Below are 55676 nucleotides of genomic sequence, written 5' to 3' on the forward strand. Positions count from 1 at the left end.
CGCCCGCCCCGGCCCCGGTCACCCCGGCCACCGCGCCGACCTCCCCGACCGCCACCCAGGCGACGGACGAGGGCGCGTACGTGACCCCGCTGGTGCGCAAGCTCGCCGCCGAGAACGGCGTCGACCTGGCCACCGTCAAGGGCACCGGCGTCGGCGGCCGCATCCGCAAGCAGGACGTCATCGCCGCCGCCGAGGCCGCGAAGGCCGCCGCTGCCGCCCCGGCCCCGGCTCCGGCCGCCGCGCCGGCCGCCCCCGCCGCCGCCCGCAAGGCCCCGGCGCTGGAGGTCTCCCCGCTGCGCGGCCAGACCGTCAAGATGCCTCGCATCCGCAAGGTCATCGGCGACAACATGGTCAAGGCCCTGCACGAGCAGGCCCAGCTGTCGTCGGTCGTCGAGGTCGACGTCACCCGCCTGATGAAGCTGCGCGGCAGGGCGAAGGACTCCTTCGCGGCCCGCGAGGGCGTCAAGCTCTCCCCGATGCCGTTCTTCGTCAAGGCCGCCGCGCAGGCGCTGAAGGCCCACCCGGTCATCAACGCCAAGATCAACGAGGCCGAGGGGACCATCACCTACTTCGACACCGAGAACATCGGTATCGCGGTGGACTCCGAGAAGGGCCTGATGACCCCGGTCATCAAGAACGCCGGCGACCTCAACATCGCGGGCATCGCCAAGGCCACCGCCGACCTGGCGGGCAAGGTCCGGGCCAGCAAGATCACGCCGGACGAGCTGTCCGGTGCGACCTTCACCATCTCCAACACCGGTTCGCGCGGCGCGCTGTTCGACACGATCATCGTGCCGCCGGGCCAGGTCGCGATCCTCGGCATCGGTGCCACGGTCAAGCGTCCGGCCGTCATCGAGACCGAGGAGGGCACGGTCATCGGCGTCCGCGACATGACCTACCTGACCCTCTCCTACGACCACCGCCTGGTCGACGGCGCCGACGCGGCCCGTTACCTGACGGCGGTCAAGGCGATCCTGGAGGCCGGCGAGTTCGAGGTCGAGCTGGGTCTCTGACCGGTATCGACCCAGGGGTCCGAGGAGGCCGCATCCGGCCTCCGACGTCCCTGTCGGGCAGTGCGGCACCCCGTCCGGAGCGTTCCGGGCGGGGTGTTCGCGTTTGTCGGCTTGCTCCGTGTGTAAGGCTCGTCTCACCTGTGCCAAAGCACCCCCAAGCGCCCCGCCCGCCCGGTGAACCGGCCGTATTGTCTAAACGTCGAAGCCCCCGGGGCTCCGTCCGTCGCCCGAGTACGCCCCCTCGGCCAGGCCCCGCGGGCCGCTGCACTGGTTTCCGAGCCCCTCCTTAAGGAGCCGTCATGACCGCGCCCGTCGTCCACTCGCTGCGCGAGCAGATCCGCGAGCACATCGTGGAGGGAATCGTCAGCGGGCGCTGGCAGCCGGGCGAGCGCATCGTGGAGCGCCGGATCGCCACCGAGCTGGAGGTCAGCCAGACCCCGGTCCGGGAGGCGCTGCGCGAGCTGGAGTCGCTGCGGCTGATCGAGTCGGCCCCGAACAAGGGTGTGCGCGTCCGCAATCTGAGCGCGGCCGACCTGGAGGAGAGCTATCCGGTCCGGGCGGGCCTGGAGGCGATCGCCGCCGAGTTGGCGGCGGAGCGCCTGGCGGAGGACTGCACGGCACTGGAACCGCACGTCACGGCCCTGTACGAGGCCGATCGGAGAGCGGACGGCACCGCCCAGGTGCGCCATACGGTGGGCTTCCACCGCGAACTCGTGCGCGCCGCGCGCAACTCGGTGCTGCTGCACACCTGGGAAGGGCTCGGCATCGAGGTGTTCACGGCGCTGTCGATCCGCTGGCTGGGCACGGTCCAGCAGTCGTACGCGGAGGAGCACGAGGAACTGGTGCAGGCGTTCAAACGCCGGGACCCGCGGATCCCCGAGCTGGTGAAGGCGCATGTGCTGGGCTGCGCGCCGCGCCCTTGAAAGCACCCGAGCAACCACCCGCTCACCTGCGAAAACAAGGTCATGTCGCGTCACCCGGTGCCATGACCATAGGCACCGCGTGCCGACTTTCTCCAAATCAAGAGGTTTTCGCCCTCAACCCTTTGATCGATCATCGATCAGGGAGTTACAGTCGCCGACGGACCTTGGACGGGGTCGCACATCGACCGCGGCACCGAGGTCCACGCCCTGTCCTGCCAAAAGACCAAGGGCACCCCCGAACCCTTACCGATGAGGGAACCCCCTTCGACTGAGGAAGGCGGCGACATGACCGACCCCCACGCCATCCAGCCGAGCGCGCTCGACCAGCTCCCGGACCGCGACCCGGAGGAGACCGCCGAATGGCAGGCCTCCCTGGACGCCGTCGCCCGCGAGGCCGGTCCGCACCGCGCCGCGTACCTGATGCGCCGCACGCTGGAGCGCGCCGAGGCGGGCGGCATCGCGCTGCCGAAGCTCCTCGAGACCGACTACGTCAACACCATCCCCACCTCCGCCGAGCCGGCCCTGCCCGGTGACCCGGAGCTGGAGGCCCGGATCACCGGGTGGAACCGCTGGAACGCGGCGGCGATGGTGACCCGCGGCAGCAAGTACGGCGTCGGCGGCCACATCGCCACCTTCGCCTCCGCCGCCTGGCTGTACGAGACCGGTTTCAACCACTTCTTCAAGGGCAAGGAGGGGGACGGCTCCGGCGACCAGCTGTACATCCAGGGCCACGCCTCCCCCGGCATCTACGCCCGCGCCTTCCTCGACGGCCGGCTGAACGAGCACCACCTGGACAACTTCCGCCAGGAGGCCGGCGGCAACGGCCTGCCGTCGTACCCGCACCCGCGCCGGCTGCCCTGGCTGTGGGAGTTCCCGACGGTCTCCATGGGCCTCGGCCCGCTGTCGGCGATCTACCAGGCGCGCTTCAACCGCTACCTCACCAACCGCGGCATCAAGGACGTCTCGTCCTCGCACGTGTGGGCGTTCCTCGGTGACGGCGAGATGGACGAGCCGGAGTCGACCGCGGCCCTCGCGCTCGCCGCCCGCGAGGAGCTGGACAACCTCACCTTCGTCATCAACTGCAACCTCCAGCGCCTCGACGGCCCGGTCCGCGCCAACTTCAAGATCGTGCAGGAGCTGGAGGCCCAGTTCCGCGGCGCCGGCTGGAACGTCGTCAAGACGCTGTGGGGCACGGCCTGGGACGAGCTGTTCGCGCTCGACACCACGGGCGCGCTGGTACGCCGCCTGCGCGAGGTGCCGGACGCGCAGATCCAGACGTACCAGACCCGCGGCGCCGCCTACATCCGCGAGGACTTCTTCGGCAAGGACCCGGCGCTCGCCGAGATGGCGAAGCTGCTGAGCGACGACAAGATCCTCGAGTGCTTCCACCTCTCCCGCGGTGGTCACGAGGCCCGCAAGGTCTACGCCGCGTACAAGGCCGCCGTCGACCACAAGGGCGCGCCGACCGTGATCCTGGCCCAGACGGTCAAGGGCCACACCCTGGGCGAGGGCTTCGCGTCGAAGAACGCCAACCACCAGATGAAGAAGCTGACGGTGGACGAGTTCAAGACGATGCGCGACCTGCTCGGCCTGCCCATCAAGGACAGCGACTTCGCCGACGGCGTGGTGCCCTACGGCCACCCGGGCGCCGACTCGCCCGAGGTCCGCTACCTCCAGGAGCGCCGCGCGGCCCTCGGCGGCCCGGCCCCGGCCCGCCGTACGCACCCGCTGCCCGCGCTGCCCGCCCCGGCGGAGAAGGCGTTCGCCTCCTTCGACAAGGGTTCCGGCTCCCAGAACGTGGCCACCACCATGGCCTTCGTCCGCCTGGTCAAGGACCTGGTCCGGGACAAGGAGACGGGCCGGCGCTGGGTGCCGATCGTCCCCGACGAGGCGCGCACCTTCGGCATGGAGTCGCTGTTCCCCTCGCTGGGCATCTACTCCCCCAAGGGCCAGACGTACGAGCCGGTCGACCGCGACCAGCTGATGTACTACAAGGAGGCCAAGAACGGCCAGATCCTCAACGAGGGGATCACCGAGGCCGGTTCGATGGCCGACTTCATCGCCGCGTCCACCGCGTACGCGACGCACGGCGAGGCGATGATCCCGTTCTACATCTTCTACTCGATGTTCGGCTGGCAGCGCACGGCCGACCAGATGTGGCAGCTCGGCGACCAGCTCGGCCGCGGCTTCCTCGTCGGCGCGACGGCCGGCCGCACGACCCTGACCGGCGAGGGCCTCCAGCACGCCGACGGCCACTCCCCGGTGATCGCCGCCACCAACCCGGCCGCGCTGGCGTACGACCCCGCGTTCGCCTACGAGATCGCGGTGATCGTCCGTGAGGGTCTGCGCCGGATGTACGGCGAGGCCAAGCCGGGCGAGGACCAGAACGTCTTCTACTACCTGACGGTCTACAACGAACCGCTGCCGCAGCCGGCCAAGCCGCAGGGCCTCGGCATCGACGAGGGCATCGTCAAGGGCCTGTACCGCTTCAACACGGCGGAGTCCGCGGGTGTGACGGTGGCCGCGGGCGCCCCGCGCATCCAGCTGCTGGGCTCCGGCACGGCGATCCACTGGACCCTTGAGGCGCAGCGCCTGCTCGCCGAGGAGTGGGGCGTGGCCGCCGACGTGTGGTCCGCGACCTCCTGGTCGGAGCTGCGCCGCGACGCGATGGACGCCGACGCGGCCCTGCTGCGCGGCGAGGAGCGGGTGCCGTACGTCCGCCAGGCGCTCCAGGGCGCCGAGGGCCCGGTCCTCGCGGTCTCCGACTACATGCGCCAGGTCCCGGACCAGATCGCGCAGTGGGTGGAGCAGGACTGGTCCTCGCTGGGCGCCGACGGCTTCGGTCTGTCGGACACCCGGGAGGCCGCCCGCCGCCACTTCGGCGTCGACGCCCGGTCGATCGTCGTCGCGGCGCTGGCCCAGCTCGCCCGGCGCGGCGAGGTGAAGGCCACGGCGGTCAAGGAGGCCCGGGAGAAGTACGGGCTGTAACCGGCACGGGGGTGCGGTGAAGGGGTACGGCGGTCGTCGCCGTACCCCTTCTCGTGTCGGTGGTCCCCGGCATGATGAACGCATGCGTGCGGCTCGTCTCATCAAGATGGTGCTCCTGCTCCAGTCCCGGCCGTCCATGACCGCCGGCGAACTGGCGCGGGAGCTGGAGGTGTCGGAGCGGACCGTCACACGGGACGCGCAGGCGCTGTCGGAGGCGGGCGTGCCGGTCTACGCCGACCGGGGGCGGGCCGGCGGGTACCGGCTGGTCGGCGGGTACCGGACGCGGCTCACCGGGCTGGGCAGGAGCGAGGCCGAGGCACTGTTCCTGAGCGGGGTGCCGGGGGCGCTGCGGGAGATGGGACTCGCGGACGTGGCGTCGGCGGCCCGGCTGAAGGCGTCGGCGGCGCTGCTGCCCGCGCTGCGGGACGCCCCGGAGACGGCCGCGCAGCGGTTCCACCTGGACGCGCCCGCCTGGTTCCGGGAGCCGGAGACGCCCGGGCTGCTGCCGGTGCTCGCCGGGGCGGTGTGGGCGGACCGGTCGGTCACCGCCCGCTACCGGCGCGGGGAGCGCGAGGTGGAGCGGACGGTGCAGCCGTACGGGCTGGTGCTGAAGGCGGGGGTCTGGTACCTGTGCGCGCGGGTGACCGGGGCCGATGCCTTCCGGACGTACCGGATCGACCGGTTCACCGGCGCCGACGTCCTCGACGAGCGCTTCGAGCGCGACCCGGACTTCGACCTGTCCGGCTTCTGGGCGGAGCAGGCCGAACGGTTCGCCCGGTCGATCCTCCGTGCCGAGGTCGTCCTGCGGCTCTCCCCGGACGGCGTGCGCCGGCTGCCGTACGCGGTGGACCCGGCCGGGGCGCGGGAGGCGCTGGCGGCGGCGGGCGTGCCGGACGCCGGGGGCTGGGTGACGGTGACGCTGCCCGTGGAGTCGGAGGAGGTCGCGCACGCCCAGCTGACGGCGCTCGGGCCGGAGGCCGAGGTGCTGGCGCCGGCCCGGCTGCGGGAGCGGTTCGCGGCGGACGCGGTCCGGGCCGCCGCGCTGTACCGGCGGGACGACGGCTGACGGCGCGCGCCGCCGTACTCCGCGTGCGCCCCACCGGCCCAGGCCCGATGCTGGTGCCGTGATGGACGAGACGGAGTTCTGGGAGCTGATCGACGCCACCCGCGAGGCCGCCGGAGGAGACCCCGAGGAGCAGGCCGACGCGCTCGTGGACCGGCTGCTCCGGCTGGACCCCGAGCTGGTCCTGGACTTCGCCCGCCACTTCGAGGCCCGTTACAACCGCGCCTACCGCTGGGATCTGTGGGGGGCGGCCTGGCTGCTGCTGGACGGGTGCAGCGACGACGCGTTCGACTACTTCCGGTGCTGGCTGATCGGACAGGGGCGGGAGGTCTTCGAGGGCGCCCTGCACGAGCCGGACGCGCTGGCCGGGCTGCTGGGCGAGTTCGACGAGGAGATCGACGGCGACGGCGAGGAGCTGGGGTACGCGGCGGACGAGGCGTACGAGCAGCTGACCGGGACCGTCGCGCCCGACCTGGGCATCGCCCCGGCGCCGGCCGAGCCGGAGGGCGCCCCGCTGGACCTGGAGGACGACCGGGTGCTGGCGAGCCGGTACCCCCGCCTGTGGGAGCGGTTCAAGGGGTGACCGGGAGGCCGGTGCCGGGCGTCACCCGGCCGTACGCCCGCGCGGGGCCGGTACGGCCGCGGGGCACGCCGTGCTCATGGCCGGGGTGCGGGGTGTCCGCCCCCGGTCGGCTCGGGGCGGCCGGTGCCGGTTGGCTCGGGGCGGCCGGAGGCGGGCCCGGTCGTGGGGCGCCGGGCCGGCAGGGGGCCGTGGGTCCCCTGGGGGCGAGCGGTGGGCGTGCGGGCCCGCAACCGGCCCTGCAACCGGGCGGCCTGCTCCCGGATGGCCGGGAGACGGGCGGTGAGGGCGGCGCCGGGGCAGTTGGTGGCGAAGCCGGCGTCGTGGCCGGCCAGGGCGGGCAGGGTGGCGGCGGCGCCCGTCCGGTAGCGGCTGAGGCCGCTGCTGGAGACCAGCCGGGCCCGGCCGCGCGGGTCGACGTCGGCCAGCCCGAGCTTCCACGCGGCCAGGGCGGCGATCGCGTCGGTCATGGCGCGCGGGACGGGCACGCCGGCGGTGAAGGTGCCGAGGGCGGCGATGCCGGCGGTGCGGTGGTTGAAGCCCTGGGTGTGGGCGCCGGTGACGGCCCGGTCCACGCCTCCGGCCCGTCCCTCGTAGATGGTGCCGCAGTGGTCGACGAGGAAGTTGTAGCCGATGTCGTCCCAGTGGCGGTCGCCGGTCTGGCCGGCGTAGAGGTGGCGGATGATGCGGGGCGCCTCGGCGCACGCGTAGTCGTTGGGCGAGTCGGTGTGGTGGACGAAGAGGGCCACCACCTTGTCGTCGTAGCGCGGCGGCGGCTGGCTCCGCCCGGTGGTGCGGTCCAGCCAGGCGGAGCGCGGCACGATGCGCGGCCGGGCGGCGCGGTGGCCGGCGGGCGGCCGGGCCCCGGCGGCGGGGCGGTCGGGGCCCGCCTGGGCGACGCGTTCGACGCTGCCGGAGCACAGGACCAGCGCGGTGACGGCCAGCAGCCCGGGCAGGCAGCCGAGCAGCACGAGCAGGGCGCCGGGTGTCCGTGCGACACGCCGGACCCGGGGCTGCGGGGATCTTCGGACGACACGCATGAGCCCACTCTCGGGCCGCCGCGCCGCGCCCGCGATGTGCACTGTGCCACCTGGTGGAACCATCGTCCCGGTCCGGGACGTTTCAGGGGGTACACACGTACGTGGCCGGTTCCGCCGCCCGGTGGGCGCTCCACGCGGGGCCGGCCGGCGGACCGGTGGCGTCCGTACCGATCGATCCTGACCGGGGGTCCGAGAGAAAGGGCGGCTTTCGTGGACCTGCTCGACCTGCTGATCGTGCTGGTGATGGTGGTGTACGCGGTGTCCGGTTACCGGCGGGGGCTGGTGGCCGGATGCGTGTCGCTGGCCGGGTTCGTCGGCGGGGCGGTCGTCGGTGTGTGGCTGCTGCCGTGGGTGACGGGCCATGCGGCGCGGGGTTCGGCCGCGGCGACGGTGCTCGCGGTGCTGACGGTGCTGGTGCCGGCCGTGCTGGGGCACGAGCTGGCGGGCCGGCTGGCGCTGCGGCTGCGCGGGGAGCTGGACCGGGGCCCGCTGCGGGTGGCGGACGGGATCGGGGGCGCGGCGGCGAACGCGGTGGCCGTGCTGGTGGTGGCCTGGGTGGCGGCGAGCGTGCTGGGCGCCGCCCCGTCGGGCACCCTGACGACGGCGATCCGGAACTCGACGCTGCTGGGCGCGGTGCAGCGGACCATGCCGGAGACGACGCCCGCGTGGTTCTCGCGGGCCACCTCGGCGCTGACCGAGGCGGGTTTCCCGCAGGTGTTCAACCCGTTCGAGAACGAGTCGACGGCCCGGGTGGCCCGTCCGGCCGGTGACAGCGTCACCCCGGCGGCGACGGAGGCGGCCCGGACGAGCACGGTGAAGATCGAGGGCGCCGCGGGCGTGGAGGGCCGCGAGGGCAGCGGGTTCGTCTACGCGCCGCGGCACGTGCTGACCAACGCGCACGTGGTGGCCGGCATCGACCACCCGAGCGTGCGGGTCGGCGGGGTGGGGCCGGTGTACGAGGCGCGGGTGGTGCTCTTCGACCCGGGCCGGGACGTGGCGGTGCTGTACGTGCCGCGGCTGGGCGCCCCGGCGCTGCGCTTCGACGCGGACGCGGCGCGCGGGGACGCGGCGGTGGTGGCGGGCTATCCGCAGGACGGGGGGCTGGACCTCAGGGCGGCGACGGTCGCGAGCCGGGTGCGGGCGACCGGCCAGAACATCTACAACGACGGCACGGTCACCCGGGAGGTCTACGCGATCCGCTCCACGGTCCGGCCGGGCAACTCCGGCGGGCCGCTGCTGACCCGGGACGGCCGGGTGTTCGGGGTGGTCTTCGCGCGTTCGACCTCGGACGCCGAGACGGGGTACGCGCTGACGGCGGCCGAGGTGGCGGGCGACGCCCGGCGCGCGGCCACGGCGACGGCGCCGGTGGACACGGGCCGGCTGGTCGACGCGTAGGGCGTGCGGGCCCCCTGGGGCCTCGGGGCCGTGCGGTCCTACAGGGAGCGGCCCATGAGGACGTCGTCGACGTCGGCGCCGTCCAGGTGGAACTCGCCGGGCAGGACGCCCTCGACGGCGAAGCCCTCGGACGCGTAGAGCGCGCGGGCCGGGGCGTTGTGCCCGAGCACGCGCAGGGTGAGCCGCCGCGCTCCGCGTCCGCGCGCCTCCTCGACGGCGGCCCGGATCAGGGCGCGCCCGACGCCCCGCCCGCGCGCCTCCTCGGCGACGGCGAAGCCCTGGATCGCGAGGACGTGCGCGTTGGCGGCGAGCGGGGTCGCGCGGGCGAGGCGGACGTAGCCCAGCAGACGTCCGTCGGCCTCGGCGACAAGGTGGTCCCCCGGGAGGTGCCGTTCGTCGAAGAACGGCCGGTAGGGCGGCTCGGGCCGGGGCGTCACGGCGTGCAGGGTGGACCAGGTGGCCCGGTCGAGGGCGGAGAGCTCCGCGTCGTCGTCGGGGCGGGCGGGGCGTATGGACGGCTTGGACATGAAGATCACCTTACGGCGGGCCGTCCGGGCGTCCGCCGGATGTCCGGCCGGTCCTGCCGTCATGCTGGGGCCATGGAACGTTCACGTATCGCGGTGGCCGGCGCGTCCGGTCTGATCGGCAGTGCCCTGGTGCGGTCCCTGACCGCCGACGGGCACGAGGTGGTGCGGCTGGTGCGCCGGGGGGTCCGGGACGCCCGGGAGGTCTGCTGGGACCCGGAGCGGGGGTACGTCGACGCGTCCGGGCTCACCGGGTGCGACATGGTGGTCAACCTGGCGGGGGCCGGGGTGGGCGACCGGCGCTGGACACCGGAGTACCGGCGGGTGCTGCGGAACAGCCGGGTGCTGGGCACGGCCGCGCTGGCCGAGGCGGTGGCCGCGCTGCCCCGGCCGCCGCGGGCGTTCCTCAGCGGCAGCGCGATCGGGATCTACGGCGAGACCGGCGACCGGGTGGTGGACGAGGACGCACCGCCGGGTGACGGCTTCCTGGCCGAGCTGTGCGCGGAGTGGGAGGGGGCGGCGGCGCCCGCGCGGGAGGCGGGGGTGCGGACGGTGTTCCTGCGCACCGGGCTGGTGGTGGCCCGGGGCGGCGGCGCCTGGGGGCGGCTGTTCCCGCTGTTCCGGGCGGGGCTCGGGGGACGGCTGGGCGACGGGCGGCAGTACTGGTCGTACATCGCGCTGCACGACGAGGTGGCCGCGATCCGGCATCTCCTCGACGGGGAGGCCCTGTCCGGGCCGTTCAACCTGACGGCGCCCGAGCCGCTGACGAATGCCGAGATCACGGCGGCGATGGGGCGTGTGCTGCGCCGGCCGACGCTGTTCTCGGTGCCGGCGCCGGTGCTGCGGACGGTGCTCGGGGAGATGGCCGGGGATGTGCTGGGCAGTCAGCGGGTGGTGCCGAAGCGGTTGCTGGAATCGGGGTTCCGGTTCGCCTTTCCGGGGATCGATGAGGCGATCCGTGCGGCGGGGTGAGCCGACTGACACCACCGGTGAACGAAAGTGACCGTATGCGACCTCCATGCGACCGTGCTCTGCTGATGCGCGACTCCTCCTGACGGATCACCGCCCTAACCTCGATCCGAACTCGGGTATCCCTGAAGCCTGTCGGGGGCACGGCGCCCCTCACCGGCCGCGACCACAGGAGGGGCCTCGTGCTTGAGCCCGCGTACCAGGTGGACGTCGTCATCGTGGGGGCCGGCATCGCCGGTCTCTCGGCGGCCCATCGGCTGACCAGCGCAGGAGTCACCACCGCGGTCCTGGAGGCCGCCCCGTACGTCGGCGGCCGCATGTCGACCGAGAAGATCGACGGCTTCCGGCTCGACCGCATCGGACAGCTGCTGTCCACGTCCTACCCCGAACTCCGGCTGACGCCGGGCCTGGACGAGCTGACCGTGCGCCGGTTCGCGCCGGGCGTCCTGCTCCACCGCGACGGGCGCACCCACCGCGTGCTCCCGCCGGCGGCCGGCGGGAGCGCGCGGGGCGCACGGGGCGCACTCCATGCGGTGCGCGCCCTGGCGAGCGTGCCGCGGTCCACGGCGGCCACGCCCGGCCGGGCCGGCACGCCGGTGGGCGGCGCGGTGGACCAGGCCCGGCTGGGCGCCGCGCTCGGCCGGCTCGCGGCCACCCCCCTGAACCGCCTCCTGGCCCGCCCGGAGCTGCCCGCGGGCCTCGCCCTGGCCCGGCGCGGGGTGCCGGCCCGCACCATCGACGGCTTCCTGCGCCCGCTGCTCGCCGCGCTGCTGTGCGACCCGGAGCTGACCACCTCCAGCCGGTGCGCCGACCTGGCACTGCGCGCCTTCGCGAGCGGCCGGCTGTGCGTGCCGGAGGGGGGCGCGGAGATGCTGCCGGAGCTGCTGGCCCGGTCACTGCCGCCGGACACCGTGCGCACCGGGGTGCGGGTCACCTCCGTCTCCACGACCTCGGTGACCACCGCCGAGCACGGGGAGATCCGCTGCCGGGCGGTGCTGCTGGCCACCGACGCACGGGCCGCGGCGGAACTGCTGCCGGGGCTCAGGGTGCCGGACTTCCACCCCGTGACGGTCGTCCACCACACGGCGGACGAGCCGGCCGCGGCCTTCCCGGCGGGCTCCTCGCTGCTGCTGGACGCCGACCGGGGCGGACCGGTGGCGCACACGGCGGTGCTCAGCAACGTGGACCCCAGCCGGGCACCGGCCGGCCGGGCGCTGATCTCCTCGACGGTGCTGGGTCCGCCGCCGCAGGACGTCGACACCGCCGTCCGCATCCACCTCGCCCGCCTCTACGGCACGTCCACGCGCCGCTGGGAGACGCTGGCCGTGCACCACACCCCCGAGGCGGTCCCGGCGATGCGTCCCCCGCACGACCTGCGCCGCCCGGTGCGGCTGCTGGCGGGCCTGTACGTGTGCGGCGACCACCGCGACACCAGCACGGTCCAGGGCGCCCTGCACTCCGCCCACCGGGCGGCGGCGGCCGTCCTGGCGGACCTGGGCGCGGCGGGCCCGATGCACCGGGCGGACCCGGCGCCGACGCTGCCGAGGGCGGCGTAGGCGGTTTCGTTCGGAGCAGCCCGGGTCCGGGCCGGGCCGGACTACCCGAACGCCGCCACCTTCTCCCGGTAGCTCCGCACGGGGGCCGCGTCCCGGTAGGGCTCCAGGCGGCGTTCGAAGTCCCGCACGTACTCCACCGCGCGGGCGCTGCGCATCTCCGCGGCCTGGCCGGCGGCCTCCGCGCCGAGCGCGCACGCCTGGTCGAGTTCGCCGAGGGCGAGCCGGGCGGTGGCGAGGACGACCCGGCAGAACAGACGGCTGCGGGCGTGGGCGGGCGCCCGCAGCTGGAGGGAGCGCTCGGCGTGCTGCGCGGCGGCCCGGAACTGCTGGAGGTCCCGGTGGCAGTGCCCGAACTCGTCGGCGAGCTGCGCCTCGTCGAAGAACGACGCCCAGTACGGCACCTCGTCCCCCGGCCGGGCCGCCTCCAGCGCCCGCTCGGCCCGCACCAGCGCCGCGGTGCACGCCCGCACCTCGCCGAGGACGCCGTGCGCCCGGGCCTCGGAGGCGTGCAGCAGCGCCTGCACGACGGGCGGGGCGCCGGTGCCGACGCCCTGCTGGGCCACCCGCGCCAGCTGCACGGCCTCCCTGCCGTGGCCGAGGTAGACGGCCTGGCGGCTCATGGTCACCAGGACGTAGGAGCCGTACGCCCGGTCGCCGGCCGCCTGCGCGAGCCGCAGGGCCTGCACGAAGTAGCGCTGGGCGAGTCCGTGCGCGGCGATGTCGTACGAGGTCCAGCCGGCCAGCCGGGTCAGGTCGGCGGCGGCGCCGAACAGGCGGCGGCCGGTCTGCTCGTCGTACGCGCCGCGGAGCATCGGCTCGCACTCGTGCTCCAGGTAGCGCACCAGCGCCTGGCGGGCGTGGCCGCCGCCGAACCGGTCGTCGAGCGTGCGGAACAGCTCGCCGACCGAGCGCAGCGCGGCGATGTCACCGGCGCCGACCCGGTGCCCGGGGCCGCGCTCGGCGTGTCCGCGTGCCCGCGCCGGCCCCGGCCCGGCCGGCTGGGTGCGCAGCGCGCCGGGGCGGCCCTGTGCCGGTACCCGGGGCGCCGGCTCGCGGGCCACCCGGTCGTCCGGCTTGCCGATCAGCCAGTCCCGGCTGGGCACCACCAGCCCCGCCGGGGTGAACGCGATCTTGCGCAGCTCGGCGTGGCTGCCGGAGTCCTTGCGCCACAGGCCGCTGACGATGTCGACGGCCTCCTCCGGGGTGGCCGCGAACTCCAGCCCGGCGTACACCGGTGCGCAGGCGTCGAGGCCCAGGTCCTGGGCGGTGAGCCGGCGGCCCAGCCGGCGGGTGAACACCTCGGCGATGAGGGCGGGGGTCGTCCCGCGGGGCTGCTGTCCGCGCAGCCAGCGGGTGACCGAGGTCTTGTCGTATCTGAGGTCCAGCCCGTGCTCCAGACCGAGCTGATCGACTCGACGGGCCAGACCCGCGTTGGAGAACCCCGCCTCTGCGATGAGCGCGGCGAGCTGGCGATTGGGGGTGCGCTGCGCGGGTCGGTCCGTCATCTGCGGTGCGGTCTCCTGCCTTCCGGGCCGGTCGACGTGCCCGGATTGCCTTTGAGCAGCCCTTATGGCCTCACGAACGGCGCGAATGTAGCGGAGAGTGAGCAGACGGTCGCATATTTCACCGTGCATTCATCCGATCGTGTGAGGAACGCCCGCAGGGCTGACGTACACCGGCCGGACGTACAGTGGCGTGGGCGCGAACATGCCTGACACACCCGTCGCCGAGGGAGGCGCTTGCCGTGAGTGAGTTGCGGTTCGTCCGCATGGGATTCGGTGCGGACGCCGTCGATTACCAGGAGGCGTGGGACGAACAGCGCCGGATCCACGCGGCCCGGTTCGCCGACGAGGTGCCCGACACCGTGCTCCTGCTCGAACACCCGCCGGTGTACACCGCCGGCCGCCGCACCGAGGACAGCGAACGCCCGCTGGACGGCACCCCGGTCATCGACGTGGACCGCGGCGGCAAGATCACCTGGCACGGCCCGGGCCAGCTGGTGGGCTACCCGATCCAGAAGCTGCCCCGCCCGGTGGACGTGGTCGCGCACGTACGGCGGCTGGAGGAGGCGATCATCCGCGCCTGCGCCGAGTTCGGTCTGGAGACCACCCGGGTCGAGGGCCGCAGCGGGGTGTGGGTGCTCGGCGACCCGGTCGAGCGGCGGCCGGCGCTCGGCGGGCTGTCGCTGGACTTCGACCCGCGGCTGACCGACGAGGAGTTCGACCCCCGGCTCAACGGCCCCGAGTACGCCCCCTCCAACGCGGGCCAGCGGCGCGAGGACCGCAAGATCGCCGCGATCGGCATCCGGGTCGCCAAGGGCGTCACCATGCACGGCTTCTCCTTCAACGTGAACCCGGACAACGCCTGGTTCGACCGGATCATCCCGTGCGGCATCCGCGACGCGGGCGTCACCTCGCTCGCGGGCGAGCTGGGCCGCGAGGTCACGATCGAGGAGGTGCTGCCGGTGGTCGAGCGGCACCTGCGGGACGTCCTGGAGAACGCGGAGCTGAGGCCCCGCGTGGTCGAGAAGGCGTCCGCGTGACCGAGGACGCGTCCGCCTGACCGTCCGCGGGGGAATGCGCCCTGCGGTAGCGGGGTCGGCCTCGGCGGCAGGGCGCGAACAGTACGGGCGTACCCTGGTGTACGCCGAAGAATCGAAGTCACAGGGAGCCGGTCGTGTCCGCAGTCGCACCCGACGGACGCAAGATGCTGCGCCTGGAGGTCCGCAACAGCCAGACCCCCATCGAGCGCAAGCCCGAGTGGATCAAGACCCGGGCGAAAATGGGCCCCGAATACACGAAGATGCAGAACCTCGTGAAGAGCGAGGGACTGCACACGGTGTGCCAGGAAGCCGGCTGTCCCAACATCTACGAGTGCTGGGAGGACCGCGAGGCGACCTTCCTCATCGGCGGCGACCAGTGCACCCGGCGCTGCGACTTCTGCCAGATCGACACCGGCAAGCCCGAGGCGCTCGACCGGGACGAGCCGCGCCGGGTGGGCGAGTCCGTGGTCACCATGGACCTGAACTACGCCACCATCACCGGCGTCGCCCGCGACGACCTGGCGGACGGCGGCGCCTGGCTGTACGCCGAGACGGTGCGCCAGATCCACGCGCAGACGGCGGACCGGGAGGGCGGCCGTACCAAGGTCGAGCTGCTGGCCCCCGACTTCAACGCGGTCCCCGAGCAGCTCGCGGAGGTCTTCGCCTCCCGCCCGGAGGTCTTCGCGCACAACGTCGAGACCGTGCCCCGGATCTTCAAGCGGATCCGCCCCGGCTTCCGCTACGAGCGCTCGCTGAAGGTCATCACCGAGGCCCGCGACCACGGCCTGGTGACCAAGTCGAACCTGATCCTCGGCATGGGCGAGACCCGCGAGGAGGTCGGCGAGGCGCTCCGGCAGCTGCACGACGCGGGCTGCGAACTGGTCACCATCACCCAGTACCTGCGCCCCTCCGTCCGCCACCACCCGGTGGAGCGCTGGGTGAAGCCGCACGAGTTCGTGGAGCTGAAGGAGGAGGCCGAGCAGATCGGCTTCTCCGGCGTGATGTCCGGCCCGCTGGTGCGCTCGTCCTACCGCGCCGGGCGCCTGTACCAGATGGCCGTCGAGAAGCGTGGTGCGTACGTCGCCGCCCAGGCGGTGTGAGCCGCGCGTGTGAATTCGCGCACAAGGAGCTACTGGCCAGTAATGGCCAGGCCGGCGCGGCCCCGACCGTCCTCGCTGATGAGGGCGTCGTCCGGGCCGCGTCGGCGTTCCGCCGGGCCGTACGAAGGTTTCATCGGCGTTTGACCGGTCGGTCACGCCCTGGTAACACCGAACCGTGACCCTTTTGTCACACCCCGTATCTCCGCCGCTCCCAGGGGGGACCTCGCTCATGCAGGCCGCGCCCGTCCGCGTCACCGCCATCCCGTCCGTCACCGGCGCCCTGCGCGCCGTCGAGTCCCTGCTGATGAGCGGCGGTCAGCGCACCGCCCGCCGCAACGCCTGGACCTCCGTCCTGGAGGACCGCCGCCGCGCCAGGGACCGGTTCGAGGCGCAGCAGGTCCTCGAACGGGCCGCCGCCCAGTCCTCCTGAGACCTCCCCCGCCGGGCACTGCCGTCGTCCGCGCTTTCCGGGGCACGTAGACTTCGTGGCATGGCGAGGAAGGAACCCGCGGCGGACGCCGCGAACGCAGGGCGGCTGAAGCAGATCGCCCTCACGTACCAGATGACCCGCAAGGCCGACAAGAAGATCGGTCTTGTACTCGCGGCCGTGGGCATCGGCACCCTCGGTGTCTTCCTCGCGATCGGCTTCCTGATCGGTCACCCGGTCTACGTGGGCATCTTCGGTCTGCTGATCGCCCTGCTGGCGACGGCGATCGTGTTCGGCCGCCGGGCCGAGCGGGCCGCCTTCGGCCAGATGGAGGGCCAGCCGGGCGCCGCCGCGGCCGTGCTGGACAACATCGGCCGGGGCTGGACGACGACTCCCGCGGTGGCGATGAACCGCAGCCAGGACGTGGTGCACCGGGCGGTCGGCAAGGCCGGCATCGTCCTGGTCGCCGAGGGCAACCCGAACCGGGTGAAGAGCCTGCTGGCCGCCGAGAAGAAGAAGATGAACCGCATCGTCGCGGACGTCCCGGTGCACGACGTGATCGTCGGCACCGGTGAGGGCCAGATCGAGCTGAAGAAGCTCCGCACGACCATGCTGAAGTACCCGCGGGTGCTGACCGGTCCCCAGGTGACGGCCACCAACGACCGGCTGCGCGCCCTGGGCGACCTGATGAGCAACATGCCGCTGCCCAAGGGGCCGATGCCCAAGGGCATGAGGCTGCCGAAGGGCGGACCGCGGGGGCGCTGACCGCGCCACCGGGACCCGCACGCCGCCGCCTGAGCCCCGCACCCCTCCCGGGGGCGCGGGGCTTCTCGCTGTCCCGCCCGGCCCGCCCGATCCGCCCGGCCCATCCGATCCGCCCGGTCCGCCTGACACGCCGCCGAACGGAGCATCCGGCCGGTAATCGGCTCGTGCGCTCCTAGCCTTCGGAATGTGACAAAACGCCAAATTACGTACCTCGCGTGCACCACGGCCCTCGTCGGTGCCTTCCTCGGCAGCACCCCGGCGTCGGCCGCCCACCGCACCCTCGTGGTGCGTCCGGGCGGGTCGATCCAGAAGGCGGTGGACGCCGCCCGGTCCGGCGACACCGTGTTCGTGCCGGCCGGCACCTACCACGAGAGCGTCACGGTCCGCACCGCCGGGCTGACCCTGCGCGGCGCGGGCCGGCTCACCGTGATCCGGCCGCCCGCGAAGACCGGGGCCGCGCCCGGCGGCAAGGCTGCCGCCGTCACCTGCGACGCGGCCGGCAACGGCATCTGCGTGGTCGGCGGGAAGGACAAGGCGCTCCGCGACGTCACCGTCGCCGATCTGCGGGTGACCGGCTTCGCCAAGACCGGCGTGTGGTCCATGGGCACCGACCGGCTGACCGTACGGCGGGTGACCGCCGACGGCAACGGCCAGTGGGGCATCGCCGAGGAGCACTCCACCCGCGGGGTCTTCCGGGGGAACACCGCCAGCGGCAACGGGGACGCCGGGCTGTTCCTCGCCAACAGCGTGAAGGCCGAGCAGGGCGCCAGGGACAGCAAGGGCGCGGTGATCGACCACAACCACCTGACGGGCAACCGGATCGGCATCACCGTCCGCCGGCTGCGCAACCTGACCGTCGCGCACAACCACGTCGACGGCAACTGCGCGGGCGTCTTCGTCGTCGGTGACGAGAACAAGCCGAAGGCCGGCGCCCTGACCGTCAGCGACAACCTCGTCGAGGGCAACAACAGGTACTGCCCGAAGACCGCCCGGCTGCCCTACCTCCAGGGCACCGGCATCGTGCTGACCGGCACCGAGAAGGCCCTGGTGACCCGGAACGCGGTCACCGGCCATGTGGGCGCCTCCCCGCTGTCGGGCGGCATCGTCCTGTTCAAGAGCTTCGTGGGCGCCACCAGCGAACGGAACCGGATCACCGGCAACCACCTGTCGGGCAACTCCCCGGCCGACCTCGTCAACCAGGAGACCGCCCGGAGCGCCAACGCCTTCGACGGCAACTCCTGCCGGGTCTCCAGGCCCGCGGGCCTGTGCTGACCGTACGGCCGTACCCGACCCACGCAAGGAAGGAAGACGGCACATGACCGCACCATCCCCCGCGCTCTCGACCCAGCCCGAACCCGGCGCTTCCCCCTCCTCCCCGCCGCCCTCGATGCGACTGCGCGAGCTGGTGTTCGGGGCGGCCTGCGCCGCCGCCGTCCGCGCCGCCGCCCGGCTCGGCGTCGCCGACGCGCTCGGGGACGCCCCCATGACCGCGGACAGCCTCGCCGCCGCGGTGCGGGCCGAGCCGAAGCCGCTGCGCCGGCTGCTGCGCGCGCTGTCCTGCTACGGCGTCTTCGCCGAGCGGCCCGACGGGACGTTCGCCCACACCGAGATGTCCCGGCTGCTGCGCGAGGACGACCCGAACAGCCTGCGGGCCATCGCCCAGTGGTGCACCGAGCCCTGGACCTGGGACGCCTGGCCCCGGCTGGACGAGGCGGTGCGCACCGGCCGGAACGTCGTGGAGGACCTCTACGGCAAGGAGTTCTTCGACTACCTCAACGAGGACGCCCCCGAGTCGGCCGACGTCTTCAACCGGGCGATGACGAGGTCCAGCGAGCAGTCGGCCCGGGAGGTCGCCGCGCTGCTCGACCTGTCCGGCGCCAGGTCGGTCGCGGACCTCGGCGGCGGGCAGGGGCACGTGGTGGCCAGCCTGCTCGACAAGTACCCGGCGATGCGCGGCTATCTGCTGGACCTGCCGCGGGTGGTGGAGAACGCCCTGCCGCGGCTGCGCGGCAGCGGCGACCTGGCCGGCCGGACGGACATCGTGCCGGGCGACATCCGGGAGGCCGTCCCGGTCGAGGCCGACGTCTACGTCATCAAGAACATCCTGGAGTGGGACGACGAGTCCACCGCCCGGCTGCTGCGCAACGTCGTGGAGGCGGGCGGGCCCGGGGCCCGGGTGGTGGTCATCGAGAACCTGGTCGACGACACCCCGTCGATGCGGTTCAGCACCGCCATGGACCTGCTGCTGCTGCTGAACGTCGGCGGGGCCAAGCACACCACCGACAGCATGGTCGGCCGGCTCCGGGCGGCGGGCCTGGAGGTCGGTGACGTCCAGCCGGTCAACCCCTTCCTGCACGCGTTCGACTGCATGGTCCCCGCGTGAGCGCACTCCCCCACGGCGCACCGGTGCCGGGTCCGCGTCGGACGCGGGCCCGGCACCGGTGGTCCGGACGAGGGATCAGGCGCCGGGGTCGCGCTCCCAGAGGTAGAAGCGCTGTGCCATGGCGTCCTTCGGGGACCGCCAGGTCTGAGGGTCGTACGCGCTGACGTACGCCGACAGCCGCTCGCTGACCCCCTGGAACTCGGGGTGCGAGGTGACCTTGGCGATGGCCGGTCCGGGCTCCCGCTCCGACTCGATCAGGTGCATGTACACGTCGCCGAACTGGAAGAGGCTGCGCCGGACCACACCGACGAGGTGCGGCAGCTCCCCCCGGTCCGACTCCGCGAACACCTTGGCGATGTCGGGGGCGGAGCCCGGGGCCATGCGGGCGACGATCAGGGCCTGGTGCACGGTCGTCTCCTGTCGTCCGGCTCAGTCGGCCAGGGCCGGGGCGGGCCGCCGGCCGGCCGCCGCCTTCTCGATCTTGTCCCGGATCAGGGCGAGCTGGACCTTGGAGTTCTTGTTGATGTTGTCGGTCATCCAGTCGTCGTCGACCGGCGCCTCCGGCTTCATCGCGAAGTCCTGGGTCCAGACCATCCGGGTGCCGGCGGGCACCTCCTCGTACCGCCAGTGGATGTCCATGTGGTCGAACGGGCCGGTCTCCACCCGGCGCGCCCGCACGGTGCGGGACGCGCGGTCCGGCTCGCGCTCGGAGACCCAGCTCCAGACGGTGCCGTTCTCGTCCGGGTGCATGGTCAGCCGGAACGTCGTCTTCTCGCCCTCCCGCTTGAGGATTTCCACCGCCGCGTACTCGCTGAACAGCTGCGGCCAGCGCTCCAGGTCGTTGGTCATGTCCCAGACCAGGTCCAGCGGGGCGGCGATGGTGATCTCGTTCTGGGTGTGTCCTGCCATCTTCAGGCTCCTGCCATCAGGGTGGTGTTGACGAGGTTGAGGAACTGCTGCGGCGTCTTGCAGCGCTCCGCGTCGACCGGCATCGGGGTGCCGTGCGCGTTCTCCAGCTCGCCGACGATGCCGAGCAGGCCCAGCGAGTCGACGCCGAGGACGTCGAAGCCGGTGTCCGGCTTGTCCTTGAGCTGCTCCGGGCTGACGGTGACCCCGGCGGCCTTCTTCATCAGCGCGGCGAGTTCTTCCACGGTGATCTGCGGCATGTTGTTCTCCTCCTTTGCTGTCCTCACTGCGTGCTGCCGCGTCGCAGCACCAGCGCCGAGTTCGACCCCATGAGCCCGCGGCTGAGGACCAGTGCCGTGCGCAGTTCGGCGACGCGGGCGTGGCCCGTCACGAGGTCGAGGTCGTGGCAGACGTCGAAGACGTTCGGCGTCGGCGGGATCAGGCCGTGCTCCATCGCCAGCACGGCCGCCGCGGTGTCCAGCACGGGGGCCGCGCAGTAGCCGCGGCCGATCCCGGTCTTCGGGGCGGTGACCGGCACCCGTCCGCCGTGCCCGCCGAGGACGTCGGCGAGCGCCAGCGCCTCGGCCCGGTCCGCCTCCGGCACCCCGAGGGCGTCGGCGAAGACGACGTCGATCTCCTCCGGGGCGCACTCCGCCTCCCGCAGCGCCTGCCGGACGGCCTGCGCGAGGCCCTCCCGGGAGGCCGCCCAGCGGGAGGCGCCGGTGAAGGTGGCGCCGTGGCCGGCGACGACGGCCCGGATCTCGGCGCCGCGTTCCCGGGCGGTGTCCGCCGCCTCCACGACGAGCATCGCGCCGCCCTCGGCCGGCACGAACCCGCACGCCGCCTCGGTGAACGGGCGGTAGGCCCGGGAGGGGTCCGCCTCCCGGCTCAGCTCGTCGTAACCGAGCTGGCAGACCATCGAGTACGGCGCGAGCGGGGCCTCGGTGGAGCCGGCCACGATCACGTCGGTGCCGCGCCGCACCGCCCGGGCCGCGTGGGCGAGGGCGTCCAGACCGCCGGCCTCGTCGGAGGCGACGACCGAGCAGGGCCCCTTGAAGCCGCGGCGGATGGAGACCTGGCCGGTGCTCGCGGCGTAGAACCAGGCGATGGACTGGTACGGCCCGACGAACCGGCTGCCCTTGCCCCACAGTCGCTGGAGTTCGCGCTGGCCGAACTCGCCGCCGCCGGAGCCGGCGGCGGTGACCACGCCGATGGAGTACGGCGCGTCGGGGATGCCGGACGGCCCGAGCCGGGCGTCCTCCAGCGCGAAGTCGGCCGCGGCCATGGCGTAGTGCGTGAACCGGTCGGTCTGGACGAGGAAGCGCTCCTCGATCGTCGCGGCCGGGTCGAAGGCGCGGACCTCACCGGCCACCTTGAGCGGAAGGTGCTCACAGCCCTCGCGGGTGACCCGGTCGAGGACGCTGAGGCCCTCCTGGGTCGCCTTCCAGAAGGTGTCGGTGCTGGTGCCGTTGGGCGCGACCACCCCGATTCCGGTGACGGCCGCGTGCCGGTCCTTCGGTTCGCTCATCGTGTCCTCACTCCCTCGGCCGGGTCAGGATCACCGCGGACTGGAAGCCACCGAACCCGCTGCCCACGGAGAGCACGCTGCCCAGCTTCCGTTCGCGGGCGACGCGCGGGACGTAGTCCAGGTCGCACTCGGGGTCGGGGATCTCGTAGTTCGCGGTCGGCGGTACGACCTGCTTGGCGAGGGCCAGCACGCAGGCGACCAGTTCGATGGCGCCGATCGCCCCGAGGGAGTGCCCCACCATGGATTTGATGGAGCTCATCGGAGTGTCGTAGGCGTGGTGGCCGAGCGCCCGTTTCACGGCCGCGGTCTCGTGGCGGTCGTTCTGCCGGGTGCCGGAGCCGTGCGCGTTGACGTAGTCGATCGCCGTCGGGTCGAGCCGCGCCTGGTCGAGGGCGGTCTCGATGGCCCGCGCCATCTCCAGGCCCTCCTTGGTCAGGCCGGTCATGTGGTACGCGTTGCCGAAGGTGGCGTAGCCGCCGAACTCGCAGTACACATGGGCACCGCGGGCCCGGGCGTGCTCCAGTTCCTCCAGGACGAGCACGGCGCCGCCCTCGCCCATGACGAAGCCGTCACGGTTGTTGTCGAAGGGCCGGGAGGCGTGGGCGGGGTCGTCGTTGTTCGGTGACGTGGCCTTGATGGCGTCGAAGCAGGCCATGGTGATCGGGGATATCGGGGAGTCCGAGGCCCCCGCGACGCATATGTCGGCCCGGCCCTCCTGGACGGTGTGGAAGGCGTACCCGACGGCGTCCAGTCCGGAGGTGCAGCCGGTGGAGACGGTCTGCACCGGCCCCTGGGCGCCGAATCGTTCCGCCACCGCGGAGGCCACGGTGCTCGGCGAGAACGCCCGGTGCAGCTGCGGCTCCGCCTCGGCGTGGTCGACGTCCCAGCGCTGACCGCGGTGGCTGACCAGGACGTAGTCGTGCTCCAGCCGGGTGGTGCCGCCGACGGCGGTGCCCAGGGAGACACCGACCCGCCAGGGGTCCTCCCGGGCCAGGTCGAGACCGGAGTCCCGCACCGCCTCCTCGCCCGCGACCAGCGCGAACTGTATGTACCGATCGGCCCGCTGGACCTGCTCGGCGTCCAGGCCGTGCGCGGCGGGATCGAAGTCGCACTCGGCGGCGATCCGGGACCTGAGTCCGGCCGGGTCGAAGAAGGTGATGCCCCGCGTCGCGGTACGGCCGTCGGCCAGCAGGTCCCAGAACGCCGGTACGCCGATCCCGCCCGGAGCGACGACGCCTATGCCGGTGACCGCCACGCGCCGGGTCATGAGCGGACCTGTTCCCGGCCGGCCTGCGCGGCGGCGACGGCGACGGCCTCCGTCTCCTCGGTGTCGACGTGGCCGAGGGCCGGCCGCGGGGCGAGCGGGCCCAGGTGGAAGACGATCCGCGCCTCCACGTTGCCGACGTTGCGGAAGCGGTGCCGCATGTCGATGGGGATCATCAGGCCCTGCTCGGGCCGCAGCGGGTGCGGTTCGCCGTCCAGGTCCACCTCCAGCTGCCCGCAGACGACGTAGACGAACTCCTCGGAGTAGGGGTGGTAGTGCTCACCGATGCGGTCGCCGGGCTGGATGATGGCCACGCCCATGAAACCGCTGGTGGCGCCGGACGTCGTCGGGGTGAGCATGGCGCGCAGATCGCCGCCGCGCCGGGTGTTGGGCTCGATCTCGCTGAGGTCCACGATCTTCGGAAGGGGTGTGATCACGGCGTTCCTCCGTTGGTGTGCCGGCCTGCGGGGTCAGGCGTCGGGCGAGCGGCGGTCGGTGACGAGGTCCATGCCCACGGGCTCGCCGTCCAGCAGGGCGCTCAGCGCGGCCTGCCGTCCGGGCTCCGGCGTGGCGGCCCGCGGGCCGGAGCCGGGGCGTACGTCGACCAGCCGGACGACGACGTCGTCGCGCTGGAAGATCGTGCTGCGCAGCACCGGGCCGTCCGGGTCCTCCGCCGCCGCCTCGTCGTGCTGGGCGAGCAGTTCCGCCAGCCGCATGCCGTCACCCGGCCGGGCCGGGTAGTACTGGGCCAGCCGCTCGCCCTCGGGCAGCTCGTCCGCGGTGACGTGGTGCACGGCGGGCAGCGCCGCCCGGGTGAAGAACACCCGCGCGGACTCCTGGTCGTCGAGGTCCCGCTCCTGCTCCAGGTACGGGTTGATCGCCTCCTCGACGGCCCGCACCTCGGGCTGCCGGGCGACGTGGCGCAGCGCCGCGAGCAGGTCGCCGCGCACCTCGATGGCCCGCACCACCCGGTTGCCGTGCATGAACAGGGAGGTCCGGCACAGCCGGGTGGTCTCGTCCACCTTCGCCCGGGGCGAGGCGTAGTCCGCGAGGATCCTCTTGACCTCCGGCTCGCTGCCCGGCCGGACCGTGAAGGTCAGCGCGTGCCGGATCACCCCGTCGCCGATCCTGGGGGACGTCTGGAGCCGGCGGCGCGAGGCGGAGGCGGCGGCGTCCCCGCCCGTCTCGCGGACGACGTGGAAGCGCAGCGACCGGGTGTCCCGGACGCAGCTGTGCAGCGGTTCCACCATCCGGACGTGTTCCTCGCTGTTCACCCAGGTGAGGAAGGGCGGGGCGCTCTCCCACTCGCTGGTGATCAGCCATTGGGAGGGATTCTCGATCGACTGGCACAGCTGGTCGCTGACGTGGCCGGGCACCTGCGCCACCTGGTTGCACAGCTGTTCATAGGCCTCGAGGAACTGCTGCTGGGCGCCGTCGTAGACGTCCACGAGCAGGACGACCCGGAGGCGGGAGCCGTCGAACACGGACTGGGAGACCCGTTTCGACTGGCGCGTCAACTGGTCCGAGAGCTTTTCCGACATGGTGGTCATGCTGCGCACATCTCCTTCACGGGGGCAGAGGCGGACGCCGGCGGCCGAACGACGCGACGTCAGCGCTTCTTGATCCTGTGCCGCTTCTCCCGCTGCGCGCGACTCGCGTGAACCACGTGGGTGATTGAGCACGCGAAAGCCGTCCCACAGGGCACACAAACACCGATGCGCCCCTCCATCCCGATCCCTGCCCCTGGAGCCTCGATGCAGCAGAAAGCCGATCACCAGGTGCCCGTCCTCGTCGTGGGCGGCTCGCTGGTGGGCCTGTCCCTCTCCCTGTTCCTGGGCCGTCTCGGCGTACCGCACATGCTCGTCGAGCGGCACTCCGGGACCTCGATCCACCCACGTGGCCGCGGCAACAACCTGCGGACGATGGAGCTGTTCCGGGTGGCCGGCATCGAGCCGGACATCAAGGCGGCGGCCTCGCTCCTCGCGGACAACCACGGCATCCTCCAGACGCCGACGCTGGCCGGCGACGCCGGCGAATGGCTGTTCCGGCACATCGACCCGGGCGGCGGACTCGCCAGGTTCAGCCCCACGGCGTGGTGCCTGTGCAGCCAGAACGACCTGGAGCCGGTGCTGCTGAAGGGGGCCCGGGCGCTCGGCGGCGACCTGCGCTACTTCCACGAGCTGGAGTCCATCTCACAGGACCCCGAAGGAGTGACGGCGTTCGTCCGGGACCGTGACAGCGACGAGCTGTACACGGTCCGCGCGGACTACCTGGTCGCCTGCGACGGCCCGCGCAGCCCCGTGCGGCGCCGGCTCGGCATCGGGCAGAGCGGCCCCGGCGACCTCTTCGCCAACGTGAGCGTCACCTTCCGCTCCAAGCTGCTCGCCGAGACCGTGGGCGACCGCCGCTTCATCTGCTGCTACCTCACCAGCCCCGAGGCCGACGGCGCCCTGCTGCCCGTCGACAACAAGGAGCACTGGGTCTTCCACGCCCCCTGGCACCCGGAGCAGGGCGAGACACTGGAGGAGTTCACCGAGGAACGGCTCCAGCGGCACATCCGGCTGGCCGTCGGCGTGCCCGGCCTCGACGTCGAGATCACCGGAAAGGCGTCCTGGCGCGCGGCCGAGCGCGTCGCCGAGCGGTACACGGCCGGACGGGTGCTGCTCGCCGGGGACTCCGCCCACGAGATGTCCCCGACCGGCGCGTTCGGCTCGAACACCGGCATCCAGGACGCGCACAACCTGGCCTGGAAGCTGTCCGCCATCCTCGACGGCTGGGCCGGCCCCGGCCTGCTGGAGACCTACGACACCGAGCGCCGGCCCGTCGCCCTGGCCACCAGCGCCCGCGCCTCGGCCCGCTCGGTGGAGCACAGCCACCCCGGCTTCGCCCCGACCCCGGGCGTCGGCGCCGGGCCGCGCAGCGGCATCCTCCCGGTCGTCCTGTGCTACCGCTACCTGGAGGGCGCGGTCCTGGACGCCGACCCGGCCCAGCCGGTCGTGCCCGACGAGGTGCGGCTGACCGGGGAGCCGGGCAGCCGGGCCCCGCACCTGTGGCTGCGCCGGGCGGGTGAACGGCTCTCCACGATCGACCTCTACGAGCGGTCGCTGGTGCTGCTCAGCGACGCCGGCACGGCCGCGGGCACCGCCTGGCACGACGCCGCCCGGCGCATCGCCGCCGCGGACGGGGTACGACTGGAAGCCCACCGGATCGGCACGGGGGCGGACGCCGACCTGACGTACGACGCGCAGGGGCCCGGCGGCGGCACCGACTGGGCGGCGGCGCACGGCACGAGCGCCGACGGGGCGGTGCTGGTGCGGCCGGACGGGTTCGTCGCCTGGCGCGCGTCCGGGGCCGTGCCCGACCCGGAGGCCGCGCTGCGGAAGGTGCTGACGGCGGTGCTGCGGACCCGCTGAGCGCGCGGACGGTGTGACCCGTCCGGCCGACAACCGGGCGGGTCACACCGGGGGTCCGCCGCGGGCGCGGTCCCTCAGGGCCGCGGCCGTCGCGTCAGATCCGCACCTCGACGGTCTTCGCCAGCCGGTCGTGCAGGCCGCGGCCGTCGCGGTCCCAGACCAGGGGCGGGATGGCGAGGAAGAACAGCACGGTGCGCAGCAGGGCGCGCGGCGGGCTGATCCGGCCGGTCTCCAGCGCGACCACGCGCAGGCCGAAGAGGCGCTTGCCGGGGGTGAAGCCGACCGTACCGAGCGTGAGCACCATCAGGACGAACAGCAGCAGCGGCGCCCAGACCTGGGCGGCGTCGTGGTAGCTGTCCGCGATGAGGCCGTATGCGATCAGCAGGCAGAGCGCCCAGTCCACCGCGAGCGCGCCCAGCCGCCGACCGGGCCGCGCGATCGAGTCGGGTCCGTGCTCCGGGAGACCGAGCTGCTCGCCCCGGTACCCGAAGTCGGCGCCCGCGTCCTCCATGGCCGCGCGCGGTCCGGAGAGCCACGACCCGATTGCCTGCCTGTTGTCCACCCCACCACGGTACTGCGCCCGGTTTCGGGCACTACGCACAGGGGTGGGTCGGGGCTACGGTGGACAGGTGGCTGGTTAACTTCTGCGAAACAAACGGGTCACGCCCGAGAAATCACCCGTCCTTAGGGTCGGGACCAGCGTGTGCCACCGCACTGGCCGCACGAACGATCTACCACCCCGGCGCGGACGGTCGGGAGTAGGAGGAGCTGGATGTTCCAGAACGCCGACGAGGCCAAGAAGTTCATCGCGGACGAGGACGTCAAGTTCGTCGACGTCCGCTTCTGCGACCTGCCGGGCGTCATGCAGCACTTCACGGTGCCCGTCGAGGCGTTCGACCCGGACGAGGAGCTGGCCTTCGACGGATCGTCGATCCGTGGTTTCCAGGCCATCCACGAGTCCGACATGGCTCTCCGTGCCGACCTGTCCACCGCGCGTGTCGACCCGTTCCGCCGGGACAAGACCCTCAACGTCAACTTCTTCATCCACGACCCGATCACGGGCGAGCAGTACTCCCGTGACCCGCGCAACGTGGCGAAGAAGGCGGAGGCGTACCTGGCGTCGACCGGTATCGCCGACACCGCGTACTTCGGTCCCGAGGCCGAGTTCTACGTCTTCGACAGCGTGCGCTTCGCCACCTCGGCCAACGAGTCCTTCTACCACATCGACTCCGAGGCGGGTGCCTGGAACACCGGTGCCGTGGAGAACAACCGCGGGTACAAGGTCCGCTACAAGGGCGGCTACTTCCCGGTGCCGCCGGTCGACCACTTCGCCGACCTGCGCGCCGAGATCTCTCTCGAGCTGGACAAGCAGGGCCTGAAGGTCGAGCGCCAGCACCACGAGGTGGGCACCGCCGGCCAGGCGGAGATCAACTACAAGTTCAACACCCTGCTGGCCGCCGCCGACGACCTCCAGCTCTTCAAGTACATCGTGAAGAACGTGGCCTGGCGCAACGGCAAGACCGCGACCTTCATGCCGAAGCCGATCTTCGGTGACAACGGCTCGGGCATGCACGTGCACCAGTCGCTGTGGAGCAACGGCGACCCGCTGTTCTACGACGAGGCCGGCTACGCGGGCCTGTCGGACACGGCCCGTTACTACATCGGCGGCATCCTCAAGCACGCCCCGTCGCTGCTGGCCTTCACCAACCCGACGGTGAACTCCTACCACCGTCTGGTGCCGGGCTTCGAGGCGCCGATCAACCTGGTGTACTCGCAGCGCAACCGCTCCGCCGCGATGCGCATCCCGATCACCGGCTCCAACCCGAAGGCCAAGCGCGTCGAGTTCCGCGCGCCCGACTCCTCCGGCAACCCGTACCTGGCCTTCTCCGCCCTGCTCCTCGCGGGCCTGGACGGCATCAAGAACAAGATCGAGCCGGCCGAGCCGATCGACAAGGACCTCTACGAGCTGGCTCCCGAGGAGCACGCGAACGTCGCCCAGGTCCCGACCTCGCTGAACGCCGTCCTCGACGCGCTGGAGGCCGACCACGAGTTCCTCCTGCAGGGCGACGTGTTCACGTCCGACCTGATCGAGACGTGGATCGACCTCAAGCGCACCAACGAGATCGCCCCGCTCCAGCTGCGCCCGCACCCGCACGAGTTCGAGCTGTACTTCGACGTGTGACGGACGCCCCTCGGCGCCACCGGGGCCCCGCCGCTCTCCTTCGGGAGCGGCGGGGCCCCGGCCGTTTGTCTCCCGGGGCTCAGCCCAGGTCGGACGCGGTCGGTACGACCACTCCGTAGAGGTCGCCGACGGTGGCGAGCGCGCTGTGGTGGAGCTGTTCGGCGGTCACCTCGGCCACCGCGGTGCCCAGGGGGCGGGTCGCGCAGGCGTCGGCCACCACGGTGGGGCGGTTGCCGCGCAGGAAGGCGCCCTGCGCCGTGAACAGCACGCACATGTGGGTCATGAAACCGGCGACCACCACGTCCTGGTTCCCGGCGGCGTCCACGTGCTCGGCGAGGTCGGTGTCGACGAACGCGTTCGGGGCGCCCTTGACGACGACGGGCTCGCCGTCGACGGGGGCGACCCGGGGGTGGATCTGCCCGATCTCGGCGCGGATGTCGTACGGGGTGCCCTCGCCGCCGTCGTTGATCACGTGCACGACCCGCGCCCCCGCGGCCCGCGCCCTGGCCAGCAGGTCGGCCGCGGCGTCCAGGGCCGCTTCCCAGCCCTCCAGCTCCATCACGCCCCGCGTGTAGGTGTTCTGGTAGTCGACCAGGATCAGCGTCGACGCGGCGAGCGCGGCCGGCGTCCCGTCGAGGTCGTTGAGCGCGCGCAGGGTTGTGCTGGGCATGACAGCCCTTTCTCGAGTGGTTCACGGGTACGACGTCCACGCTAGAAGCCGCCCCGCATGGCGGCAATGTCATGCGACCCGCAGTTCCGGACATGCTTCGGGCCGGCCGACGGCGCACCGACTTCCGGCCGTCCGTGCAACCATTCCCGCTTCTCAGACTTCCTATTGTCGGAGGATCATGCCTCCGAACTGTGCCGGACAAGAGAGGTTGAACGGGGATGCCCGAACAGGACAACTGGGAGCACGAGTTCGATCACAGATGGGCGAACTCAGCCGAGCACAAGGAGCCCTCCGCCCGGGCCCGGATGCTCGCCGCCCGCTGGAAGGAGAACCCGCCGGCCCCGATGCCCTTCCGCGCCGACCCGGACCCCGCACCGCGCCGGTCGTCCTGGGTCTCCACGGCCGTGGTGCTCGGCTGTGTGGCCGTGGTGATCGTGCTGCTGGGCTACGCCCAGCTGCGCTCTCCCTACTAGACGCCGCCATCAGCGCCCCGCCGGTCTGACGCACGGCGGTCCCCCGGTGACGCACAGGGACCCTTTGCTGGTCCTGGGGGCGTTCGGAACCCCGTCATGGGCATCGGCAGGTGCACACTGGACAGCGGGACGAGTGCCTGACTGCGGGGTGATGCAAGATGCAGAGCCGGTTCCGGAGCGATCGAGGGCTGACCGCGCGCATGGGCCTGACGCTGTTCCTGCTCGGGTTGCTGTACGTGGGCTTCGTCGCCGCACTGATCGTGCTGCTGAGGTCCTGGTTGCTGGTCGTCGTCCTGATCGGGGCGATGTTCGTGGCGCAGTTCTGGTTCTCCGACCGGATCGCCCTGTTCGCGATGCGCGGCCGGACGGTGGAGCGCGCGGAGTATCCCGAGCTGCACGCGGTCGTCGACCGGCTGTGCGCGATCGCCGACATGCCGGTGCCGGTGGTCGCCGTGTCCGAGCTGGACATGCCGAACGCGTTCGCGACCGGGCGGAGTCCGGACCACGCCGTGGTCTGTGTGACCACGGGGCTGCTGCGGCGACTGGACCCCGCCGAGCTGGAGGGCGTGCTGGCGCACGAGCTGTCGCACGTCGCGCACAAGGACGTCGCCGTGATCACGGTGGCGTCCTTCCTCGGGGTGATCGCCGGGCTGGTCGTGCGGTTCGCCTTCTACTCGCAGGTGTTCGGCGGGGGCCGCCGGGACCAGAACACCGCCGCCGTCTTCGCCGCCGTGATCGGCGTCTCGGCGGCCGTGTACGCGCTCAGCTTCCTGTTGATCCGGGCCCTGTCCCGGTACCGGGAGCTGGCCGCCGACCGCGCGGCGGCGCACCTGACCGGCCGGCCCTCGGCGCTGGCGGCGGCGCTCACCAAGGTGTCGGGGGAGATCGCGCGCATCCCGACCAAGGACCTGCGGACGGCCCAGGCGTTCAACGCGTTCTACTTCACCCCGGCGACCGGCCGGGAGCCCGGCATCGAGCGCTTCTTCTCCACCCACCCGACCCTGGAGCAGCGGCTCGCGCAGCTCGGCCGGATCTCGGCGGAGCTGGGCGAGGCCGCCACACCCGGTAAGGCGGGCTGACCCTTGGGACTGCTGGACATCCTGCTGGGCCGGACCAAGCCGGTCACGCCCGACCTCGACCAGCTGTTCGCCCTGCCGGGGGCGGCCGTGACGCTGGAGGTGACGGCCGGGTTCACACCGACCGGGAGCGGGGCGGTGTGCTTCGCCACCGTGGAGGGGCCGGCCTTCGAGCAGATCCACCGCGAGGTACGGGCGCTGCTGGACGCGGACAGCGACCGCGCCGGCCCGCCGGTGGAGCTGAGCCGGGACGCCTACGGCTACACCTGGCTGGTGTCCCGGCGCTCCCCCGGCGAGCTGCCGGACCTGGTCAACGACCTGCACGCGGTGAACAGCTCGCTGGAGGTCAACGGCTTCGGCCCGCAACTGCTCTGCTCCCTGGCCTCCTTCACGGACGGCACCGGCCGCGGACTCGCGCTGGTGTACCTCTACAAGCGCGGCACGTTCTATCCGTTCGCCCCGCTGCCCGGTGCCGCCGAGCGGCGGGACACCGCGCTGGAGCTCCAGCTGAAGACGGCCCTCGCCGACGACCTGCGGATCGAGCAGGACCTGGGCCGCTGGTTCCCGGTGTGGGGCGCCCCCGGCCTGTGACGGCCGGCGGCGCCTTCGTTCACCGTGCCTTCTCGCGCTGCTGCCGCCGGGCCTCGAAGGGCCGCTCACGGCGGTAGCGGCGCTCCCACCCGGCCTGCCGGTCCCGGCGCTCCCGGTACGCCCGGTAGCTGTCGGGCGGGGTGCCGGGGGCCGTGGGCGGGGCGGCTCCGGGCGAGCCACGCCCGTGTGTCGCGCACAGGTACAGCAGCGCGACGGCGGCGAGCCACCAGAGCGGGTTTCCGAATCCGAGGGCGACCAGGACGACGGTCCCGGTCGCGAGGATGCCACGCATGACGGACCTCCGTCGGGTGAGTGGTGAGCGGGGAGGAGCGGAGGGTGTCTGTTTCGCCTCTGTTTGTTCAGCGTAGGGAGGGCGGGAAGGCCGGTGCATCCCGTTTTCCGGCGGGCGCGCGAGCGGTCGTGAGTGAATGGCCCGCATGAACGAACTCACCGACGGACTCACGGGTTTCACGCACGCGTACGACGGCGAGCGGCTCAGCGTGGTGGGCGCCGGCCCGGCCGGCCGGGCCACCGCGGTGCTGCTGCACGGGGCCGGCAACGGCAGCAAGGAGCGGCTGCTGCCGCTGGTCGCCGACTTCGCCGCCCGGGGCTGCCGCGCCCTGGCGTTCGACTTCTCCGGGCACGGCGACAGCACGGGCGCGCTCGCGGAGCTGAGCCTGCGCCGGCGGTACGAGCAGGCGGTGGCGGTGCTCGACGCGCACGCCCCGGCGGACGACCCGCTGGTCCTGGTCGGCTTCAGCATGAGCGGCCAGACGGTCGCGGACCTGGTGCGGCACTACCGGGGCCGGGTGGCGGCGGTGGGCCTGTGCGCGCCCGCCGTCTACTCGTCCGCCGCCTGGGAGGTCCCGTTCGGCACGGGTGACAGCCGCTTCTCGGAGCTGATCCGCACCCCGGACGGCTGGCGGCGCTCCCCCGCCCTGGAGGCACTGCGGTCGTACGGGGGCCGCGCGGTGCTGGCGGTCCCGGGCACGGACACGATCATCCCGCCGGAGGTGACGGAGGCCGTGCAGGAGGCCCTGTCGGCCCGCGCCCGGTACACACGCTTGGAACTCCCCGACGCCGAGCACATGCTGGGCCTGTGGTTCCGCGATCACGCCGAGGACCGCCGGGCGTTCGTGACGGCGCTGCTGGAGGGGTGACCGGCGGCGGACGGACCGCCGTAAGCGGCCCCGGCGATCCCGGCGGCACGGTCTCGTGCGGCCCGCGAGGCAGGCACGGTCACGGCCGCCGGGCCGCCGGGCGCTCAGCGGGCGTAACGCATCAGCGCCCGCACCATGTGGCACGTGGTGTCGGAGGGGGGCCGCATCCCGATCCGCTCGGCCGTGTCGCGGATCGTCTCGTTCCGGGCCTGGTCCGGCAGATAGGTCCCGGAGTCCAGCAGGGCTATGGCGAGGCGCATGGCCTTCAGACGCCGGTTGTGCGTGACGTACCACTCGCGCGGCCGTCCGGCCGGCAGCGGTCGCTTCGCCACGGGCTCGTAGGGCGAGTCGAACAGCACGGGACGCTGGGCGGTGGACTGGGTCGGCAACGGCTTCGGCTTCAGGGCGGCAGCGGGCACGGGCATCCTCCTGTCGCGGTCAGGCAGTCCCCGGGGCTCCGGCGACTTCCTCGAACACTGCTTCCAGTCTACCGGCGGGCACTGACAATCACAGGGGCGCGAAGGCGCACGAAATCCCAGGTGGGCGCGGAATTTGAAACCCTGTCACCAGCGGTGACGGTGGTACCGGCGAGGTGTCGCTAAATCGAACAGAGCCGGCGCTGAGTACGGTGTCCCCCATGGAGATCTGGATCAACCCGGCCTGTTCCAAGTGCCGCAGCGCCATCACCCTGCTCGACGCCGAGGGGGCCGAGTACACCGTCCGGCGGTATCTGGAGGACGTGCCGAGCGCGGACGAGATCAGGGCCGTACTGGAGCGGCTTGACCTCGAACCGTGGGACATCACCCGCACCCAGGAGGCGGCGGCCAAGGAGCTGGGGCTCAAGGAGTGGCCGCGGGACGAGGGCGCGCGGGACCGGTGGATCGCCGCGCTCGCCGAGCACCCGGGGCTCATCCAGCGGCCGATCATCACCGCGGACGACGGAACGGCCCTGGTGGCACGCAGCGAGGAGGCGGTACGCGAGGCCCTCGCCCACAACAAGGGCTGAAGGGGCCCGCCTCCCTTGCGACGAAGGTCAGCCCGACGGGTCGCACCGGCACTCCGCCGTACGCGACCCGGAGCGCCCCGCCGGCGCCGTACACGACCCGGAGCCGCCCGCCGCCGTCGCACCCGGCGGCACCTGGCGGGACCCGGCGGGGCCCGGCGCCGTGACCCGCACCACAGAACGTCCGGGTAACACGGGGTTCACCTACGGGCAACGGACGGGAAACGGCCTGTTGACAGGCTGCGCGGCAGATCGAGCGGTGCCCCGGTGCCGCAGCGCAGCGGCACCCGTGCGGGTGCGCCCGACCCACTCCGAAGGATGTGGCCCCCGTGACCTTCAAGGCCGAGTACATCTGGATCGACGGCACCACGCCGACGGCCAAGCTCCGTTCCAAGACGAAGATCATCACGGGTGCGTTCGCCGGTCTCGACGCGCTGCCGCTGTGGGGCTTCGACGGCTCCTCCACCAACCAGGCCCAGGGCCACTCCTCGGACCTCGTGCTCAAGCCGGTCTTCAGCTGCCCGGACCCGGTCCGCGGCGGCGACGACGTCCTGGTGCTGTGCGAGGTCCTGGACACGGACCTGCGGCCGCACGCGTCCAACACCCGGGCCGCGCTGGTTGAGGTCGCCGAGCGGTTCGCCGCGCAGGAGCCCGTCTTCGGCATCGAGCAGGAGTACACCTTCTTCGCCGGCTCCCGTCCGCTGGGCTTCCCCGAGAACGGCTTCCCGGCCCCGCAGGGCGGCTACTACTGCGGTGTCGGCGCCGACGAGATCTTCGGCCGTGACGTCGTCGAGGCGCACCTGGAGAACTGCCTCAAGGCGGGCCTGGGCATCTCCGGCATCAACGCCGAGGTCATGCCCGGCCAGTGGGAGTTCCAGGTCGGCCCGCTGGCCCCGCTGGCGGTCTCCGACCAGCTGTGGGTGGCCCGTTGGCTGCTGTACCGCACCGCCGAGGACTTCGGCGTCTCCGCGACCCTCGACCCGAAGCCGGTCAAGGGCGACTGGAACGGCGCGGGCGCGCACACCAACTTCTCCACCAAGGCCATGCGCGAGGGCTACGACGCCATCATCACCGCGTGCGAGTCGCTCGGTGAGGGCTCCAAGCCGCTGGACCACGTGAAGAACTACGGCGCCGGCATCGACGAGCGCCTGACCGGTCTGCACGAGACCGCCCCGTGGGACCAGTACTCCTACGGCGTCTCGGATCGCGGTGCCTCGGTCCGCATCCCGTGGCAGGTCGAGAAGGACGGCAAGGGCTACATCGAGGACCGCCGCCCGAACGCCAACGTCGACCCGTACGTGGTGACCCGCCTGATGGTGGACACCTGCTGCACCGCGCTGGAGAAGGCCGGCCAGGTCTGATCCGTCCCGCACCGACCGGAGGCGCCCGCCGTGACGGCGGGCGCCTCCGTCGCGTACCCGGCCCCCGTCGCGTACCCGGCCTCCACGCGTGAGGACCGGCCCAGCGGGCCTCCCTACGGCGGCCGTTGGCGACCGCGCCGGTGGACGGACGAGCCGCGCTGTCCGAGGGGTGAGACGCCGATCCGGACGCCGTCCACCCCTAAAAGGCCGCTGACCAGGGCGGGAAGGCCGGTTCGAGGGTGGACGCAACGTCAAGTCCACACCAAGGAAGCGTCCAAGCAGTGAGAGAAGACTCCTGCCCGCCGCGCGCCTCTGCTTCAATGGGCCCATGGCCAGCTTCCAGCAGATCACCGCGACGGGTCGCCATGACCTCGAGCCGTTCTGGCCTTCCCGTCAGCACCACGACTTCGACCGGGTGTGTTGCCGCGCGACGAACGCGCGGGCCCTTTAAAGCCGTACACCCCGGCCTTCGGCCAGCGCGACACGACGTACGTCCGCCGGCGCGTCCGACCACGAATCGGAGCCGCCGCACCTTCCGACGAACTCCTCGCGTGAAAGAGCTGACCTCTCATGGCGACCACCCGCTCCCTCTCCACCGCCACCCTGGCCACCCCCGCCCCGAACGGCACGCGGCACCGGCTGCGTGCCGTCGACCGGGACGAGGTGGTGGACGTCGCGGACTTCCTGCCGCCGGGCGCCACCTGGCTGCCCGCGCCGCAGCACACCCTGCCCGCCCTGCCGGGACAGCCGCCGATGGTCGGGTACCTGGTGCTGGTCCCGGCCGACCAGCGGCCGCCGTTCCTGCCGGTCGCGGTCCCGGACCAGCCGGAGACCGAGCCGGAGCCCGGCACCGACCCGCTGGTGCGGATCGACCCCGTGCAGCGCACCGCCAGCGTCGAAGGCCGTGAACTCGACCTGACCTACCTGGAGTTCGAGCTGCTCGCGCACCTGGTGGCACACCCCAACCGGGTGCACACCCGCGACCAGCTGGTCACCACGGTGTGGGGGTACGGCCACGTCGGCGACGGCCGCACCGTCGACGTCCACATCGCCCGGCTGCGCCGCAAGCTGGGCGACGGGCACCGCCAGGCGATCCAGACCGTGCGCCGGGTCGGCTACAAGTACACGCCGCCGACCGGCCGCTGACCCTTCTGCCGTCGGCAGACCGCCGCGCCCTCGCGGGCCTTGGCCGGGCAGGATCACCGGCATGAGACTTCTGGTGCTGGGCGGTACGGAGTTCGTGGGGCGGACCGTCGTGGAGGCCGCGCTCGCACGCGGCTGGGAGGTGACCGTCCTCAACAGGGGACGGCACCGGCCCCCGGCCGGGGCGCGGTCGCTGCGCGGCGACCGCACCGCGCCCGGCGGTCTCGCCACGCTCGCCGCGGACGGCGGCGCCTGGGACGCGGTGGTCGACACCTGGTCGGCCGCCCCGCGCGCCGTGCACGAGGCGGCCCGGCTGCTGCGCGGCCGGGCCGGGCGGTACGCGTACGTCTCCAGCCGGTCGGTGTACGCCTGGCCCCCGCCGCCCGGGGGCGCGGAGCAGGCGCCGCTGGTCGAGGGCGCCGCCGCCGACGCCGGGCCGAGCGACTACGCGCGTGACAAGCGCGGCGGCGAACTGGCCGCCGTCGGCGCCTTCGGCGCGGCGGACACGCTGCTGGTCCGGGCCGGGCTGATCCTCGGCCCGTACGAGAACGTCGGCCGGCTGCCCTGGTGGCTGTCCCGGATCGCGCGCGGCGGCCCGGTGCTCGCCCCCGGCCCCCGGGAGCTGCCGCTCCAGTACATCGACGTCCGCGACCTCGCCGACTGGCTGCTCGGCGCACTGGTGAAGGGCCTGAGCGGCCCGTACGACCTGGTGGGCCCGCCCGGCCACACCACCGTGGGCGAGCTGCTGCGGGCCTGCCTGGACGCCACCGGCGCGGACGCCGAGCTGTGCTGGACCGACCCGGAGACGGTGCTGGCCGCCGGGATCGAGCCGTGGACCGAGCTGCCGGTGTGGGTGCCGCCGGGCGGCGAGCCGTACGACGCGCTGCACCGCGCGGACGTGTCACGGGCGCTCGCGACGGGACTGCTCTGCCGTCCGGTGACCGAGACGGTGGACGGCACCTGGCGCTGGCTGACGGCGCTCGGCGGCACCGCGCCCCAGCGGCCGGACCGGACCGCCCCGGGCCTGGCCCCCGAGGTGGAGGCCCGGGTGCTGGGCACGGCCGGGGGTGTACCTGGCACCACCCCCTGACGTGGGGCTCCGCCCCGTGACCGGGTCGGCCGGCGCGCGTGAACTGCTCGCCGACGGCGACGGCGGGATCGGCTACCTGCTGAAGGATCGGGTGTTCGACGCGGAGCAGTTCGCGGACGCCGTACGCCGGGTCGCGGCCGGTGGCACGGCGATGGACCCCCAGGTGATCCAGCAGTCGCTGTCCCGGCGGTCGGCCGGCGACCCGCCGCTCGGCCGGCTCACCCCGCGGGAGCGGGAGGTGCTGGAGCTGATGGCGCAGGGCCGGTCCGACGCGGGCATCGCGGCGCAGCTGGTGGTGACGGAACGGGCGATCGCCAAGCACACCTCCGACATCTTCGCCAAGCTGGGCCTGGAGGTCTCCGACGACGACAACCGGCGCGTGCCGGCGGTGCTCGCCTGTCTGGACCAGGATCGCCGACCCGCCGACCCTCCGGACCTTTCGCTCCGGCGGTCCGGCGCTCCGGCGCTCCGGCGGGGAATCCGGCGAGCGGTGAACACCTCGGGGGCGGCGTCCGTATGGAAGGGCGCCGCTTCACTCCTGTCGGGCGCCCGATGCCGCCCCACGAGGAAGTCAGAGGAGTTCCATGGGACGCAACACACGAAAACGCCGTACGCCGCCGGCCGCCAGGGCCGTGGCCGCAGCGGCGGTCTTAGCGCTCGGTGGGGGCGGGCTGGTCTGGGCGAACTTCCACGCCTCGGCGCACGAACCGGACCACCGGTCGTGGGGAGGCGACGCGACCAAGGCCGCGCCGGCGCGGGTCACCACGGTCTCCTGCCCGGACGTCGGCCAGCAGCTGACGAACGTGCCGGACGCGGCCCGCCGGGACGTGGCGAACGAACTGGCCGGCCTCGACCGGCAGATCACCGAGGCGTACAGCCGGCTCGCCGCCACGCGGGACGCGCAGGCCAAGGACGCGGGCTTCGTGCAGAACGCCATCGTCGGCCCGCTGAAGGAGAAGCGGGCGGCGGCGATCGACCGGATCGGGACCGACGTCCGGCGGGCCGGGGGTTCCTTCGACGACACATTGGGGCGGCTCGCCGCCTGCACCGCGCAGACCGCCGACCGGACCACCGCGGGCGGTGACGGCCGAGACGGCGGCGGAGGCCGGCAGAACACCGGCGGCTCGCAGAACCAGGGAGGTCAGCAGAACGAGGGCCGGCCGCCGGGCGGCATCGGCGGGCAGGCCGGCAACGGCCCCGTCGCGGCCGACTTCGTGGACATCACCAAGGTGGCACCGAACGTCCAGGGCAAGCCGCCCAGGCTTCGCACCGCCTCGACGGGCACGTTCACCACCCGCTGCGGTGTGAACGCCAACAAGAACCACAACACCGACAACGTGATCGTGGCGCCCGGCGTGGCCAACGGCGCGCACCACCTGCACGACTACGTCGGCAACCAGAAGGTCGACGCGTTCGCCGACAACCGGACGTTCCTCCAGGGCGGCACCAGCTGCCGCAACCGCGCCGACCTGTCGGCGTACTACTGGCCGGTCGTCCGCGTCCAGGACGGCTCCCGGGACTTCGACCAGGACCGGGACGGCGGCGGCAAGGAGGGCAACGTCGGCCGCGTCCTGACCCCGGTCCAGGCCGAGATCAAGTACGTGGGCAGCCCGGCGGCCAAGGTCGTCGCGATGCCGCGGTTCCTGCGCGTCATCACCGGTGACGCCAAGGCCGCCACCAACGGCCCGGTGAACGCCAACGCGCACTGGAGCTGCACCGGCTTCGAGAACAAGGTGCAGCTGACACAGCAGTACCCGATCTGCCCCCGGGGCAGCCGGGTGGTGCGCTCGTTCGCCTTCCAGAACTGCTGGGACGGGCAGAACACCGACAGCGCCAACCACCGCACGCACGTGGCCTTCGCCGACCCGGCGAGCGGGGTCTGCCCGCCCGGGTTCAAGACGATCCCGCAGCTGACGATGCGGCTCGTCTACGCCGTCGACCCGCCGGCCGTGCGCGACGGCCGGGTGGTGAACGCCTACGCGGTGGACGGCTTCCCGGAGCAGCTGCACAAGGCGGTCACCGACCACGACGACTTCATCAGCGTCACGCGCGACGGTCTGGCCGAAAGGATCGCCGACTGCCTCAACCGCGGCCGGAACTGCGCCTGATCCCACCGCGGCCCCCGGACAGAAGGCCGGTGACGATCCCCCTCCCGTCACCGGCCTTCGCCGTGCCCGCGGTCCGTGTCAGCCGCCGTGCGCGTGGTGGTCGGCGCCGGTCTCCAGATCACCGCCGAGCGTGCCGCGCAGCGCCTCCACCACCCCGCCGTCGCCCACGGCCACCCACTTGCGGCCGACCAGGTAGTGACCGCCGTAGTCCTTCGCGTCGTCGATCCACTCGCGCTGGCCGCGGTCGGTGGCGAAGGTGGCGAGGACGAACCTCCCCGCGCCGGTGCGGCAGACGGCCTGGCGGATCTCGTCGGCGTCGGTCTGCATGTCGGGTCTGCACCGCACCTCGGCGGCGAGGCGCTCCAGGCTGCCGGTCGCGGTGGGCGGCACCGGGTCGGCGCTCCGGTCCGCGCCGCAGCCCGCCAGCGCCAGTACGGCCGTCCCGCACAGCAGCGCACTCGTCAGCCTCATCCGTTCCTCCGGTCCAGGTGTGCCCAGCGTGCCCCGTTCCCCCGGATACGGCTCCCGCGCGCGATGCGCTCAAATCCGATGACCGCGTGCGCACGGGTGTGCGAAGGTGGCGCGGTGAACGAGGACTGGGAAGACCGCGTGGCCGCCGCCTGGGCCGCCTTCGACGCGTATCCGGAGGAGCGCGCGCACGAGTTCCGCGCGCGGATCGACGCGCTCGCCGCCGAACTGCCGGACGGCGACCCGCTGGGCCTGTTCGAGCGGGCCTGCGCCTGGGACTCGACCGGTCACTCGGACAAGGCGGTGCCGCTGTACCGCGAGGCGCTGGCGCGCGGACTCGGCGCGGCGAGCCGGTACAAGGCGCGCCGGGCGAAGATCCAGCTGTCCAGCTCGCTGCGGAACATCGGCGAGGCCGAACAGGGCGTCACCCTCCTCACCCCCGAACTGGACGCGCCCGGCGACGAGTTGGACGACGCGGTGCGGGCGTGTCTCGCCCTGTGCCTGTCCAGCCTCGGCCGCGACCGCGAGGGGCTGTCCCTGGTGCTCGGCGCGCTCGCCCCGCATCTGCCGCGCTACCAGCGGTCGATGGCGAACTACGCCCGCGCCCTGGTCGAACCGGAGGTGTGAACCACCCGTCCGGCGGTGACCAACCACCGGCTCGCTCGTTGGCCCGGACGTGCAGTCACAGGATGTCTCCCCACGTCACGCGGCCCCTTCCGGCGGCGCCGGCCCGGTCGCCGTCGAGCAGGCCGAGGCCGCGCTCGTCGAGCACTACCCCCGGCTGGTCCGGCTCGCCTACCTCGTGCTGCCGCCGGGCCTCGGCCGCGGCCGCCGCGTGCTGACCGCACACGCCCTCGTCCAGCGCGCCCTGCCCCGGGGCCGCCGACGGCCGTCGGTGATCCCGGCGCAGACCTCCGGCCGGGAGGTCGACCCCGGCTACGCCTATCTGCGGGAACGCGTCCTGCGCTCGGCCCTGGCGGCGGCCCGCCCCCGCGGCGGCCTGTCCCGCCTCGTCCCCGTGTCGCCGACGCTCCCGCGGGTGTGGGGCCTCACGCTGTTCCCGCACTCCGGCGGCGCGGACGAACTCGCCCTGGACCAGAGGCTGTCGACGCTGTCCGGCCCGGCCCGGGCCGCCTATGTGCTGCGCGGCCTGGAGAAGCTGGCCGACCCGGACGTCTGCGGACTGCTCGCGTCCGCCGGGGTGGCCGATCCGGGCGGCGCGCTGGCGGCGGCGAACCGCGTGCCCGCGCACCCGGGACTGCTCTCCTCCCCCGAGTTCGACGCCTGCTCGCTGCAAGCCCGGCCCACCGATCCGGTGCGCCGCCGCCGGCACACCAGGGCCGTGCTCGCCGCGGCCGCCGCGCTCACGGTGGGCGGCGCGCTGGCCGTCCTGCCGGGCCGCGGCTGGGGCCCCGACGGCGCCGCCGCGCCGGTCTACGCCCAGAACCCCGCCGCGCAGGCCGCCCTCGACCCCGGCAGGCTGACCCGGGTCTCCCCCGCGGCCTGGCGCACCTCCGCGCGCACCGACTTCTCCGTGTGGCCGGCGCGCGGGCCGCTCACCGGCGACGAGGCCCTGCTGCGCCGCGCGCTCGCCGTGTGGGCCCGCCCCGGGGAGCGGGTCCGGGTGTCGGCGACCCCCGGCACCCAGACCGGCGGCCCGGCCGGTCCGCCCCGGTTGCTGTACGCGGGCGAGGTCGACACCGCCCGCGTGGTGATGTTCTACGACGGCCTGCGCATCGTCCGCTACGCCGAGCCGGCGGACGGCACCCGGGGCGCGGTCCTGGACCTGGCCCGGGTCGACGGCGCGGCGGACGCCGGGGCGGGCGCGCTGGTGCTGGGCCGCTCCGACGGCAACGTCCGCTATCTGACCGCCCCGTGGGTGACGAAGGCGGCCCAGCGGGACCTGACGAAGCCGGACGCCGCCGCGAAGCCGCTGGCCCTCGCCGACGGGGTCACCGCACCGCTGGCCGCCCCCGCCGCGCGGACCGGCGGCTGCACCTCGTGGACCGTGCTCCAGCTGACCGACGCCGCCGGCACCCGGCTCTCCACCGATCTCGGCGAGCTGGTCCCGGCGCACCTGACGGCCGGCCGGCCCGGCGCGGCCGGGGAGGCGTCCGGTGCGCGGGGCCTGCACACCTGGGCGCCGTTCGCCTGCTCGCTGGCGGCCGAGCGCTCGGCGGGCGTGCGCAGCGTCAACGCCTGGGCCTACGCCGAGCAGCCGCTGCCCGACGGCAGCGGGTCCGGCACCTGGGTGTGCACCCGGGCGGAGACCTGGCGCGGTGACGGCACGGCCGCGCTGGCACAGTTCGGCACGCCGGGCGGGACGGCCGGCGCGGTCGTCGCCAAGGGCACGGACGTGCCGGCCTGCGGGCCGCGCGATCCGCAGGTGCTGGCCGGGGTGCTGTGGAAGTCGGCGGCCGGGCACTGGTACCTGCTGGCGGCGGGCGGCGAGGAGACCGCGTCGATCACGGCGTCGGGCGGGATCACCGCGTCCGGGCCGGGGCCGTTGCTGACGGCGAAGGCGCGGCAGGGGGCGCGGGCCGATCTGACGGGCACCTTGGCGGACGGCCGGCCGATCAGCGGACTGCACTGACCGCCACGCTGTTGACGGTCGCGTAAACAAGCTCGGCCACAGGGGTTCTCACACGCCTTACCGATCAGTACATTGACGCCATGTCTAACACGCAGTCCCGGCCGGTCGAGTCCGAGCGGATCGCGCTCAAGGCTCGCAACGTGTCCTTCTCGTGGCAGGACACACCGCTGCACTGGGTGCCCGGCGACCCGTTCACCACGCACACCATCAACGTGCTGCACCTGCTGCTGCCCGCCGGCGAGCGGTGGTTCGTGCACGTGTACAAGCAGGTGCTGCCACTGATCCGGGACGACCGGCTCCGCGAGGACGTCCTCGGGTTCATCGGCCAGGAGGCCATGCACTCCCAGGCCCATGACGAGGTGCTGCCGCACCTGCGCGAGCTGGGCCTGGACCCGACGCCGTACACCGCGCAGGTCGACTGGTTCTTCGAGAAGCTGCTCGGCGACCGCACCCTGCCGCCGGGCCGGGCCCGCCGCTGGTGGCTGCTGGAGCGGGTGGCCCTGATCGCGGCCATCGAGCACTACACGGCGTTCCTCGGCGACTGGGTGCTGAACGCGGCCGAGCTGGACCGGCGGGGCGCCGACCCGACCATGCTGGACCTGCTGCGCTGGCACGGCGCCGAGGAGGTCGAGCACCGGTCCGTGGCCTTCGACCTCTTCCAGCACGTGGACGGCGGCTACCGGCGCCGGGCGCGCACCTGGGCGACGGCCTTCGGCGCGCTGGTGTTCCTCTGGCAGCGCGGGATCCGCTTCTTCCTGGAGAACGATCCGACCCTCACCGATCCCAGGGCGTCCTTCAGGGACTTCCACCTGCGCGGCCGGCAGGGCCTGCTGCCCGCCACCGGGGACGTGCTGCGCTCCGTACCGCGCTACCTCAGCCGCGACTACCACCCCTCCCGGGAGTGCTCCACCGCCCAGGCCGTGGCGTACCTGGCCGGTTCCCCCGCCGCGCTCGCCGCCGAGCAGCGGGAGGCGGCGTGATGCCCAAGCCGCGGACCGTCGCGCTCCTCGCGGGCGCCGCGCTGCTCACCCGGCGGGCCCTGCGCCGCCGCGTCAGGCGCTCCCCGCTGTGGCCGCTGCCCGCCCTGGACCCGCCGGTCTCCGGCCGGGCGCGCGCACGGGTGCCGCGGCTGCTGCTCACCGCCCACGAGACGATCGCCGACGGGGTCGTACGGCTGCGCCTGGAGGGGTCCGGGCTGCCGCGCTGGGAGCCGGGGGCCCATCTGGACCTGGTGCTGCCGTCGGGGCTCGTACGGCAGTACTCGCTGTGCGGGGACCCCGCGGACACCTCCTCGTACACGGTCGCCGCGCGGCTCGTGCCGGACGGCCGGGGCGGCTCCCGCGAGGTGCACGAGCAGCTCACCGAGGGCATGGAGCTTGAGGTGCGCGGCCCGCGGAACCGCTTCCCGCTGACCGCCGGGGCGCCCGCGTACGTCTTCGTCGCCGGCGGTATCGGCATCACCCCGATCCTGCCGATGCTGCGGGCCCTGCCGGACGGCACCGAGTGGCGGCTGCTGTACGGCGGGCGGACCCGGGCGTCGATGCCGTTCCTCCAGGAGGTCCGGGAGCTGGCGGGAGAGCGGCTGACGCTGGTGGTGGAGGACGAGGACGGACGGCCGGACCTCGCCGCGCTGTTCGCGGACACCGCCGGGGGCACGGCCGTGTACTGCTGCGGTCCCAAGGGCCTGATGACGGCGGTGGCACAGGCGCTGCCCGAGGGCGCCACCCTGCACCTGGAGCGGTTCGCGCCCCGCACCGGCGCCGGCGGCGACACGGAGTTCGAGCTGGAACTGCGGCGCAGCGGGCGGACGCTGACGGTGCCGGCCGGCTCCACCGTGCTGGCCGCCGTACGCGGCGCCCTGCCGGACACCGCCTACTCCTGCGAGCAGGGCTTCTGCGGGACCTGCCGGCAGCGGGTGCTGGAGGGGGAGATCGACCACCGGGACGAGCTGCTCACCGACGCCGAGCGGCGCGACTCGATGCTGATCTGCGTCTCCCGGGCGCGGAGCGACCGGCTGGTGCTCGACATGTGATCACGGGCGGCCGAATCCGATCGGTAAGGTGTTCGCATGAGTACCGGGGTTCGCCGCAGGATGGGCGTCGAGGAGCGTCGGCAGCAGCTGATCGGTGTCGCCCTCGACCTGTTCAGCCGACGCTCGCCCGACGAGGTCTCCATCGACGAGATAGCCACCGCCGCGGGGATCTCGCGCCCGCTCGTGTACCACTACTTCCCGGGCAAACTCAGCCTGTACGAGGCCGCGTTGAAGCGGGCGTCGGAGGACCTCGCGAGCCGTTTCACGGAGCCGCACGAGGGCCCGCTCGGCGCCCGGCTGCTGCGCGTGATGCGCCGCTACTTCGACTTCGTCGACGATCACGGCCCCGGTTTCTCGGCCCTGATGCGCGGCGGCCCGGCGGTCTCGGCGGACGGCATCGGTACGAAGGAGCACGTCTCGGCCACCCACGCGCTCATCGACTCCGTACGGCAGGCCGCGTACGAGCAGATGCTGGCGCACCTCGGCGTGGCCGAGGCCTCGCCGCGGCTGGAGCTGGTGGTCCGCTCCTGGATCTCGCTCGCCGAATCGACGGCCCTGCTGTGGCTGGACGGCCGCCGCGTCCCGCGCGCCGAGCTGGAGGTGCAGCTCGTGCACGACTTCGCCGCGCTGGCCGCCGTCAGCGCCGCCCAGGACGCGGACATGGCCGCGCTGCTGCGCACCATGGTCGCGGACGAGCCGGCCGACGGCCCCTTCGCGGAGCTGATCGGCCGGCTCATCGCCCTGGGTTCCTAGGTCCTGTCGTCAAAATCCCGCCGTCCGCCCGGAGGGCGGGCCTCGCGGCGTCAGGTGCGTGCTCTGGGGGTCCCCCCGGCCGAAGGCTGGGGTAGTGCCGGGCCCCGGCCCTCGTACTGGACGTGCTCGGGTCTGGGGCCGGTGCGGCGAGTGGGGGCACCTCCCACGCCCTTGAGGCAGTGGGGGAGCGTGCATGGCGTCGCGAGGCAGGCAGGAGTTTGACGACAGGGCCTGGGACGGGGGTGCGGCACCCCGGGGGCGCCGGCCATCTCGGTATCACAGGCGGGAACCCCTTGCGATTACGGCTCTTTCGGGTCCGACCCCTGCGCCACGGCGCGGCTCCGCTGCCGGGCGCCCGCGCGAACGTACCGCCCAACGAAAGCTTTCAGCAAGGGTCTTGAAACCATCGGAAAGAGTTTTCACCGGTCCCCGCTTCCTGGCGGCCGGTGCGTCCGGCGAGGCCCGGTTGACGTTTCAACCGGCAGCTCGCTCCCCTCGCCCGGTCTCCGGATGCAGGTGAGCGGCGGGTCCCCTACCGTGGGAGGTGGAGCGCGCGTCCAGGGTGTCCCTCTCTCCTGTCGCCGGGTGCGGCTGTCGGTCCGACCGCGAGAACCACCACGGGAGACGTCCGGTCACCGCGAGAACCACCACAGGAGCCGTCATGGCCACGCCACCTCCAGCCGATCGTCCCGTCCCGGCCCGCCTCCTCGCCGGCATCAGGCTCGTCAACGGAGCCGCCGGTCTGCTCACGCCGGAGCTGCTCATCCGCCGGTTCGACCCCGGCCGTGAGCCGCCCAGCGCGGCGGCCGTCTACGCCTTCCGGCTCTTCGGCATCCGTACGGTCCTGCTCGGTCTCGACCTGCTCGGCCACGGCGGCGACCGGCTGCGGGCCGACCTGCTGGAGGGAATCCTCATCCACGGCAGCGACACGGTGACGGCGGCCACGCTCGGTGTCCGCGGGCAGGTCCCGCCCCGCACCGCCGTACTGACCACGCTCGTCTCCGCCGTCAACACCGCCCTGGCCGTCACCGCCGCCGTCGCGCTCCGCACCCCGCCGCGCACCTCTGCCAAGCGCGACCGCTCGCGGTGCGGACGGTGTTGACCGCGCGGTCCGGTGCCGCCACGCGACACGACCAGGAGCCACTCAAGGAGCATCCCCATGAGCACGCACCGAAGCGCCGGACGGCGGCGCGCCCCGGCCGGATACCGCACGTCGCTCCCCTGGCGGGTCGTCACCTCCGCCGCCGAGTGGGTCGACCGCCGCCTGGGCTGGGACAGACTGCCGGTCGTCGCGGGCCTGCTGACGCTCTTCGGTCTGCGCGTCAGGCTCCGGCAGAAGAACCTGTACGACACCGGCCGGCTGCCCTCGGCCGGACTGCCCGAACCCGCGCCCCCGTCCGCGCGCCACCGGGTCGACCGGACCGCCGACGGCAGCCACAACGACCTCGGCGACCCCCGCATGGGCATGGCGGGCACCCGCTTCGGCCGCAACATCCCGCTGGAGGCCATCGCCCCCACCGCGCCCGGCGACGTGCTGGCCGGACCCAGTCCGCGGGAGGTCAGCCGCGCGCTGCTCACCCGCGACGGGCTGATCGCCGCCGAGTCCGTCAACTCCCTGGTCGCCGCCTGGCTCCAGTTCATGATCCGGGACTGGTTCAGCCACGGCACGAGCCCCGTGGACCGGCCCTGGGAGGTGTCGCTGCTCGACGACGACCCGTGGCCGGAACGCCCCATGCGCATCATGCGGACCCCGGACGACCCGACCCGCGACCCGCAGGCGCCCCCCGGCACGCCGGACACCCGCGTCAACGTCTCCTCCCACTGGTGGGACGCGTCCCAGATCTACGGCAGGAACGCGGCCGAGCAGCACCTGCTGCGCACCGGCGAACTGGGCCGGCTGCACCTGTGGGACGGCGAACGGTCACCCGTCCCCGCCGACCCGTCCCAGGACCCCACGCGGGTCCCCGGCTTCTGGCTGGGTCTCGCCATGATGCAGGACCTGTTCACCCGGGAGCACAACGCGATCTGCGGCCACCTGCACGACGCCCACCCGTCCTGGGACGACGAGGAGCTGTTCCAGCGCGCCCGGCTGGTCAACGCCGCGCTCCTCGCGAAGATCCACACCGTGGAGTGGACACCGGCCGTGATCAGCCACCCCACCACCGTCAAGGCGCTGCGCGCCAACTGGTGGGGCGTCGCGGGCGAGCGCGTCCACGACCTGTTCGGCCGGCTCGGCGGCAGCGAGGTCCTCAGCGGCATCCCCGGCGCCCGCACGGACCACTACGGCGTCCCGTACGCGCTCACCGAGGAGTTCGTGGCGGTCTACCGCATGCACCCGCTGGTGCGGGACGACTGGCACCTGCGGTCCGTCGCCGACGACGCGACCCTGCGCCACTGCACCCTGCGGGACATCTCGGGCCCGCAGGCGCTGAAGTTCCTGGAGACCACGGAGATGGCCGACCTGCTCTACAGCTTCGGCACGCTCCCGCCCGGACTGGTCACCCTGCACAACTTCCCCCGGTTCCTCCAGGAGTTCGAGCGGCCGGACGGACACCTCCAGGACCTCGCCGCCACCGACATCCTGCGCTCGCGGGAGCTGGGGGTGCCCCGCTACAACGAGTTCCGGCGGCTGCTCAGGCTGAGGCCCGCGGCGGACTTCGCCGAGCTGGCGCACGACCCGGCGACGGCCGAGCGGATCGAGCGGCTCTACGACGGCGACATCGAGAAGGTCGACCTGATGGTCGGGCTGTACGCGGAGAAGCTGCCGGCCGGGTTCGCCTTCAGCGACACGGCGTTCCGGATCTTCATCCTGATGGCCTCGCGCCGGCTGAACAGCGACCGATTCTTCACCACGTACTACACGCCCGAGGTCTACTCCAGGGCGGGCATGGCATGGATCGACGACAACAGCATGACCACCGTCCTGCTGCGCCACCACCCCGAACTGCGCACGCCCCTCGCCGGGCTGGCCAACGCCTTCGTGCCGTGGCACCGGACGGACCGGGAAAACGCCTGAGCCGGTGCCCCTCCCGGGCGGCGTACGGGGCCCGCCGCCCGGGGGCGGCGGGCCGTGGCGGAGCGGGCGGCGGGGCGGGCCGGACGTCAGACCGCGGTCGAGAACCAGACCGTGGTGTCGGCCGGCACCTTCGCCTCGCCGTCCGCCTCGGTCACCTCGCCGCTGGAGAGCAGGACCCGGCCGTAGGACGGGGTGGTCACCGACTCGCCGGTCGTGTTCGCGACGCACACGAACGCGCCCCGCCGGAAGGCCAGGACGCCCTCGGGCGCCCGCAGCCACTCCACGGCGTCGCCCGCGCCCAGGTCCGGCTGGGACCGGCGCAGGCGCAGCGCGGCGCGGTACAGCTCCAGTGTCGAGCCGGGCACTCCCTCTTGCGCCTCCACGCTCAGCCCGCCCCAGACCGGCGGCTGGGGCAGCCAGCTGCCGCCCTTGCCGAAGCCGTAGGAGGAGCCCTCGCGGGTCCACGGGATCGGCACCCGGCAGCCGTCGCGGAAGCCGTCCTGGCCGGCGCCGCGGAAGTACGCCGGGTCCTGGCGCACCTCGTCGGGCAGGTCCACGACGTCCGGGAGGCCCAGTTCCTCGCCCTGGTAGAGGTAGGCCGAGCCGGGCAGGGCGAGCATCAGCAGGGTGGCGGCGCGGGCGCGGCTCAGGCCCAGGGCGCGGTCGCCGGCCGTGCGGATCTGGGTGCCGAGGCCGGGCGGGTTGGCGAACCGGGTGGCGTGCCGGGTGACGTCGTGGTTGGACAGCACCCAGGTGGCGGGGGCGCCGACCGGGCGCATCGCCTCCAGCGTGCGGTCGATGACCGCGCGCAGTTCCCCGGCGTCCCACTCCGTCGCCAGGTACTGGAAGTTGAACGCCTGGTGGAGTTCGTCCGGGCGGACGTAGTTCGCGGTGCGCTCGACGGTGGGGGTCCACGCCTCGGCGACGAAGATGCGGTCGCCCGAATACTCGTCCAGCACGGTGCGCCACTGGCGGTAGATGGCGTGCACGCCGTCCTGGTCGAAGAACGGCATGACATCGCTGCCCAGCAGTTTCAGCTGGTCGTGCGAGCCGAGGTCGGGCAGGCCCGCCGCCTTGACCAGGCCGTGGGCGACGTCGATGCGGAAGCCGTCCACGCCCCTGTCCAGCCAGAAGCGCAGGATCGAGCGGAACTCGTCGCCGACCGCCGGGTGCTCCCAGTTGAAGTCGGGCTGCTCGGGCGCGAAGAGGTGGAGGTACCACTCGCCCGGGGTGCCGTCCGGCTCGGTCACCCGGGTCCAGGCCGGGCCGCCGAAGATGGACTCCCAGTCGTTGGGCGGCAGTTCGCCGTCCTTCCCCTTGCCGGGGCGGAAGTGGTAGCGGTCCCGCAGCCGGGAGCCGGGGCCCTCGGCGAGGGCGCGCTTGAACCACTCGTGCTGGTCGGAGGAGTGGTTGGGCACGAGGTCCACGATGACGCGCAGGCCGTGCGCGTGGGCGTCGCGGATGAGCGCGTCGGCGTCCGGCAGGGTGCCGAACATCGGGTCGACGGCCCGGTAGTCGGCGACGTCGTAGCCCGCGTCGGCCTGCGGGGAGGCGTAGAAGGGGCTGAGCCACACGGCGTCGACGCCGAGGTCGCGCAGGTAGGGCAGGCGGGAGCGGACGCCTGCCAGGTCGCCCATGCCGTCGCCGTCGCCGTCGGCGAAGCTGCGCGGGTAGACCTGGTAGATGACCGCGTCCCGCCACCAGTCGCGGCGTTCGGCGACGGTGGCGGCGGTGTGGCGGGCCGGTGCGGCGGAGGGCTGCTGGCTCATGACGTCCTTGATGCGTAACGGGTGCACGGTAGCGGGCGGTGGGGCGGCGGGCCTAGGGCGTGTCTGACAATTCGCGTCGTCGTCCGAAGGGCGGCCGCGCGGCGTCAGGTGCGTGCTCTCGGCGTGCCGGCTCCAGGCCCTCGTACTGGACGTACTTGGGTCTGGGGCCGGTGCGGCGAGAGTGCGTGCATGGCGCCGCGCGGCAGACGGGAATTGTCAGACACGCCCTAAGGAGGTGCGGGGCGGGCCGCGGTGACCGCGGGGTCGGATGGGCACCGCGGCCCGGCGCGGGAGTCCGTCGGGCGGGCATCAGCCCTTGGTGCCGCCGGCGGTGAGGCCGGTGACGAGGTTCTTCTGCACGAGGTAGAAGAACACGGTCACGGGTATCGCGATCAGCACCGCGGTGGCGGCCATGTAGTTCCACTGGGCGTCGTGCTCGCTGACGAAGGTCTGGAGGCCCACGGCGAAGGTGTACTTGGAGTCGTCCAGCAGGAAGGTCGTCGCGAAGGCGACCTCGCCGACCGCGGTGATGAAGTTGTAGAAGGCGGCCACCGCCAGGCCCGGGCGGGCCAGCGGCAGGATCAGCCGGAAGAAGGTGCCGAAGGGGGAGAGTCCGTCCACGCGGCCGGCCTCGTCGATCTCGAACGGGATGGTGTCGAAGTAGCCCTTGAGCAGCCAGGCGCTGTACGGCACGGCGGTCGAGCAGTTGATGATGATCAGCGACCAGTAGCTGTCGATGAGCCCGAGGTCGCTGAAGATCTCGTACATCGGCACGATCAGGATGGCGATCGGGAACGCCTGCGTGAGCAGCAGGACCCACATCAGCTGCTTGTAGCCGGGGAAGCGCATGCGGGAGACCGCGTAGCCGGTGGTGGCGGCGACGAGGACACCGATGGCGGTGGTGCCGAGGGCCACGATCATCGTCGACTTGAACCAGTCGAAGAATCCGGTGTGCTCCAGCACGAAGCGGTAGTTGGAGAGGGACAGCTTGCCCGCGATCCCGCTCGGGTGCAGGTAGTCCTGCTTGTCCGGGCCGAGGGACAGGTAGCACAGCCAGGCGACCGGGGTCAGGGCGATCAGGCTCGCCACGACGAGGCCCCCGTGCAGCAGGGCGGTGCCGAGCGGGCCGCGCTCGTCGCGCCCGCGCACCCGGCGCCGGGGGGCGGGGCCGGCGGCGGGGGCCCCGGCGGCGGTGTCGGTCTTGTCCAGGGTCGTGGTGCTCATGGCGGATGCTCCTGCGGCGTCAGACGGCGAGCTGGTCATTGCGCTTCAGCCAACGGAAGTAGAAGGAGGTGAAGACGGTCAGGATCGACAGCAGCAGCACGCCGTAGGCGGCGGACTGGGCGAAGTCGCGCGGCTGCTGGCCGAAGCCCAGCGCGTAGGCCCAGGTGACGAGGATCTGGGCGTCCGGGGCGGAGTTCTTGCCGAACAGCAGGAAGATGATGACGAACTGGTTGAAGGTCCAGATGATGCCGAGCAGCACCACGGTGGAGCTGACCGAGCGCAGACCGGGCAGGGTGACGTGCCGGAAGCGCTGCCAGGCGCCGGCGCCGTCCATCTCCGCGGCCTCGTAGAGCGTGGGGTCGATGGACTGGAGGCCGCCGAGCAGCGAGAGCATCATGAACGGCACACCGCACCAGGTGTTGACCATGATCGCGGCGAACCGCTGCCAGAAGGTGTCCTCCAGCCACTGCGGCTGGGGCAGGTGCAGCGCGCCGAGGACCTGGTTGAGCGCGCCGGAGTCGGCGAGCATGATCCGCCAGGAGAAGACGGTGACGAAGGTCGGCACGGCCCAGGGCAGGACGAGCAGCAGCCGGTAGGCGGTGCGGCCGCGCAGCTTCTGGTTGAGCATCAGCGCGAGGCCGAGGCCGATGGCGTAGTGCAGGGCCACGCAGGCGGCCGTCCAGACGACGGTCCACAGGAAGTGCGACCAGAACCGGTCGTAGGCCGTCGGGCCGAACAGGATGTCCCGGTAGTTGTCGAGGCCGACGAACCTGTAGGTGGCGTCGATGTGGTTGACGCCGATCGTGCGCGCCGAGTTCAGGCTGTTGGCGTCGGTGAGGGTGAGGTAGAAGCCGCGTGCGAGCGGGTAGCCCACGAGGGCGCCCAGCACGACGACCACCGGGGCGATCATCGCGTAGGCGTACCAGTACTTCTGCAAGCCGTTGCGGACGCGCCGTCCCAGCCCGGGCCGAGGCGCGCGGTCACCGCGGCGCTTGCCGGTCGCGCGGTCGATGGCGACTGTCATGGTTCGACACCTTCATTGGTTCACGAGTGGGGGCCGGGCACGGGGCCGTGGCCGCCGGATCCTCTCCCCCCGTCCGCTGCCGGGAGGATCCGACGGCCACGGGGGATCACTTGGCGAAGTCGGGCACGAGCTTGGAGATGGCCAGCTCGGCGTTGTCCAGGCCCTCGTCCAGCGACTCCTTGCCACCGGCGATCTTGGGCAGCTCGGTGTCGAGCGGACCCCACAGGGAGCTGTACTCGGGCAGCGCCGGGCGGGGCTGCGCGGCGGCGAGGACGCCCTGGTAACCGGCGATGCCGGGGTCGGCCTTGACCTTGTCGGTGTAGGCGTCGGAGCGGGTGGGCAGGGTGGAGTTCTTCAGGGCGACGGTCTCCTGGGACTGCGCCGAGGTCATGAACTTCACGAACTTCAGGGCCGCTTCCTGGTGGGCCTTGTCGGAGCCGGCGTAGACCGAGAGGTTGTGGCCGCCGGTCGGGGCGCCCGCCTTGCCGGTGGAGCCGGCCGGGACGGTGGCGATGCCGAGGTTGGCCTTGTCCTTGAAGGCGCTGCCCTGGTAGAAGTTCGTGATCTCCCAGGGGCCCTGGAGGATCGCGGCGACCTTGCCGTTGACGAACGCGTCCTGGATGTGGGCGTAGGCGTCGGCGGTGGCGTCGGCCTTGTGCAGGCCCTTGCCGGAGAAGAGGCCCAGCCACGTGCCGTAGCCCTTCCTGGCCGCGGCGGACTTCACGGTGATCTTCTTGCCGGCGGCATCGACGGTGTCGGTGCCCTCGCCGTACAGGAAGGGCTGGGCGTAGTAGCCCTGGGTGGAGCCCCAGTAGCCGTCGACGCCGGCCTTGTCCTCGATCCTGGCGGCGTCGGCCTTCAGCTCGTCCCAGGTCTTGGGGGCCTCGGTGATGCCGGCCTTCTTGAACAGCGCCTTGTTGTAGACCAGGGCGAGGGTGTCGGTGACCAGCGGGACGCCGTAGGTCTTGCCCTCGTACTGGGCCTGCTTGACCAGGCTGGGCTGGAACTTCGCCTGGTCGGCGAGGGCCTCGGTGCCGTCCAGCGGCAGGAAGTAGCCCTTCTTGGCGAACGCGGGGGTCCAGCCGACCTCGGAGCGCAGGATGTCCGGGGCGCCCTTGGCGCCGGCCGCGGTGTCGAACTTGTTCTGCGCCTGGTCGAAGGGAACGTTGACGTACTTGACCTTGACGTCCTTGTGGGCGGCCTCGAACCGCTGGACCAGGGCCTTGTACGCCGGCGCCTCATTGGTGGCGTTGGACGTGTCCCACCAGGTGATGGTGACCGGGCCGTCCGACGCCCCGCTGCCGCTGTCGCTCCCGCCGCACGCCGTCGCCGTGAGGGCGAGGGACGCCACCAGCGCGGAGGCCGCTATGCCACGCCGCATGAGTTCTCCTTGAGGGTAAAGCCCGAGTTGGACAGGCGACGGTCCCGTCCGTCGTCCTGCGACTTGCCGACTGCGCCGTTGCCGCGGCCGGGCGACAGGGAACGTAACAGCGATGTAAGCGCCGCGAAACCCCTTGCAGAAAAAAAGTGCAAGAAGACACGATGGTTACCGGGCCGTGATCGCTCGGCGACCGCCGCGCAATCCAGTGGTGGAGCCGTGAAGCGGCAGGGACGACACCTGTGCAAGACTCTGCAAGCTCTTGCCAGCATGAATCCGAGGGAGCGCGATGACGCAGCAACCCACGGCAGGCCGCGCGCCCGCCCACGCCCGGCGACCGGCCGGTGTGCAAGGGAGGGTACGACCGGTACAGTCCAGTGGCGTGACCACACGGCTTGCCGACATCGCCGCTCAGGCGGGAGTGAGTGAAGCGACGGTCAGCCGGGTCCTGAACGGGAAGCCGGGCGTCGCCGCCACCACCCGCCAGTCCGTGCTCGCCGCACTGGACGTCCTGGGCTACGAGCGCCCGGTACGGCTGCGGCAGCGCAGCGAGGGACTGGTGGGGCTGATCACGCCCGAGCTGGAGAACCCGATATTCCCGGCCCTGGCCCAGGTCATCGGCCAGGCGCTGACCCGCCAGGGCTACACCCCGGTGCTCGCCACCCAGACCCCGGGCGGGTCGACCGAGGACGAGCTGACCGAGATGCTGGTGGACCGCGGGGTCGCCGGGATCATCTACGTCTCCGGACTGCACGCGGACACCACCGCCGACATGCAGCGCTACGAGCGGCTGCGGGCGCAGGGCGTGCCGTTCGTACTGGTCGACGGGTTCTCGCCGCGGGTGCAGGCGCCGTTCATCTCCCCCGACGACCGGGCGGCGATGGCGCTCGCGGTGACCCACCTGGCGTCGCTGGGCCACACCCGGATCGGGCTGGCCCTCGGGCCCAAGCGGTTCGTGCCCGTGCAGCGCAAGATCGAGGGCTTCGTCCGGGCGGTGCAGGACCAGCTGGGGCTGCCCGCGCAGACCATCGAGAACGAGCTGGTCCAGCACTCGCTGTACACGCTGGAGGGCGGTCAGGCGGCGGCGACGGCGCTGATCGACCGGGACTGCACGGCGGTGGTCTGCGCCAGCGACATGATGGCGCTGGGCGCGATACGGGCGGCCCGGCAGCGGGGCCTGGAGGTGCCCCGGGACGTGTCCGTGGTCGGCTTCGACGACTCCCCGCTGATCGCCTTCACCGACCCGCCGCTGACGACGATCCGCAAGCCGGTCCCGGCGATGGGACAGGCGGCGGTGCGCACGCTGCTGGAGGAGATCGGCGGGACGCCCGCGCCGCACAGCGAGTTCGTGTTCATGCCGGAACTGGTGGTGCGCGGCTCCACCGCCTCGGCGCCGAACGCCCTCCGCGCATCGTAGGAGGTGGCGCCGCCTCTCGCAGAAGGTGCGCCGCGGACCCAACCTTGGGATGATCGGCCGAGGAAGCCTTATCTGGCAGACTCTGTGGCTATGAGTGACTCGACCGTGACAGAGCCGGAAGGTCGCGAGGAGGTGGCCGTTCCGCGGACCGTCACGGGCGAGGACACCGAGGGTGCGCCGGGCCGGCTGCGCCGCCCGCGGCACCCCCGGCTGTGGTTCGAGATCCTTCTGGTCGCGGCGAGTTACTGGACGTACTCACTGGTGCGCAACGCCGTGCCGGAGCAGCGGGCCGCGGCGCTGCGCAACGCGGACTGGATCCGGCGCGTCGAGCACACGCTGGGCGTCGGTGTCGAAGAGTCGATCAACCATGCCGTGAACTCGGTGACTTGGCTCATCATCGGGATGAACTACTACTACGCCACCCTGCACTTCGTCATCACGCTGGGTGTGCTGGTGTGGCTGTACCGGTGGCATCCCGGCCGGTACGCGGCGACCCGGCTGGTGCTGTTCGCGACCACCGCCGTGGCCCTGCTCGGGTACTACCTGTTCCCGCTGGCGCCGCCCCGGCTGACGGGCGGCGGGCACTTCGTGGACACCGTGTCCGTGCACCACACCTGGGGCTCGATGGCCTCCGGCGACCTCAAGCACATGTCGAACCAGTACGCGGCGATGCCCTCGATGCACATCGGCTGGTCGCTGTGGTGCGGGCTGACGGTCTTCGCGCTGGCGTCGGTGCCGTGGGCGCGGGTCCTGGGACTGCTGTACC

At 72.9% G+C, this 55676-nt stretch carries 53 protein-coding genes and 1 pseudogene (1 of these 54 running past the window's edge); 35 read left to right on the plus strand and 19 right to left on the minus strand.

Annotated elements, in window-relative coordinates; all coding sequences use genetic code 11:
* The 5 genes from sucB to IF37_RS0118910 all read left to right on the plus strand — a co-directional run.
* The coding region (gene sucB / locus IF37_RS0118890; RefSeq protein ID WP_030743780.1) for a 2-oxoglutarate dehydrogenase, E2 component, dihydrolipoamide succinyltransferase at nt 1–1013 on the plus strand (1013 nt) is incomplete at its 5' end.
* 299 nt (nt 1014–1312) lie between these two features.
* Nucleotides 1313–1936, plus strand: a complete 624-nt coding sequence (locus IF37_RS0118895; protein WP_030743782.1) for a GntR family transcriptional regulator — start codon at nt 1313–1315, stop codon at nt 1934–1936.
* 285 nt (nt 1937–2221) lie between these two features.
* Nucleotides 2222–4924 carry a pyruvate dehydrogenase (acetyl-transferring), homodimeric type gene (gene aceE / locus IF37_RS0118900; RefSeq protein WP_030743784.1) on the plus strand — a complete coding sequence of 901 codons (2703 nt, stop codon included), beginning with the start codon at nt 2222–2224 and terminating at the stop codon, nt 4922–4924.
* Nucleotides 4925–5006: 82 nt separating this feature from the next.
* Entirely contained in the window at nt 5007–5990 is a 984-nt protein-coding gene (locus IF37_RS0118905; protein WP_030743787.1) for a YafY family protein, read from the plus strand.
* Between the two features lie 61 nt (nt 5991–6051).
* Nucleotides 6052–6570, plus strand: a complete 519-nt coding sequence (locus IF37_RS0118910) for a DUF4240 domain-containing protein (protein ID WP_030743789.1) — start codon at nt 6052–6054, stop codon at nt 6568–6570.
* A gap of 74 nt (nt 6571–6644) precedes the next feature.
* Here the strand turns inward: IF37_RS0118910 and IF37_RS0118915 are convergent, their stop codons facing one another.
* The gene (locus IF37_RS0118915; RefSeq protein ID WP_253915802.1) at nt 6645–7538 is read right to left on the minus strand and encodes a peptidoglycan recognition protein; all 894 of its coding nucleotides are present in this window, start codon (nt 7536–7538) and stop codon (nt 6645–6647) included.
* Between the two features lie 279 nt (nt 7539–7817).
* On the opposite strand from IF37_RS0118915, the gene IF37_RS0118925 reads away from it, so the two are divergent.
* Nucleotides 7818–9002 carry a MarP family serine protease gene (locus IF37_RS0118925; protein ID WP_030743793.1) on the plus strand — a complete coding sequence of 395 codons (1185 nt, stop codon included), beginning with the start codon at nt 7818–7820 and terminating at the stop codon, nt 9000–9002.
* A 38-nt stretch (nt 9003–9040) separates the two neighbouring features.
* On the opposite strand, the gene IF37_RS0118930 is transcribed toward IF37_RS0118925, so the two are convergent.
* Nucleotides 9041–9529, minus strand: coding sequence for a GNAT family N-acetyltransferase (locus tag IF37_RS0118930; RefSeq protein WP_030743795.1), 489 nt, complete (start codon nt 9527–9529; stop codon nt 9041–9043).
* Between the two features lie 72 nt (nt 9530–9601).
* On the opposite strand from IF37_RS0118930, the gene IF37_RS0118935 reads away from it, so the two are divergent.
* Nucleotides 9602–10498: a TIGR01777 family oxidoreductase gene (locus IF37_RS0118935; RefSeq protein ID WP_030743796.1), complete on the plus strand. Its 897-nt coding sequence runs from the start codon at nt 9602–9604 to the stop codon at nt 10496–10498.
* 179 nt (nt 10499–10677) lie between these two features.
* Nucleotides 10678–12051, plus strand: a complete 1374-nt coding sequence (locus IF37_RS0118940; protein ID WP_030743799.1) for an NAD(P)/FAD-dependent oxidoreductase — start codon at nt 10678–10680, stop codon at nt 12049–12051.
* Nucleotides 12052–12092: 41 nt separating this feature from the next.
* Here the strand turns inward: IF37_RS0118940 and IF37_RS0118945 are convergent, their stop codons facing one another.
* Nucleotides 12093–13556 (minus strand): hypothetical protein, encoded by a 1464-nt coding sequence (locus tag IF37_RS0118945; protein WP_030743801.1) that lies wholly within the window; start codon nt 13554–13556, stop codon nt 12093–12095.
* Nucleotides 13557–13795: 239 nt separating this feature from the next.
* On the opposite strand from IF37_RS0118945, the gene lipB reads away from it, so the two are divergent.
* The 6 genes from lipB to IF37_RS0118975 all read left to right on the plus strand — a co-directional run bounded on the left by lipB (nt 13796) and on the right by IF37_RS0118975 (nt 19268).
* On the plus strand, nt 13796–14593 hold the full coding sequence (gene lipB, locus IF37_RS0118950) for a lipoyl(octanoyl) transferase LipB (RefSeq protein ID WP_030743803.1): 798 nt from the start codon (nt 13796–13798) through the stop codon (nt 14591–14593).
* Nucleotides 14594–14727: 134 nt separating this feature from the next.
* Nucleotides 14728–15693 (plus strand): lipoyl synthase, encoded by a 966-nt coding sequence (gene lipA, locus IF37_RS0118955; protein WP_030743805.1) that lies wholly within the window; start codon nt 14728–14730, stop codon nt 15691–15693.
* A 229-nt stretch (nt 15694–15922) separates the two neighbouring features.
* Nucleotides 15923–16123 carry a hypothetical protein gene (locus IF37_RS0118960; protein ID WP_030743807.1) on the plus strand — a complete coding sequence of 67 codons (201 nt, stop codon included), beginning with the start codon at nt 15923–15925 and terminating at the stop codon, nt 16121–16123.
* Nucleotides 16124–16183: 60 nt separating this feature from the next.
* Nucleotides 16184–16885 carry a DUF4191 domain-containing protein gene (locus tag IF37_RS0118965; protein ID WP_030743809.1) on the plus strand — a complete coding sequence of 234 codons (702 nt, stop codon included), beginning with the start codon at nt 16184–16186 and terminating at the stop codon, nt 16883–16885.
* Nucleotides 16886–17071: 186 nt separating this feature from the next.
* The gene (locus IF37_RS0118970; RefSeq protein ID WP_030743812.1) at nt 17072–18157 is read left to right on the plus strand and encodes a nitrous oxide reductase family maturation protein NosD; all 1086 of its coding nucleotides are present in this window, start codon (nt 17072–17074) and stop codon (nt 18155–18157) included.
* A 115-nt stretch (nt 18158–18272) separates the two neighbouring features.
* A complete protein-coding gene (locus tag IF37_RS0118975) occupies nt 18273–19268 on the plus strand; it encodes a methyltransferase (RefSeq protein ID WP_030743814.1) in 996 nt (331 codons plus the stop codon).
* Between the two features lie 75 nt (nt 19269–19343).
* Here IF37_RS0118975 and IF37_RS0118980 read toward each other — a convergent pair whose 3' ends face one another.
* The 7 genes from IF37_RS0118980 to IF37_RS0119010 are packed head-to-tail and all read right to left on the minus strand — an operon-like array spanning nt 19344 to nt 24516.
* The gene (locus tag IF37_RS0118980; RefSeq protein ID WP_030743817.1) at nt 19344–19676 is read right to left on the minus strand and encodes a TcmI family type II polyketide cyclase; all 333 of its coding nucleotides are present in this window, start codon (nt 19674–19676) and stop codon (nt 19344–19346) included.
* A 21-nt stretch (nt 19677–19697) separates the two neighbouring features.
* Nucleotides 19698–20177, minus strand: coding sequence for an SRPBCC family protein (locus IF37_RS0118985; RefSeq protein WP_030743819.1), 480 nt, complete (start codon nt 20175–20177; stop codon nt 19698–19700).
* Between the two features lie 2 nt (nt 20178–20179).
* Nucleotides 20180–20434 (minus strand): acyl carrier protein, encoded by a 255-nt coding sequence (locus IF37_RS0118990; protein ID WP_030743821.1) that lies wholly within the window; start codon nt 20432–20434, stop codon nt 20180–20182.
* Between the two features lie 23 nt (nt 20435–20457).
* Nucleotides 20458–21702 carry a ketosynthase chain-length factor gene (locus tag IF37_RS0118995; RefSeq protein WP_030743823.1) on the minus strand — a complete coding sequence of 415 codons (1245 nt, stop codon included), beginning with the start codon at nt 21700–21702 and terminating at the stop codon, nt 20458–20460.
* Nucleotides 21703–21709: 7 nt separating this feature from the next.
* Complete coding sequence (locus IF37_RS0119000; RefSeq protein WP_030743825.1) at nt 21710–22969, minus strand: beta-ketoacyl synthase; 1260 nt, start codon at nt 22967–22969, stop codon at nt 21710–21712.
* Nucleotides 22966–23403: a cupin domain-containing protein gene (locus IF37_RS0119005; RefSeq protein ID WP_030743827.1), complete on the minus strand. Its 438-nt coding sequence runs from the start codon at nt 23401–23403 to the stop codon at nt 22966–22968. Before IF37_RS0119005 ends, IF37_RS0119000 begins: the two co-directional genes overlap by 4 nt.
* A gap of 33 nt (nt 23404–23436) precedes the next feature.
* Nucleotides 23437–24516 carry a SchA/CurD-like domain-containing protein gene (locus IF37_RS0119010; protein WP_030743829.1) on the minus strand — a complete coding sequence of 360 codons (1080 nt, stop codon included), beginning with the start codon at nt 24514–24516 and terminating at the stop codon, nt 23437–23439.
* A 204-nt stretch (nt 24517–24720) separates the two neighbouring features.
* Here IF37_RS0119010 and IF37_RS0119015 point away from each other — a divergent pair, with 204 nt between their 5' ends.
* A complete protein-coding gene (locus IF37_RS0119015; protein WP_030743832.1) occupies nt 24721–26379 on the plus strand; it encodes an FAD-dependent monooxygenase in 1659 nt (552 codons plus the stop codon).
* Nucleotides 26380–26473: 94 nt separating this feature from the next.
* Here the strand turns inward: IF37_RS0119015 and IF37_RS0119020 are convergent, their stop codons facing one another.
* Nucleotides 26474–26941, minus strand: a complete 468-nt coding sequence (locus IF37_RS0119020; protein ID WP_030743835.1) for an RDD family protein — start codon at nt 26939–26941, stop codon at nt 26474–26476.
* A 210-nt stretch (nt 26942–27151) separates the two neighbouring features.
* Here IF37_RS0119020 and glnA point away from each other — a divergent pair, with 210 nt between their 5' ends.
* Nucleotides 27152–28561 carry a type I glutamate--ammonia ligase gene (gene glnA, locus IF37_RS0119025; RefSeq protein WP_030743838.1) on the plus strand — a complete coding sequence of 470 codons (1410 nt, stop codon included), beginning with the start codon at nt 27152–27154 and terminating at the stop codon, nt 28559–28561.
* A gap of 79 nt (nt 28562–28640) precedes the next feature.
* Here the strand turns inward: glnA and IF37_RS0119030 are convergent, their stop codons facing one another.
* Complete coding sequence (locus IF37_RS0119030) at nt 28641–29231, minus strand: isochorismatase family protein (protein ID WP_030743840.1); 591 nt, start codon at nt 29229–29231, stop codon at nt 28641–28643.
* A gap of 218 nt (nt 29232–29449) precedes the next feature.
* Here IF37_RS0119030 and IF37_RS0119035 point away from each other — a divergent pair, with 218 nt between their 5' ends.
* The 3 genes from IF37_RS0119035 to IF37_RS0119045 all read left to right on the plus strand — a co-directional run bounded on the left by IF37_RS0119035 (nt 29450) and on the right by IF37_RS0119045 (nt 31371).
* Nucleotides 29450–29704, plus strand: a complete 255-nt coding sequence (locus tag IF37_RS0119035) for a hypothetical protein (protein WP_030743842.1) — start codon at nt 29450–29452, stop codon at nt 29702–29704.
* A gap of 158 nt (nt 29705–29862) precedes the next feature.
* Nucleotides 29863–30783, plus strand: a complete 921-nt coding sequence (gene htpX, locus IF37_RS0119040; RefSeq protein ID WP_030743844.1) for a zinc metalloprotease HtpX — start codon at nt 29863–29865, stop codon at nt 30781–30783.
* A 3-nt stretch (nt 30784–30786) separates the two neighbouring features.
* A complete protein-coding gene (locus IF37_RS0119045) occupies nt 30787–31371 on the plus strand; it encodes a hypothetical protein (protein WP_030743846.1) in 585 nt (194 codons plus the stop codon).
* A gap of 19 nt (nt 31372–31390) precedes the next feature.
* Here the strand turns inward: IF37_RS0119045 and IF37_RS0119050 are convergent, their stop codons facing one another.
* A complete protein-coding gene (locus tag IF37_RS0119050; RefSeq protein ID WP_030743848.1) occupies nt 31391–31663 on the minus strand; it encodes a hypothetical protein in 273 nt (90 codons plus the stop codon).
* 145 nt (nt 31664–31808) lie between these two features.
* On the opposite strand from IF37_RS0119050, the gene IF37_RS0119055 reads away from it, so the two are divergent.
* On the plus strand, nt 31809–32531 hold the full coding sequence (locus IF37_RS0119055) for an alpha/beta hydrolase (protein WP_030743849.1): 723 nt from the start codon (nt 31809–31811) through the stop codon (nt 32529–32531).
* Nucleotides 32532–32635: 104 nt separating this feature from the next.
* Here the strand turns inward: IF37_RS0119055 and IF37_RS0119060 are convergent, their stop codons facing one another.
* Entirely contained in the window at nt 32636–32950 is a 315-nt protein-coding gene (locus IF37_RS0119060; protein WP_030743851.1) for a hypothetical protein, read from the minus strand.
* 218 nt (nt 32951–33168) lie between these two features.
* Here IF37_RS0119060 and IF37_RS0119065 point away from each other — a divergent pair, with 218 nt between their 5' ends.
* The 6 genes and pseudogenes from IF37_RS0119065 to IF37_RS0119090 all read left to right on the plus strand — a co-directional run bounded on the left by IF37_RS0119065 (nt 33169) and on the right by IF37_RS0119090 (nt 39236).
* Nucleotides 33169–33537: an arsenate reductase family protein gene (locus tag IF37_RS0119065; RefSeq protein ID WP_030743854.1), complete on the plus strand. Its 369-nt coding sequence runs from the start codon at nt 33169–33171 to the stop codon at nt 33535–33537.
* Nucleotides 33538–33863: 326 nt separating this feature from the next.
* The gene (glnII, locus tag IF37_RS0119070) at nt 33864–34895 is read left to right on the plus strand and encodes a glutamine synthetase (RefSeq protein WP_030743857.1); all 1032 of its coding nucleotides are present in this window, start codon (nt 33864–33866) and stop codon (nt 34893–34895) included.
* A gap of 570 nt (nt 34896–35465) precedes the next feature.
* Complete coding sequence (locus IF37_RS0119075) at nt 35466–36041, plus strand: winged helix-turn-helix domain-containing protein (protein WP_030743859.1); 576 nt, start codon at nt 35466–35468, stop codon at nt 36039–36041.
* Between the two features lie 61 nt (nt 36042–36102).
* Nucleotides 36103–37128 carry an NAD-dependent epimerase/dehydratase family protein gene (locus IF37_RS0119080; RefSeq protein WP_030743862.1) on the plus strand — a complete coding sequence of 342 codons (1026 nt, stop codon included), beginning with the start codon at nt 36103–36105 and terminating at the stop codon, nt 37126–37128.
* Between the two features lie 34 nt (nt 37129–37162).
* Nucleotides 37163–37543: pseudogene (locus IF37_RS42250) on the plus strand (LuxR C-terminal-related transcriptional regulator); the annotation flags it as partial.
* Nucleotides 37544–37712: 169 nt separating this feature from the next.
* Nucleotides 37713–39236 (plus strand): DUF1996 domain-containing protein, encoded by a 1524-nt coding sequence (locus tag IF37_RS0119090; RefSeq protein ID WP_030743868.1) that lies wholly within the window; start codon nt 37713–37715, stop codon nt 39234–39236.
* A gap of 78 nt (nt 39237–39314) precedes the next feature.
* Here the strand turns inward: IF37_RS0119090 and IF37_RS0119095 are convergent, their stop codons facing one another.
* Nucleotides 39315–39707 (minus strand): hypothetical protein, encoded by a 393-nt coding sequence (locus tag IF37_RS0119095; protein WP_030743870.1) that lies wholly within the window; start codon nt 39705–39707, stop codon nt 39315–39317.
* A gap of 78 nt (nt 39708–39785) precedes the next feature.
* Between IF37_RS0119095 and IF37_RS0119100 the strand changes: the two genes are divergently transcribed.
* The 7 genes from IF37_RS0119100 (at nt 39786) to IF37_RS0119130 (ending at nt 48098) form a co-directional block, all read left to right on the plus strand.
* A complete protein-coding gene (locus IF37_RS0119100) occupies nt 39786–40331 on the plus strand; it encodes a tetratricopeptide repeat protein (RefSeq protein ID WP_173456909.1) in 546 nt (181 codons plus the stop codon).
* Nucleotides 40332–40380: 49 nt separating this feature from the next.
* Entirely contained in the window at nt 40381–42297 is a 1917-nt protein-coding gene (locus IF37_RS0119105) for a hypothetical protein (RefSeq protein WP_030743872.1), read from the plus strand.
* Between the two features lie 80 nt (nt 42298–42377).
* A complete protein-coding gene (locus IF37_RS0119110) occupies nt 42378–43277 on the plus strand; it encodes a metal-dependent hydrolase (protein WP_030743873.1) in 900 nt (299 codons plus the stop codon).
* Entirely contained in the window at nt 43277–44329 is a 1053-nt protein-coding gene (locus IF37_RS0119115) for a PDR/VanB family oxidoreductase (RefSeq protein WP_030743874.1), read from the plus strand. Before IF37_RS0119110 ends, IF37_RS0119115 begins: the two co-directional genes overlap by 1 nt.
* 36 nt (nt 44330–44365) lie before the next feature.
* On the plus strand, nt 44366–45082 hold the full coding sequence (locus tag IF37_RS0119120; RefSeq protein ID WP_106981802.1) for a TetR/AcrR family transcriptional regulator: 717 nt from the start codon (nt 44366–44368) through the stop codon (nt 45080–45082).
* Nucleotides 45083–45743: 661 nt separating this feature from the next.
* Entirely contained in the window at nt 45744–46184 is a 441-nt protein-coding gene (locus tag IF37_RS0119125; protein WP_063886396.1) for a hypothetical protein, read from the plus strand.
* A 57-nt stretch (nt 46185–46241) separates the two neighbouring features.
* The gene (locus IF37_RS0119130) at nt 46242–48098 is read left to right on the plus strand and encodes a peroxidase family protein (RefSeq protein WP_030743877.1); all 1857 of its coding nucleotides are present in this window, start codon (nt 46242–46244) and stop codon (nt 48096–48098) included.
* An 86-nt stretch (nt 48099–48184) separates the two neighbouring features.
* Here IF37_RS0119130 and IF37_RS0119135 read toward each other — a convergent pair whose 3' ends face one another.
* The 4 genes from IF37_RS0119135 to IF37_RS0119150 form a co-directional block, all read right to left on the minus strand.
* A complete protein-coding gene (locus tag IF37_RS0119135) occupies nt 48185–49867 on the minus strand; it encodes a glycoside hydrolase family 13 protein (protein ID WP_030743879.1) in 1683 nt (560 codons plus the stop codon).
* Between the two features lie 309 nt (nt 49868–50176).
* Nucleotides 50177–51091 (minus strand): sugar ABC transporter permease, encoded by a 915-nt coding sequence (locus IF37_RS0119140; RefSeq protein ID WP_030743880.1) that lies wholly within the window; start codon nt 51089–51091, stop codon nt 50177–50179.
* 19 nt (nt 51092–51110) lie between these two features.
* On the minus strand, nt 51111–52115 hold the full coding sequence (locus tag IF37_RS0119145) for a carbohydrate ABC transporter permease (protein WP_030743881.1): 1005 nt from the start codon (nt 52113–52115) through the stop codon (nt 51111–51113).
* A gap of 106 nt (nt 52116–52221) precedes the next feature.
* Nucleotides 52222–53496: an extracellular solute-binding protein gene (locus IF37_RS0119150; RefSeq protein ID WP_030743882.1), complete on the minus strand. Its 1275-nt coding sequence runs from the start codon at nt 53494–53496 to the stop codon at nt 52222–52224.
* 379 nt (nt 53497–53875) lie between these two features.
* Between IF37_RS0119150 and IF37_RS0119155 the strand changes: the two genes are divergently transcribed.
* Both IF37_RS0119155 and IF37_RS0119160 read left to right on the plus strand, forming a co-directional pair.
* Nucleotides 53876–54910, plus strand: a complete 1035-nt coding sequence (locus IF37_RS0119155; protein ID WP_030743883.1) for a LacI family DNA-binding transcriptional regulator — start codon at nt 53876–53878, stop codon at nt 54908–54910.
* 90 nt (nt 54911–55000) lie between these two features.
* A protein-coding gene (locus tag IF37_RS0119160; protein ID WP_106981804.1) for a phosphatase PAP2 family protein crosses the window boundary here: on the plus strand, nt 55001–55676 show its 5' portion. It continues 197 nt past the right edge of the window; the window shows 676 of its 873 coding nt (coding positions 1–676); the start codon lies at nt 55001–55003; its stop codon lies beyond the right edge, outside the window.

This window comes from Streptomyces sp. NRRL S-31, from assembly GCF_000718775.1.
GTDB lineage: Bacteria > Actinomycetota > Actinomycetes > Streptomycetales > Streptomycetaceae > Streptomyces.

Bases quoted from the DNA above. Each gene is read 5' to 3' on its own strand.
- IF37_RS0119075 (WP_030743859.1), top strand. From the start codon at position 35,466: ATGGCGACCACCCGCTCCCTCTCCACCGCCACCCTGGCCACCCCCGCC.
- IF37_RS0119080 (WP_030743862.1), top strand. From the start codon at position 36,103: ATGAGACTTCTGGTGCTGGGCGGTACGGAGTTCGTGGGGCGGACCGTC.
- IF37_RS0118975 (WP_030743814.1), top strand. From the start codon at position 18,273: ATGCGACTGCGCGAGCTGGTGTTCGGGGCGGCCTGCGCCGCCGCCGTC.
- IF37_RS0119130 (WP_030743877.1), top strand. From the start codon at position 46,242: ATGAGCACGCACCGAAGCGCCGGACGGCGGCGCGCCCCGGCCGGATAC.
- IF37_RS0119000 (WP_030743825.1), bottom strand. From the start codon at position 22,969: ATGACCCGGCGCGTGGCGGTCACCGGCATAGGCGTCGTCGCTCCGGGC.
- IF37_RS0119055 (WP_030743849.1), top strand. From the start codon at position 31,809: ATGAACGAACTCACCGACGGACTCACGGGTTTCACGCACGCGTACGAC.
- htpX (WP_030743844.1), top strand. From the start codon at position 29,863: ATGCAGAGCCGGTTCCGGAGCGATCGAGGGCTGACCGCGCGCATGGGC.
- IF37_RS0119110 (WP_030743873.1), top strand. From the start codon at position 42,378: ATGTCTAACACGCAGTCCCGGCCGGTCGAGTCCGAGCGGATCGCGCTC.
- IF37_RS0119120 (WP_106981802.1), top strand. From the start codon at position 44,366: ATGAGTACCGGGGTTCGCCGCAGGATGGGCGTCGAGGAGCGTCGGCAG.
- IF37_RS0118935 (WP_030743796.1), top strand. From the start codon at position 9,602: ATGGAACGTTCACGTATCGCGGTGGCCGGCGCGTCCGGTCTGATCGGC.
- IF37_RS0118985 (WP_030743819.1), bottom strand. From the start codon at position 20,177: ATGGCAGGACACACCCAGAACGAGATCACCATCGCCGCCCCGCTGGAC.
- IF37_RS0119050 (WP_030743848.1), bottom strand. From the start codon at position 31,663: ATGCGTGGCATCCTCGCGACCGGGACCGTCGTCCTGGTCGCCCTCGGA.
- IF37_RS0118905 (WP_030743787.1), top strand. From the start codon at position 5,007: ATGCGTGCGGCTCGTCTCATCAAGATGGTGCTCCTGCTCCAGTCCCGG.
- IF37_RS0119015 (WP_030743832.1), top strand. From the start codon at position 24,721: ATGCAGCAGAAAGCCGATCACCAGGTGCCCGTCCTCGTCGTGGGCGGC.
- IF37_RS0119140 (WP_030743880.1), bottom strand. From the start codon at position 51,091: ATGAGCACCACGACCCTGGACAAGACCGACACCGCCGCCGGGGCCCCC.
- IF37_RS0119095 (WP_030743870.1), bottom strand. From the start codon at position 39,707: ATGAGGCTGACGAGTGCGCTGCTGTGCGGGACGGCCGTACTGGCGCTG.
- IF37_RS0118895 (WP_030743782.1), top strand. From the start codon at position 1,313: ATGACCGCGCCCGTCGTCCACTCGCTGCGCGAGCAGATCCGCGAGCAC.
- IF37_RS0119115 (WP_030743874.1), top strand. From the start codon at position 43,277: ATGCCCAAGCCGCGGACCGTCGCGCTCCTCGCGGGCGCCGCGCTGCTC.
- IF37_RS0119100 (WP_173456909.1), top strand. From the start codon at position 39,786: ATGACCGCGTGCGCACGGGTGTGCGAAGGTGGCGCGGTGAACGAGGAC.
- IF37_RS0119090 (WP_030743868.1), top strand. From the start codon at position 37,713: ATGGGACGCAACACACGAAAACGCCGTACGCCGCCGGCCGCCAGGGCC.
- IF37_RS0118960 (WP_030743807.1), top strand. From the start codon at position 15,923: ATGCAGGCCGCGCCCGTCCGCGTCACCGCCATCCCGTCCGTCACCGGC.
- IF37_RS0118945 (WP_030743801.1), bottom strand. From the start codon at position 13,556: ATGACGGACCGACCCGCGCAGCGCACCCCCAATCGCCAGCTCGCCGCG.
- IF37_RS0119150 (WP_030743882.1), bottom strand. From the start codon at position 53,496: ATGCGGCGTGGCATAGCGGCCTCCGCGCTGGTGGCGTCCCTCGCCCTC.
- IF37_RS0118930 (WP_030743795.1), bottom strand. From the start codon at position 9,529: ATGTCCAAGCCGTCCATACGCCCCGCCCGCCCCGACGACGACGCGGAG.
- IF37_RS0119010 (WP_030743829.1), bottom strand. From the start codon at position 24,516: ATGACCACCATGTCGGAAAAGCTCTCGGACCAGTTGACGCGCCAGTCG.
- IF37_RS0118995 (WP_030743823.1), bottom strand. From the start codon at position 21,702: ATGAGCGAACCGAAGGACCGGCACGCGGCCGTCACCGGAATCGGGGTG.
- IF37_RS0118990 (WP_030743821.1), bottom strand. From the start codon at position 20,434: ATGCCGCAGATCACCGTGGAAGAACTCGCCGCGCTGATGAAGAAGGCC.
- glnA (WP_030743838.1), top strand. From the start codon at position 27,152: ATGTTCCAGAACGCCGACGAGGCCAAGAAGTTCATCGCGGACGAGGAC.
- IF37_RS0118910 (WP_030743789.1), top strand. From the start codon at position 6,052: ATGGACGAGACGGAGTTCTGGGAGCTGATCGACGCCACCCGCGAGGCC.
- IF37_RS0119135 (WP_030743879.1), bottom strand. From the start codon at position 49,867: ATGAGCCAGCAGCCCTCCGCCGCACCGGCCCGCCACACCGCCGCCACC.
- IF37_RS0119065 (WP_030743854.1), top strand. From the start codon at position 33,169: ATGGAGATCTGGATCAACCCGGCCTGTTCCAAGTGCCGCAGCGCCATC.
- IF37_RS0119030 (WP_030743840.1), bottom strand. From the start codon at position 29,231: ATGCCCAGCACAACCCTGCGCGCGCTCAACGACCTCGACGGGACGCCG.
- aceE (WP_030743784.1), top strand. From the start codon at position 2,222: ATGACCGACCCCCACGCCATCCAGCCGAGCGCGCTCGACCAGCTCCCG.
- IF37_RS0119125 (WP_063886396.1), top strand. From the start codon at position 45,744: ATGGCCACGCCACCTCCAGCCGATCGTCCCGTCCCGGCCCGCCTCCTC.
- IF37_RS0118965 (WP_030743809.1), top strand. From the start codon at position 16,184: ATGGCGAGGAAGGAACCCGCGGCGGACGCCGCGAACGCAGGGCGGCTG.
- IF37_RS0119145 (WP_030743881.1), bottom strand. From the start codon at position 52,115: ATGACAGTCGCCATCGACCGCGCGACCGGCAAGCGCCGCGGTGACCGC.
- IF37_RS0119035 (WP_030743842.1), top strand. From the start codon at position 29,450: ATGCCCGAACAGGACAACTGGGAGCACGAGTTCGATCACAGATGGGCG.